Consider the following 57671-nt stretch of genomic DNA (forward strand, 5'->3'; position numbering starts at 1 on the left):
GGGTGTCAGGCCGAACTCCGATGTGCGGTCGGGGGGTGCGAACGGTGCGAACGCCGGGGGTGGTGCGGTGCCTCGGCCGGTGCGGTCGGGGCCGGGGTACGACCGTCCGGCCACGACGGGTGATCTGCCGCTGTCCGGGACGCATCGCCCGGACGCGGACACGGGCACGTCCGTGACGGAGCCGTTCCCCGGCAAGGGACGGAACCTGGGCGCCGAACCCAACGGCGCCCAACCCAACTCGCACCCGCGCTCGGGCGCCGCCAGGCCCGCGGGCGGTTCGGGTGGCGGCGCGCGCCCCTACACCCGCAACGACAACCCGGTCACCACCTTCAGGCCCGACTCCGGCCCGGGCGGCGGTACCGGCGGACACGGCCCGGCCAGAGGTGCCGGGACGACGAACAGGGGCGGCAACGGCTCCGCCACCGAGGTCGAGCACCGCACCCCCACCACCGCCGGGTCCGAGGACCCTCGCGACGCCGGCAGTTCGGGGACGACATCCGTGTCCCGGCGCCCGGGCGACGCGGACGGTCCGCCGTCCGCCTCTCCGGGGCGCACCCCGGCGCGTGACGGTAACGACGGCGGGGAGCGCCCGGACACACCCGCCGGGCAGCACCCGGAGCCGGCGCCCGCCCCGCCGCGGGGCGGGCCGCCGCAGGACCCGCGCTGGGACCCGGACGCGGCACACACCGTCCTCACCCACCCCGACCTCGACCCCGACACCGTCCACACCGCCCTGGCGCACGCCTCGACGATCCTCACCGTCCGCGCCCACCAGGTGCTGCCCGGCGTCGATCCGCGGGGCATCGCTCCGCTCGTGCCGCGGCCGGAGGACGGCCCGGGAACGGTGGTCCACCCGGCGATGGTCCGTGCGCGGCACCTGGTCGCCGCGGAGATCGTCCGGCACGGTGTCCTCTCCGGCCAGGTGCTGGCCGGACAGATCCTGCCGGGGGCCGTGCAGCCGGGCGGCGAGGTGCCGCCGGTGCTGTACGGGGCGACGTACGACCCGGCGCTCGACAGCGTGCGGCTCGGCGCGCACACCGTGGCCCTGACCGACCTGCCGGACTTCCTCCAGCAGTCCATGGGCTGGAACCCGGGCGAGCCGGTGGTCCTCCCGGTACCGCTGACCCCGGAGACGATGGCGCTGCCGGGCGTCCAGGGAGTGGCCCCGCTCGCCCTGCCGCGGACACTGGCCGGCGCCCTGGGCGTGCCCGTCATCGTGCCGGTGGCCCACGAACAGGACCCGGCCACGGCGCTGCTGTGGGTGGCGGTCGACCCCAGCGGCGAGGTCGGCACCGCCGCGCACTCCCTGGGCGCGCTGATCTCCGCCGACGCCCGGCACACGTCGGCGCACGTACGGACGGAGGGGCAGACGGGAACGGAGGCGGCCACAGCCCCGGACAAGGGCAAGGGCAGGGCCACCGGCGCGGAGACGGGCGCAGCACCGCGGTCCGGGCCGGTCCCGGCGGACGAACGGCGGGACGAGACCGAGGTCCACCAGGCGTACGCGGACGCCCAGCGCGCGGTGTTCGCGGCGCAGGACGCCCTGGCCTCGCTGCAAGCGGCGCACACCGCCGGGGTGGAGTCCTCCGCCCATGCGGACGGCAGCGCGGTCGCCGCGGCGTCCGACCGGCTGGCGGATGCCCTGGCACACCTGCGGGAGGCCGAGCGGCACCGGCACGCCCTGCCCGAGGGCGAACCGCTGCCCGTGGCCGGGGAAGCGGACGGCCCGGCCGACGGCTTGTCCGGCGGAGCGCCGCGGCCGCTGCGGACTCCCCTCCCCGGCACGGCGGACACGGCGGACACGGCGGACACGGCGGACACGGCGGACACGGCGGATACGGCGGCCACCGCCGACACCGCCGGCCCCGCTGCCGACGCCGTTTGGGACGCGCCCGCGTCCTGGACGGCCCAGGAGACCGTCGTCGAGGCCACGCACGAGGACGTGGGCGCGCCGCAGGACGACTCCGCGGCCCCGCTCCGCGACCCCTGGACGGAGTTGCGCGACCTCGCCGAACCTGCCGCGATTGACACCGAGCACTTCGATCCGCGCAGGTCGGGACCGTACGCACCGGGCCGGCTGGCGGGCACGATGAGCCGGATCAGGCTGGACGCCCGGCGTTTCCAGGCGCCCTCGGGGGAGTGGGTCAGCGACGCGACCCTGCGCCTCCACCTGGCTCCCGGGCCCGGGGTCACCGACGAGGACACCCGCGCCCTGGCCGAGCGGATGACACCCGTGGTGCACCGGGCGATCAACGCGCCGCTCTTCGAACTGCCCGACGGCAGCGTGTTCCACCTCAACGTGGAGTTCCTCGCACACCCCGCCGGCGCCCACCACGTACTGCGGGTGCACGCGGAGCCGGGCCGGACCACCACGACCGACGCGCACCTGCTCGACGAGGCCGGCAGGCCGCTCACCGAGTACCAACTGCTGCACGAGTTCCTGCACTTCGTCGGCCTGCCGGACCGCTACTTCGCGCCCGGCTTCCTCTTCCGCGACCGGCCCTGGTCCCGGGCCATCGCCTTCGACGGCTCGCTCACCGCCGGTGAGCCGCGCGAGGGCGCCCCGGCGCTCGACGCCGACGACCTGGCCGTCATCGGGGACGTGTTCCGCTCGGGACCGGTGATCCGGGACCTCCCGTATCCGCCCCCGGCGCGGAACCCGGACAAGCAGCCGACGGACCCGGCCGCGGAACCCGGTGAGCGGCAGCCGGCGGACGCGGGCGCCGCACCGGGGGAGCGGCAGCCGGCCGTACCGTCCCCCGCCGACCGGGGGGCGGCGGCCCTCGCCCCGTCCCCCGGGCCCGCGCCGCTGAACTACCCCTGGTACGTGGACCACGGCGCACTCGGCGACGCCGAGGTCGGCCGGGTGCCGGAGTGGTCGCGGCAGCGTGCCGAGCTGTGGGCGGCCGTCGTCGCCTCGCACATTCCGGACCGGGCCGTGCGGCGTGCCGTGCTGCCCGTCCTGCAGCAGATCCTCGCCCTCCCGGACCCGGCGCAGTGGAACGAGGTGCTCGCCAAGGGGAGCCTGGTGGTCGTCGGCGAGCGACTGGTCTGGCTGCGGCCGGTGCTCACCGGCATACGGCCGCACGGCACGAGCCCGCTCCCCACCGCCGGAGCAGGCACCGCTCCGGCCAAGGCCCCCGTACCCTCCGGCTGGTTGCCGGAAGGCGACCGCGAGCTGCGGGTCGGCACCCAGTCCACGTCCCGCAGCGGGGCGCGGACCATCACCTCCGGCCTCTCCGCCGCCGTACAGACCGCAGTGCAGCTGGGACTCGCACACGCGTCCGGCCTGCCCGTGACGGTGCAGGCAGCCATGACCGCCTCGGCCACCGGGAGCCGGAGCGCGGAGCGGACCGTCAAGTCCGCGCACCGTACGCACCCGGAGTGGAAGGAGTTCTCGGCGGCCGACGCCGGCATCCGGTTCCGCGTGTTCGTGGACGGTGAGGAACTGGAGAACGAGGCGGTCGTCGACCGTGACCTCGGCATCGCCTTCCCGCCCGCTCTCCCGGCCGGCGCGACGCGCGTGGGCCCGGTGGAAGACGCCGGAGGGGAGGAAGGCACGTCCGACGGGCGGGAACCGGTGGTGCAACGGCCGGTGCGGAACCCGCAGTACCTCAACGCCCTGGACACCGTGCCGCTGATCACCGGGCTCCACCGGGCGCTGCTGACCGCCGGGGTGCCCGCCGCCGCGGTCCGGGACGTGATGGTCCGGCTGGAGCCGTGGCTGGGCGAGCGGAACCTGCGCCAGTACGCCCGCTGGGTGCTCACCTCCGGCCTGCCGACCGGGCCGATCGAGGTGTCCCTGCCAGGTGTACGCCGGTCCTTCCGGGCCGCCTTCACCATCCGGGCCGGCATCGAGAGCCTGCAGTTCCTCGGACTCTCCGAACCGGGCCTCAGCCGCGGCCTGGAGGCGATCACCACCAGCAACACGGCAGCGAAGGACGGCAGTTCGGGCACCGCTCTCACCGGCGGCCTGCTCATGACCGGCCTGTCGCACGCCGCTGAGGGCGCCCTGGTCACGGGACGCGCACCCGACATCAGTGTCACGTCGAGTTCCACCCGCAGTGCCGGGTACGCGCTGGCCTCGAGCGCCGTCCGCCACACCGAGTTCAAGTCCAAGCAGCCGCAGGTCACTTACGCGGCCGGTCTCGCCATGACGGTCTCCGTCACCTCGCCGACCCACCCGGGCATCGGCGAGGTGACCCGTACGGTCCAGTCGGAACTCGGCACCATGTGGCGCGGCCGCCCGCAGGCCGCCGACTTCGAGCGTCGGGTGCTCGGCGCCGTGCACACCCCGGCGTTCCGCCCGCCGGCCACCCCTGACGTGGAGGCCGCGCCCCCGTCGCTGCGCCCCGGCCCGGTGGAGACCCAGCCACACGTCAGGGCGCTGCTGCGGGAGTCGGGCACCCGGCCGGTACGCCAGGCCCGGCGCCCCGCCCGGCTGGACGAGAACCCGTCGGCACCGCATCCGCGGGAGCCGCTCGCGGTGGCGTCGCGCAGGGGCGGCGGCTACGCGACCACACTCGCCCTGCCGGGGGCCGAACTGGTCCAGGACCACTTCCTCGCCGCGCTCAGGGACGAGGCGGAGCGGCGTGGCGACCGGGTCAGGGACTGGACCACCGTGGAGCGGGAGTTGTCGTCCGTCTTCGGCCGGCCCGCCATGGAACAGGACCTCGGCCGGGTCATCGCCGGCTACCGGCGGACCGTCTGGGCCGGGAACCGGCCCTACCGGCTGTCCGTCCGCGGCCACCTCCTGCGACGGCTGCCCGGCGACCTGGAGACCGGGATGGAGGTGGAGTCGGTCCTCGGCGCAGGCGGCGGTGTCCTCGGCCACCGGGGCACCCGGTGGGGCGTACGCGGCAACCTCGGCGGCGGCCTGGGGGTCAAGATCCTCGACAGGCTCACGCTGCAGATCGGCGGCCTCGGCGGATTCGCCGAGTACAGCCGGGGCAACGACACCTCGTTCACCAGCGGCAACAAGTGGAGCCGCAGGTCCAAGCCCAAGGCCGGCACCGACGAGTACGTCTACGACATCGTCTACGAGCAGCGGCTCACCCCGCTGAAGCCGCGCGGCGACCGGAAGGAGGTGCTGCGCAAGCCGCAGCCGGACGGGCCGTCCACGACCTGGTGGCTGGACCGGCCCGGGGACGTGGTGGCACAGGTCGCCGTGCCGCACGCGTTCGTGCCCCGCACGCCGGTCGCCGCCGAACAGGCCGCCCGGGCCGGCACGGCGACGCGGGAAGACGCCTGGCCGACCGGGGGCCACCTCGACTTCGCGCACGGCGGCACCGCGGGCGTGATCCCCGCCTTCCTCTCCGTGCCCGGACTCGCCTCCCTCGCGGCCGAGTTGTACGCGCGGCTCAACGGTCTGCCCGACGAATGGACACGGAACCCCGAGTTCTGGCCGGACGAGATCCACGCCCTGGCCGATCCCGCCGTCCTGGCGTCGGCCTTCAACGACATGGTCGGCCGGTTCGGTCACGAAGGCGACCTGCGGCACCGCAAGGGCTTCCGGCAGGGTTTCCGGCTGCGGCTGCGGGCGTACGAGCCACAGGATCTCGGCGTGACCCCGGTCGGTGTGGACGTCGTCGACACCAAGGAGGCCGGCAGCGCCCGGGGCACGGTCGCGGGCAGCGCACTCGAGATCGGCGTCAGCGGCACGATCGGCGGCTACGTCGTGGCGGCGGGCCCGAAACCCGAGCCGGACCCGGCCGACGGCCTGCCACGGGACCGGTTGTCCTCGGTGGGCGAGAGCGGCGGTCACCTGTACCTGCAGGGCCGGGGGTGGGCCTCCAGGACGTGGAGCGACAGCCGCCGCGAGGAACCCGGGCAGGTCGCCAAGAGCAAGGCCACCTACAAGGCGGCACCGCACGAGGTGCGGGCGCAGCCGGTCTTCGAGCTCACCGTGATCCGCTGGAAGGGCGGCAGGACGCAGCAGCGGACCGGCTACCTCGGCGTGGCCGACGGCCTCCAACTGCTCGTACCCCAGCGGGTACTGCCGGATGTGATGCCGAAGCCGCGGGACGAGGCACCCATGCGGGCGCCGTCCGCCGCGCAGCCCGCGGCAGGCGGCACGGCACCCGCGACGGCCGCCGCCGGGGAGGCAGAGGCTCCCTCGCCGGTCCGGCTCGACCGCGACTACCTCACCTCCGACGTCGCGGGCGGCATCGGCCGGGTCGAGCGGCTGCGCGCGGACCAGGTCATGGACGTGATCACCGCACGTCTGCAGGCACACGGCGTCCTCCCGGCGGGACCGCCCACCGACTCGCCGCGCCCCGACCTGCTCCACCGCACGCTGCACCAGCTGTTCTCCTCCGACGCGCTGGAGAACCAGATGCCGCTGCTGCTGGGCACCGGCGTCTGGGCCTGGCTGCCGGTGCCGGGTTTCCTCGGCGCCACCTCCTACGTCTGGGTGCGGGTGCTCGCCGAGGAGCTGCGAGCGGCGCACGCGCACCGTACGCGCCCCGACGGCAAGCTCAACGTGGCGACGTCGGCCACCTTGAACACTCGCCGCGACGAGGGCACTTCCGGTTCCCGGGGCGGGGAGTTCCACGGCAGGGCGGGCGCGTTCCACGCCAGTGGCCGGGACGGGTTCGAGGTCAACGCCGGCTACCGGCACACCAGCAGCCGTACGGTGTCCCGGACGAACGCCCAGGCCGAGATCTACGACGCGGACCCGCCGGACGCGCCCGAGGAGTTCGACCACCGGGTGGTCTTCAGGGTCGAGGTGGGCGGTACGACCGAGCTGCCCCGGGTCCTGGACCTGCCGGTGACCGGGGTGCACCACGCGCTGCTGGGCGTGGCGCACCACGGCTTCGACTCGCGCGAGCGCATGGCCAGGGTGCTGAACGAGCACCGTGGGTGGACCTGGTTCGAGGGCGCGGGACGGGCGGAGGGCGAGGTACGCGTCCTCGTGCCCGCACACCTCACCGGGCCGGCCGGCGACCGCCCGGTACCACCCGTCAGCCGGGTGTACGGCGAGGAGCCGAGCTGGGCCGGGCGCCGGCCCGCGCCCGAACTGCCGGCCGAGCTGCTGCACCGACTGCACCCGCTGGCCGTCCCGGCCGCGGCCGCGGTGGAGCGCTGGTCGGCGCTGGCCGCCTCGACGGCCAGGCGGGAGCCCGACCTCGGGGCCGCCGAGCCCTGGAGGGTCCAGGGCACCGACTTCACCACCACCGCGGGCCCGTCGTACGCGCATTTCACCGGCACCGGCATGGTGAAGTCCAACATCGCCCGGCTGCTGCGGCACACCTACGGCGTGCCGGTGAACGGCCGGCAGGTCCTGGTCGGCTTCCGCCTGGACGGCGCCACGGTGGTCGGCCCGCCGCAGGGTGTGGAGTACGAGGCGGCGCGGTTCTCCAGGGACGAACCGGCCACGACGCACACCGAGGCCGTGTCCGACGGCTGGTCGGCCGGCGCGGGCCTGCGCACCGTGGGCGACGGCGCCGGCCCCACCACGGTCTACGGCGGCGCGCCGGTCTCCGCGGGCGTCCTGCGGAGCAACGCCGCCGCGTACCGGGACGCCTCCAACGACGAGAACTCCAGAACCGGCAAGGTCAAACGCCCCTACCGCTACTACCGGTTCGACCTCACGGTGGTCTTCCAGGGGCCGCGCCGCACGCTCGAAGTGAAGGCGCCGCACGGCCTGTTCGCCATGCTGCCGCTGGGCGGGGACGGCCGTCTGCTGGGCGGACTGGAGACGCTGCTGCCCGAGCTGTTCGGTCCTGACCGGAGCGGGGAACCGGCTCTGCCGCAGCCGCAGCCGCAGCCGCAGCCGCAGCCGCAGCCGTCAGTGCCGCTGCCGGTACCGGCACCGGAGGAGTCCCCGCTCACGACACCGACACCGACCCCGCCCGCCAGGACCGGGTCGCCGGGCGACACGGCGGGCGAGGGCATCGCAGGCACCGCGGGCGGGGACACCGCGGGGCGCGAGCCGGCGGTGAACGTGCCCGCGAACTCCTTCGGGCGCCGGGCCGGGACCTGGAGCGGGCTCTGGACGCCCCAGCTGCGGCCGATCCCCGAGGAGGACTTCGCCGGCCTGCGAGTCCCGGACCACGTCCTCGAAGAGCCGTCGGCCGGCACGGAGCCCGCGGTCGAGCCCGACACGACGCCTCGCGAGACCCCCCGGCCCCCGAGGCCGACGATCCCGCAGGCCTTCCTGGACGCGCCCAGGCCGCCCCGTGCCGATTCCGTGGCCGCCGCGTCGGTCGCGGACCGGGGGAGCGAGCCGGTGAGCAAGCCGACGAACGGGTCGGCGAACGAGCCGGTGAACGGGCCGGTGAACGGGCCGGTGGGCGGAACCAAGCGCGCTCGCGAGGAGCCGACCGGACAGGGTGAGGGCCTCGCCGAGGCCGCCGACGACCGTGCGGCGAGGTCCGGCCCGATGACGGACGCGCGCGAAGGCGGTGCGTCGAAGCGGGCCCGGACACGGGCTCACGAGAACAGTGTGGCGGTGTTCCGCGACCGCGGGCTCGTCCCGCCGACCCGGGCTCAGCGGGAGGCCCTTGACGGTTTCCTGCGAGCCGCCGGTGACAGCCGGCCGGGGTCCCTCCGGCTGACGCCGGAGCTGCTGCGGTCGGTCAACCCGCACAGCCGCAGCGCGGACGGCGGGGAACTGCTGGTCTGTCTGGAGGCGACGGAGGCGCTCCGGGACACCTTCTTCGGGCGTCCGCGGCCTGCCGGGCAGCCGCAGGCGTCCCGTGCGGAGCAGGCGCCGGGCTGGACCCTGCTCAAGCGTCATGGGATTCCGGTCGCCTACGGGCCTGCCGAGCCCGGCGTGGATCTGCTGCTGGCGCGGTTGAGCGAGGCCGGTCCGGGGACGTTCTCCACCGTGCTGTTCGGGCGTGAGGGGGAGGAGGACGGACACGCTCTGGCCCTGGTGCACACCGCGGACGCGATCGTGTGGGCCGACGCCACGACCCACCGGGTCTGGGCGGCCGAAGAGGGCCGGCTGCCGGGAGAGTGGGCCCGCGGCCGCATGGTGTGGGCGGCCACGTCCGGTCCGGACGAGACGGACCTGGGCGGCCCGGCCGACCAGCGGCTGTTCGACGCGGACGGAACCCGTTTCGGGACGCCGCCCAGCGACCGGTTCGCCGGCGGCAGCCGCAGCCACCCCTACGGCGAGCAGAGCTACCACCAGCAGGGCTACTCCCAGCAGGGCTACTCGCAGCAGGGCTACTCCCGGCAGGGTTCTTCCCGGCACGGCTCCTCCCGGCAGGGCTCCTCCCGGCAGGGAGGCTACGGCCGCGCGGGTGGCGGCAGCGCCGCCGCGACCCGCCGGCTGATCATGCAGCCGGGGTACGCCTCCGGTGACCAGTTCGCCCTCGCCGCCGCGCTGGTCCACGACCCCGGCCTGCACGTCCTCATCGGCCACGGGCCACGGCCGGGCAGGCCCGGCCACGACCCGGTCCACGACAAGTCGGCGGGTATCGCCGCCTTCTACCGTGACACCGGCATCGGTGAGCACCGGATCCACTTCGTGGAAGCGGCGAGCCTTCGGACGGAGGATGTCTGGCCGGCCCTGGAGCAGGAGGGCACCCGCATCATCGAGCAGGACTGGCGGACGCCTCAGGAACGGTGGAGTGACAACACACTGCAGGGCGTGACGGACGCCACCAACTACATCGCGGAGGTCTTCTCCCCGGACCTGCGTGCCTCCCTGCGGGAGGCATGGGGGCTGAACCGCGACTACGACCAGGAGATCCAGGCCTGGCTGCGGAGCCGGAACATCCGGCTGCCCCGCCCGGGCGGACGCGTGCTGGTGCTCTGGTCCCGCTTCAGCGGCAAGGGATACAACTGGACCACCCTGCGGGGCCGGATGGAGCACGACACCAGTTTTCAGGGAGTGCGTCAGCTGCTGCGGACGGTGGCCCGCCAGTACGCCGCGGTGATCATCACGGGGGACCCGCATCCCGCGCAGTGGAAACACAGCGGCAAATGGGACCAGGTGGTCGCACAGATGCGGGACGAGCTGCGCGTGGACAACATCCACCAGGTCACCGGCTTCTGGCGGGGGACGGAGCCGGAGCTGGCCGCCTGGGGCGGCGGGACGCGCACCGGCCAGTTCCGGCTGTACGACTTCCTCGACCGGTACCACGAACTGAGACACCTGGGCTTCCGCTCCGGCAACCTGGAGGCCATGGCGCTCCTCGGCCACCGGGTCCGCTACCTGGAGGAGTCGGATGCCCCCGGCCGGGGCCGCATGCTCCAGTGGAGTGACAGGGGAGAGGGCCGGACCGGGAAGGGAGGCATGGCTCCGGGCTACGAACGGCTCCTGGTCGCGGAGCCGGTGACCGCCTCGGGACGGTACTCCAAGGATGTGCAGGACGCCCACCCGCCGAAGGTCTTCCTTCCGCCTCCGCCCGGGGCCCGGTGGCCCAAGCCGGTCGAGGTCTACGGCATGGACCGCGGGTTCCTCTACACGGACTTGGAGCACATCCGCGAGTACCTGGACGTGCGGACGCCTTCGGACCCCGAGCAGGACCAACTCGCCTTCGAGCGGGACCGGTTCGAGTACTTCAGGCGGAAGTACGCCGTGATCGGCGATCACGTCAGGTGGTACGCCGATCTCCTGCCCGCCGAAGACCCCACCGGGTACAAGCGGGGAGTCCTGGAGACCTTGGCATGGGTCGACTCGTTCTTCCGGCATCAGCCGGAGACGTACCCCGGCGGCCCCCGTCAGCTCGCCTCCGACCTCACGTATCACCTTCTCCCCCAGCTGCAGAACGTCTGGTACTACTACCGCCAGCTCACCGACGGGTACCAGTCGTGGGAGCAGCAGAACCGGCAGCCTGCGCATGCGGCGTCGGGCAGCTCCGGTGAAGGGCAGTGGTATGCCGGCGGCGGCCGGCCGCTGGGCGGTCCGGCCGGCGAGGCTCGTAACGGCACGCCCGTCGCGTCCGCCGATGGCCTGCGGGGGACGCCTCAGGGATATGAGTGGCTGGACCGGGTCAATCCGTACCGGGAACAGGGCGGCGAGTTCGCGACCAACTGCGTGCTGACGGCCATCGCCGTCGACCTGTCGCTGGCGGATCCGGAGGGCGCGGTCCACCAGGCGCCCCCTTCGGAGCGGGGTGCGCAGGGCCGGCCGGAGGGCGAGGTCTCCGGCCTGCGGAACTACCTGGCCCGCTATCTGGACCGCGACCCGGATCCGGTGGACGGCCCGGCGGCCGTCGTGGAGGCGATGTCCCGGGCACCGCTCGGCGCGCGGGGCATGGTCGTCGTCGAGGACGGCGACAGTGAGATCGCCCATGTGATCAACGTGACGCACGATCACAACGGTGTCGTCTTCCTCGACGGGCAGGCGGGTGCCCTCGCCCCCGTGCCGGCCGACGCGGTGGCGTTCCTGCCGACGACGGAGGGCATCCCCGGATTCCCGCTGCGACCGGAGACCGGCATGGCCACGGGGCCGGTGAGCGCGCCTGCCGGTTTCTCCCCCGTCCGGTCCGGATCGTCGGCGGCCGTGTCCGCGGCGACGGCGCCCGTCGGGGCTGGTCCGGAGCACGCGGGTGTCGCGGCCGAGGGCGCCCGGCAGGACCGGGCCGGCGTGCGTTCCGCCGACAGCGACGGCGGGGTCTCCGACGGCGGCTCGGGGGCCGGCTCGGGCCGGGACGGCGCGTTCGAGGGCCGGCCGGATCCGCTGGCGGAACTCATCCGACGGGAGTACGAGGAGGCGAAGGCCGCCATGGCGGCGGCCGCGATGACCGTCCGGGAGGCGGAGGCGGCGGCCGCCCTCGCGGGCAGCGCCGGAACACCCGGCTGTGAGCTGTCGGTGGCCCAGGCGCACCTGCAGAACACCGGGGACCGCCTCAACAGGGCGAAGCAGTTCTTCGAGAGCTTCTTCGGCTCGTGATCCCGGCATGGACCGGACGTCCCAGGGAACCAGGACGCCCGATCACGGAGCCGAGCGGCGGCCCGTGGAGCGGCCCGGCCGGAATCACGCGGTCGGGTCCGCCCGGCGGGGCATGATGCGGGGCCGGAGACCGTGACGGACCGGCCCTGGGTGGCGCGATGTGCTGGAGTGCGACGGCCGACCTCGTGGCGGGAGGCGGGATCGCCGCCGTGGGGGTGGCCTCGGTGGCGCGCACCCGCCGGCCCCGCGACCTGCCGCTGGCCGCGCTGCCGTTGCTGCTCGGCGCCCACCAGCTCGTCGAGGCGGCGGTCTGGCACGCGGGCGGCGGCACCGGCCCCGTCACCGTCGCCTGGGCGGTGATCGCCCTGCCCCTGCTGGCGGTGTGGGTGCCGGCCGGTGTGCTGTGCGCCGCGCCGGGCCCGGCGCCGGCTGATCCTCCCGGCCGTGACCGGCGCCGCGACCGCCGCGGCCCTGGCGTACGCCCTCGCGACCCGTCCGGTACGGGCCGAGATCCGCGGCCACACCGTCGGCTACGCCCTCGGCCTGCCGCACCCGCAGCCGCTCGTCGCGGGTAATCTCGTCGCGACCGTGGGCGCGCTGCTGCTGTCCGGCGACCGCCGCCTGCGCGTCCTCGGCGTCCTCGCCGGCGCCGGCGCGGCCGTCTGCTGGGCGCTGTGGCGTCTGGAGTTCGTCTCGACCTGGTGCGCGTGCGCGGCGCTGTGCTCGGTGGTCCTGTGGGGGTAGGCGGGCGGGCGGCGGCCGGCGCGCTGGCCGACGGTCCGTCGCCGCGGCAGCCGGGCCCCCCGCGGGTCCGGCCTAGCCCTCGGAGCCGCCCAGCAGCCCGACCCAACTGTCCGCGAGCACCTCGATCAGCTGCTCACGCTCCGTGCCCCAGCGCTCCCGCGTCCAGTTGCGCGCCGCGTGGTCGAGCTGGGCGATCGCGAGTACACCCCGCGTGTGCCGGCTCTCCGGCGCGAAGCGTCCCGCCTGGTCGAGGCCGTCCTCGACGTCGCCGATGGCCTCCTCGATCCAGGCGTCCACCAGCCCGCGCAGCTCCGGGTCGGCGGCCGCCGCCTCGAACGCGGCGTTGAGGTACGGGCGGGCGGTGTCCCAGCGGCTGGAGATGTCGAGCAGCCAGCGGGTGATCGCCTGACGGCTGCCGTCGGCGACGACCGCGACCAGATCGCGTGCGGTGGAGCCGTGCGTGGGGGAGGCGATGCGCTCCAGCAGCTCGTTCAGCTCGCCGATCAGCGCCCGCATCAGATCGCTGCGGGACGGGAAGTACGCGTAGAACGTCACCCGCGTGGTGCCCGCCGCGGCCGCGATGTCGTCGACGGTGGTGGCCGCGTACCCCTTCGTGCGGAACAGCTCCAGTGCCGTGCTCAGCAGGAGCTTGCGCGTCATCCGCTTCTGGGCCTCGCGCAGACCGGCCATCTCAGGCCACCCCCCGCCCGGAGGAGGACGGCGCGGCAGGGCGTGAGGAGGCCGGTCGGTACGTCATGCCCAGATCCTAGCCCGGGGGGCAACAGAGCTGTCGTTGCGGCTGTTGCTCGTACGCTTTGACCGCTTGACTGACGTGCAGTAAAAGGCTTCCCGGGGTTGCGGCGGGCGGTCGCCCGGGCGCCGTCCTACCGGCCCAGGTCACGCTCGACGATCGCGGCGAGGTACCCCCGGAGCATGACCTTCGCCTCCTCCAGCAGGCCCGCGTCGCCGTCGGGGTCCCGGCGGAAGGCCTCCTGGGAGAGCGCGTCGGCGGCGAGCACCGCGGCGTGGCAGGCCCGGGCGAGGGCCTCGCCGTCGGCGACGCCCAGCGCGAGCAGCACGCGGCGGAGCCCGTCGGCCATCCGGCGTTTGTGCTCGCGGTCCGCCGCCCGGGTCCGCTCGGTCAGGCCGCTGCCGAACCACAGCGCCCGGAACCCGTGCTCCGAGCGGTAGAGCGCGGCGAACGCGTCCACCAGCACCCCCACCGGGTCCTCCCACCGCTGCGCGGTCGCGGACTCGGCGAAGCCGTCCATCACGGACTCGAGCTTGGTGAAGTAGCCGGCCGCGAGCGCGTCGATGATCGCGTCACGGTCGGGCAGGTACTGGTACAGCGACCCGATGGACACCTTCGCCTCCGCGGCCACCCGGGTCGTGGTGAGCGCCTCGACGCCCTCCTCGACCAGCACCCGCTCGGCGGCCTCCAGGACCCGGGCCAACCGGGCCCTGCTGCGCGCCTGTTGGGGCCTGCGGCGCAGCGGGGCGACGCCTTCGAGCCCGTCGACCCCGCTGTCGGGACCCGCGGTCGGCTCTCCCACGGAACAACCTCCGAATGTGAACGTGACTTTGTTTCAGGTTTAGGTTACGGTCGCGCTCATGACCGACTCAAGCGCGGCCCCCGACCGGGAGCGGGCCGCCGTGGCGGACGCCTGCCGTCGCCTCGGGGCCGAGGGTCTGCTCATCGGCACGGCCGGGAACGTCAGCGTACGGGTGGGGGAGCGGGTCGCGGTCAGCGCGACCGGAGCGGTGCTGGCCGACCTCACCCCGGACCAGGTGACCGTGGTCGACCTCGACGGCAAGGTCGTGGCCGGGACGCTGGAGCCGACCTCGGAGCTGGACCTGCACCTCGGTGTCTACCGGCGCTACGGCACCGGCGCCGTCGTCCACACCCACGCCCCGATGGCCACCGCCCTGTCCTGCGTCCTCGACGAACTGCCCTGCGTCCATTATCAGTTGCTCGCCCTCGGCGGCACCGTGAGGGTCGCGCCGTACGCCACCTTCGGCACCCCGGAGCTGGCCGCGTCCGTGGTCGCCGCCCTGGAGGGCCGCAGCGCCGCCCTCATGGCCAACCACGGCGCGCTCACCCACGCGCCCGGCCTGGACAAGGCGGTCGAGCACGCCCTGCTGCTGGAGTGGGCGTGCGGGGTCTACCAGCGGGCGGCCGCGCTCGGCCGGCCCCGCGTCCTCGACGAACGGCAGCAGTTCGCGGTGATCGAGGCCGCGCTCGCCCGTGACTACGGCACCACCCACCCCGTACCACCCGCGCAGGAGGGACCGCGATGAACGTCGTCACGATGGGCGTGCACGTACTGGACGTGCTGGTACGGCCGGTCGAGGAGATCCCCGAGGGGCAGGGCGCCACCCTCGTCGAGGACATCCGGCTGACCGCCGCCGGGACGGCCGCCGGGACCGCGCTCACCCTCGCCAAGCTGGGCGCCTCGGTGCGCACGGCCGGGGCGATCGGCGCCGATCCCACCGGCGACCTGCTGCTGCTGTTGCTGGAGCGGGCCGGCGTGGACACCGGGCTCCTCGTCCGCCGCACCGACACCTCCACCTCCGCCAGCGTGCTGCCCATCCGCCCCAACGGCGACCGCCCCTCCCTGCACCTCCTCGGCGCCAACATCACCTACGGCCTCGACGACGTGCCCTGGGACGCGGTCGCCGAGGCCGGCCACCTCCACCTGGGCGGCCCGGAGCTGATCGGCGCCGACGTCGCCGCGCGCGTCCTGGCGCACGCCAAGGAGCACGGCGTGGTCACCTCCGTCGACCTCCTCGCGCCCGGCGAACTCGGCACCTTCGACCAGATCGAGGCGTTCCTGCCGTACGTCGACCACCTGCTGCCCAACGACGACCAGGTGCTCGGCTTCAGCGGCGAGACCGACGTCGTGACCGGCGCGAAGAAGTTCCTCGACGCGGGCGCCGGCGCCGTCGCGGCGACGTGCGGCGCGGACGGCGCGCTGCTGGTCACGGCGCAGGGCACCCGGTCCGTGCCGGCCTTCGAGATCGACGTCGTGGACACCACCGGCTGCGGCGACGCGTTCTCGGCGGGCTACCTGCGCGGGGTGAGCCTGGGACGCTCCCTGGACGAGGCCGCCGTCCTCGGCAGCGCCGCCGCGGCCCTCGTCGCCCAGGGACTCGGCAGCGATCACGGCGACTTCGACCTCGCCGCCGCCGACGCGTTCGCCGCCACCCGCGAGCGCCGCGCGTGAGCCGACGCGGCGCGGGCAGACGCCGCGTGGGCCTGCGCGGCGCGGGCAGACGCCGCGTGGGCCTGCGCGGCTCGGGCAGACGCCGCGTGGGCCTGCGCGGCTCGGGCAGACGCCGCGTGGGCCTGCGCGGCTCGGGCAGACGCCGCGTGGGCTTGCGCAAGGCGGGCGGCCGCCGCCTCGGTCGGCGCCCGGCTGCCGGGAACCGCGGACTTTCCTAAAGGTCGTGCTAGCCTGCCTAAAGGTATTAGGCAGGCTGTCGTCGACCGGAGGGATGCCCATGGCCCGCGCGGGGCTGTCCACGGAACGTCTGACGCGGGCCGGTGCCGAACTGGCCGACGAGGTCGGGTTCGACCACGTGACCGTCTCGGCGCTCGCCCGCCGGTTCGACGTCAAGGTCGCCAGCCTGTACTCGCACGTGCGCAACTCCGAGGACCTCAGGACCCGGATCGCGCTGCTCGCGCTGGAGGAGATGGCCGACCGCGCGGCCGACGCGGTCGCCGGACGGTCCGGCAAGGACGCCCTGACCGCCCTCGCCGACGTCTACCGCGACTACGCCCGGGAACACCCCGGCCGCTACGCGGCGGCCCAGCTCAGACTCGACCCGCAGACCGCGGCCGACAGCGCGGGCGTGCGGCACGCGCAGATGACGCGGGCCATCCTGCGCGGCTACGACCTCGCCGAACCGGACCAGACCCACGCGGTCCGCCTCCTGGGCAGCGTCTTCCACGGCTACGTCAGCCTCGAACTGGGCGGCGGGTTCAGCCACAGCGCCCCCGACACCCAGGAGACCTGGACCCGGATCCTCGACGCCCTCGACACCGTGCTGCGCGACTGGCCGCCCGCCGCCTGACCCCGGCAGGCCAGGACCCGCACCCCCTTCCCGACGCGACTCACAGGCTGAGGCAATGGCGATGCACACCACTGACAACTGGACCACCACGCCCATCACGGCGGACCTCCTGCGCGGCGCCCTCGACCTGGAGCGCACCGAGCACGGCCTGCTGCCCCACCGGCTGCCCGCCCGGGCCCGCGCCCAGAACACCGACGCACAGCTCGCCATGGCCGAGTCCCAGCCCTCCGGCGTCCGGCTGGCTTTCCGCACCCGGGCCACCGCCGTCGAACTCGACGCCCTGCGCACCAAACGCGTCTACGTCGGCGCCCCGCCCCGCCCCGACGGCGTGTACGAACTGCTCGTCGACGGACGGCCGGCCGGCCGGGCCGAGTCGGCGGGCGGCAACACCCTCACCATCGACATGACGACCGGCACGACCGAGCACCGGCCCGGAACGCCGGCCACCGTGGCCTTCACCGGCCTGCCCGGTCACGACAAGGACGTCGAGATCTGGCTGCCGCACAACGAGACCACCGAACTCGTCGCCCTGCGCACCGACGCCCCCGTCGAACCCGTACCGGACCGCGGCCGCCGGGTGTGGCTGCACCACGGCAGCTCGATCAGCCACGGCTCCGACGCCGCCGGTCCCACCGGCATCTGGCCCGCGTACGCCGCCCGGCTGGCCGGGGTCGAGCTGATCAACCTGGGCCTGGGCGGCAGCGCCGTGCTCGACCCCTTCACCGCCCGCGCCATCCGCGACACCCCCGCCGACCTGATCAGCGTCAAGCTGGGCATCAACCTGGTCAACCTCGACCTGATGCGGCTGCGCGCATTCACCCCGGCCGTCCACGGCTTCCTCGACACCATCCGGGAGGGCCACCCCACCACCCCGCTGCTGGTCGTCTCGCCGATCCTGTGCCCCATACACGAGGACACCCCCGGCCCCGCCGCGCCCGACCTCGCCGACGGCCGGCTGCGGTTCGTCGCCATGGGCGACCCCGCGGAGCGCGCGAGCGGGAAGCTGACCCTGAACGTCATCCGCGAGGAACTGGCCAGGATCGTCGCGCAGCGGACCGCGGAGGACCCGAACCTGCACCACCTCGACGGCCGCGCGCTCTACGGCGAGGCCGACGCGGCCGAACTCCCGCTGCCCGACCAGCTCCACCCGGACGCCGCCACCCACCGTCTGATGGGCGAACGCTTCGCCGCCCTGGCCTTCACCGCCGACGGCCCCTTCACGGCCCCCGACGCTTGAGCCCGCCGCGCCGGGCGCCCGAGGGCCTGTTGCGAAAGTCCTGCCTGGCCCGCCCTTCGGGCGGACGACGGGACTTTCGCAACAGGCCCTAGCCGGGCAGCGACGGCGCCGGGACCAGGCCGAGCCGCTGGGCGCGCAGCACCGTGCTGATGCGGTCGCGGGTGCCGAGCTTGCGGTAGATGTTCTCCACGTGCTTGTGCACCGTCCGGTCCGAGATGCCGAGCCGCCGGCCGATCGCGGCCGCGGTCAGGGCGTCCGCGAGCAGCAGCAGGACGGTCGTCTCGCGGGGCGTCAGGGCGCAGGACTCGGCCGCCTCCTGGGGCGAGCCCGCTCCGCCGCCCGGAGCGGCCGACCGCTGCCAGTGTTCCAGCAGTTGCCGCTGCTGCTCGACGGCCGACAGCAGCGGCTGCATCTGGCGGGCGATGCGGAGGTGGTCGTCGGTGAAGTCCCCGCCGGAGCGGTAGACCATGCACCCGGTGATCGGGTTCGACGTCCCGGGCAGCGGTATGGCCAGGACGTGGTCCATGTCCATGACGTCGTCGATCAGGCGCGCCGTCCGGCTCGACGACCAGGCGTGGCCGGCCGTCCGGCGGGCGGTCACCGGCGACCGGTCGGGACCGCCTCCGTAGTGGCGCGCGAACGGGAACCCCGCCCGCAGGACGCCCATGTCCTCCTCGCCGAGCCGGTCGAACTCGGCGGCGACCCCGGGCGACGTGCCGACCGTGCCCGCGCGTTCGCTCCAGTCGTCCAGCTTGTAGACCAGCGTCTCGCCGCCGCACAGGCCGGGCAGCACGGCCGTCAGCAACGGCCACAGCCGCTCCGGCTGCCGCTCGTGCAGGGCGGTGACCGCCACCGACAGCATCCGCTCGTAGGCCCTGGCCTCGCCCAGCCCCTGTGCCACGTTCCCTCTCCGCTCGTCCGCCGCGTACGCAGTTGTACCCATACCGGCGTCGTCAAGCATTGCTCAGACTTCAACCGAGCAACAGCGACGTTCTCGGATGAACTCCAGCACATCGGCGCCGCGGTGACCCCGGTGGGGGAGGCCGGGCGGGAGGGGGCCCGGCCTCCGCCCCCGGACCCGACAGCCGGGGGAGACGTCCGGAACGCGTCGTCACGCCCCGCGAACACGGCACCGAGCGTGGGCGGGGCGGTTGCCGTCCGCGCACGGCTGCGCGGACCCGTGCGGGCCGCCGGAACGGGGGACCGGCGGCCCGCACGGTGCGGGAGGGCGTTACGCCGGGCGCACGGCGATGCGGATCGCCGACTCCCCTGCGTAGAAGACCGATTCCTCGCGCACGTAGGTGCCCGGGCCCGGCGCGTGGATCATCGTGCCGTCGCCGGTGCAGAGGCCGACGTGGGTGAACTGGTCGTTGAAGAAGATCAGGTCACCGGGCCGGGCCGCGGCGAGCGGGACCACCGTGCCCGCGTTCGCCTGCTCGGGCGCGGTACGCGGCAGGGCCACCCCGGCCGCCTTCCACGCGGCCTGGGTGAGGCCGGCGTTGTCGTACGACCTGGGGCCGGCCGCTCCCCACAGGCACGGCCTGCCGATCTGCTCGCGGGCGAAGGCGACCGCCCGCTCGGCCTTCGTCACGGGAGCCCTGTCCGGGGTGGGGGCGACAGGCAGGACACCCGTGTCGAGGACGCTCGGCTGCGACAGCCGCCGTTCCTCCTCCACCTGGCGGGCCTGCTGCGCCGGGTCGGTCCACGAGACCGCGGCGGGTTCGGACGTGATCGCCGTGACGGGCGCGGCCGGGACTGCGTACCGGGCGAGCGACTCGCGGGCCGCGGCGAGCTTGCGCCGGTTCCGCTCCTTGGCCGCGCCCAGCCCGGCCTGCCGCGCCGCGGCCGACACGGCGCCCGCCCCGGCCTGCCGCGCCGCGGCCGACACGATGCCCACGCCGCCTTGCGGTGCCCCTGCCGACGCCAGCCCCGGCCCGGTTTGCGGTGGCGCGGCCGACGCCAGCCCCGGCCCGGTTTGCGGTGCCGCTGCCGAGGCGAGCGCCGGCCCGGCTTGCGGTGGCGCGGCCGACATGGCGCCCAGCCAGCTCTGCTGTGTGCCGGTTGTCGTGGTGCCGGTCATGGTCTGCTGCGTGCCGGCCGGGGTGGTGGCGAGCCAGCTCTGCTGTGTGCCGGTTGTCGTGGTGCCGGCCATGGTCTGCTGCGTGCCGGCCGGGGTGGTGGCGAGCCAGCTCTGCTGTGCGCCGGTCGCCGTGGTCTCGGTCCACGGCTGCTGCGAGCCCGTGGTCGTAGCGTCGGTCCAGCGTTGCTGCGAGCCCGTGGTCGTAGCGTCGGTCCAGCGTTGCTGTGAGCCCGTGGTCGTAGCGTCGGTCCAGGGTTGCTGTGTGCCGGCCGGCGCGGTGCCCGGCCCGGCCTGCGGTGCCGTTGCCGACGCGAGCCCCGCCCCGGCCTGAGGTGCCGCTGCCGAGGCCAGCCCCGGCCCGGCCTGCGGTGCCGCGGCAGACGTGGCGCCCAGCCAGCTCTCCTGCGCGCCGGTTGCCAGGGCGCCGGCCCAGGTCTGCTGGGTGCCGGGCGCCGCGGTGTCGGTCCAGGTCTGGAGCGATCCGGTCGCCGTCGGGTCCGGCGCCATCCCCAGCGATCCGGTCGCCGTCGGGTCCGGCCAGTTCTGTTGCGCGCCGCCCGCCGAGGGCAGGGCCGCGGGCAGGGCGGGGACGGCCTGCGTCCGGGGCTCGGCCACGGGCACGGGCGGAAGCGCGGTCGTCGGCCCCGCGGTCAGCTCCGGCGCCGGACGGGAGGCCGGTCCGGCCGGGAGTTCTGCGACGGGACGCTGGTCACGCCCGCGCTCCACGGCGGCCTGCGCCGGCCGCGCGGGCCTCGACTGCACCGGGCGGGCCGGCGCCCGGCCGGCCGGCAACGCCGCCGGCACGGTCGGACCCAGCGACGCACGCGCCACGTCGAACCACTTCCGCGCGACCTCGTCGAGGGAGGGATCGGTGCGTCCGCGGCCCTCACCGCCCGCCGGGGCGGCCCGCCCGCGCGTCCGCGCCCGGGTCGCGTTGAAGGTTCCGGTGTCGCTCTCGGCCCGGTCGTACAGCATGCGCACCCGCTGCTGGACCTCTTCGCGGCTCGGGCCGTCACCGTCGGCTCCGGGCGCGGTGTCGGCGGCCTGCGAGAACAGTGCCACCGAGGCCAAGGCGGCCGTCGCGACAGCGGAGTCGCGCATGCCGGGGAGGCCGAGGCCGCCCGCGCGCGGGGTGCGTTCCGGCGCCATGGGAGCCGTACTCCTTCCGTACTCCGCCTACCGGGCCGGCGGCGGGGTCCCCAGGCCGTTCAGGCCTTGGGAGAGGGTTCGGGCGGTCGATTCGGAAGGCTTGCCCTGCGGCCCTGCCCCTACGGGCGGTCGGGCCGATCCACCCCAGTCGTTCGGTCGGGTTCCCGGCTCCGGCCGCCAGGCGGCGCACCGGACTCGGCGGAGGCCGCCCGACCCGGCGCGGTTCGCCGGAGGCAGTCGAGCAGCCTGGGCGTCAACTTAGCCAACTTGTGCACCTCGTGTGAAGATTGAAGTGCGGAATGTCCGATACGCTTTTGTGACCTTCTCGTTGACGAACCGTCAGGTGCACGTGAGATGTACGTGAGGTGCCTCGGCGGTGACGGAGCGTCGTGCGGGCGGTGTCAGGAACGGGCCGCGCGCTCGGCGTCCCGCTTCTTGATGCGGGCCGCCTCCTTGCGGACCTCGGCCTGCGTCGCCCGCTCCTTTTCCAGCCACTCCGGGCGTTCCCGCTTGAGTTCCTCGATCTGCTCGGTGGTGAGGGGCTCGGTGACGCCGCCGCGGGCCAGCCCCGCGATGGACACGCCCAGCTTCGCCGCGACCACCGGACGGGGGTGCGGGCCCTTGGCCCGCAGTTCGCGCAGCCACTCGGGCGGATCGGCCTGCAACTCGTCGAGGCGGGCGCGCGAGACGGGCCCCTCCTGGAACTCGGCAGGGGTGGCCTCGAGGTACACACCCAGCTTCTTCGCCGCCGTGGCGGGCTTCATGGTCTGGGCGGTCTGGTGCGACTTCATGAGGACCAGGGTATCGACCGGGTACGGGACCTCCGACCACGGCCGGTAACCTGGCCGACGTGACAGGCACCGAGGCATCCCCCGCGTTCCGGCTCGCGTACGTCCCGGGGGTGACGCCCGCCAAGTGGGTGCGGACCTGGAACGAGCGCCTGCCCGACACCCCGCTCACCCTCGTCGCCGTGGCGGCCGCCGAGGCGTCCGGCGTCCTGCGCGCCGGTGAGGCCGACGCGGGCTTGGTCCGCCTGCCGGTCGACCGGACGTACTTCAGCGCGATCCCGCTCTACGCCGAGACGACGGTGGTCGTGGTCCCCAAGGACCACGTGATCACGGCGGCCGACGAGGTGACCCTGGACGACCTCGCCGACGAGGTGGTCTTCCACCCGCTCGACGACGTCCTCGGCTGGGACCGGCCGCCGGGCGAGCCCGCCTTCGAGCGCCCGGCCACCACCGCCGACGCCGTCGAGCTGGTCGCCGCGGGCGTGGGCCTGCTCGTCGTCCCCCAGTCGCTGGCCCGCCTGCACCACCGCCGGGACCTCACCTACCGGCCGGTCGCCGACGCGCCCCGCTCGGAGGTCGCCCTGTCCTGGCCGGAGGAGGCCACCACGGACCTGGTCGAGGACTTCATCGGCATCGTCCGCGGCCGTACCGTCAACAGCTCCCGGGGTCGCAGGACCGCCGAGGAGGCCCCGAAGGACAAGCGCGCCGACAAGCCCGCGGCCCGCCGCAAGCCCGCGCCCGCGAAGGCGGCGGGCAGGACGGCGGGCCGCAACCCCAGGACGGGCACGGGCGGCGCGAAGACGCCGAAGCGCGGAAAGCCCCGCCGCCGCTCCTGACCCCGCGCGACAGGCCGACCGCACGCGCGCAGCCGTACCCGCGCCGACTGACCGCAGCCGCGCAGTCATACCGGCGCTGAAGTGCCGCAACCACGCCGCCGCAACCACGCCGCCGCAACCACGCCGCCACAGCCGGGCCGCGGCGCCCGCGCCCCGCTGCCGTCCCGTCCCCCCTCGCCGGTCCCTCACCACGTGTCGACGAAGGGGCGGTGCCCCGGCGCGGGGAGGGGATGGTTCTCCAGGGCCGACAGGATGTAGGCCCGCGAGTCGGCCGGATCGATCACCGCGTCGATCTCCAGGGCCGACGCCGCGTTGACCGCCTTCCCGCGCTCGTACAGCTCGGCGACCCGGGCCTCGAAGGCGCGGGCCCGTTCGGCCGGGTCATCGATCGCCTCCAGCTCCTTGCGGTGACCGAGCCGGACCGCGCCCTCCAGCCCCATGCCTCCGAACTCGCCGCTCGGCCAGGCGGCCGTGGCCAGCGGAGCCCGCGTCGAGCCGCCCATCATGGCCATCGCGCCCAGACCGTACGCCTTGCGCAGCACCAGACTCACCAGCGGCACGCGCAGGTTGGCGCCCGTGACGAACAGGCGGGCGAAGTGCCGCACGGTCGCCGTGCGTTCGGCGGCCGGCCCGACCGTGAAGCCGGGGGTGTCGCACAGCGAGACGACCGGCAGCCCGAACGCGTCGCACAACTGCAGGAAACGCGCCGCCTTGTCGGCCGCGTCCCGGTCGATCGCCCCGCCCAGATGCTCCGGATTGCTGGCCAGCAGACCCAGCGGACGCCCCTCGACGCGCACCAGGCAGGTGAGCACGCCGACGCCGAACTCCGGCCGCAGCTCCAGCACCGAGTCCACGTCCGCGAGCCCGGTGACGGCCGCCCGCACGTCGTACGCCCGGCGCCGGTTCTCCGGCACCACGTGCTGCAGCAGCCGCCGGTCCGGCGCCTCCCAGTCCTCCCGGTCCTCCCGCACGCCCCGGGAGTACGACAGGTACCGCCGTGCCACCCGCACGGCCTCCGCCTCGTCGGCGACGGCGATGTCCACGACCCCGTTCGGCACCTGCACCGACAGCGGCCCGCCCTCCTCCGGCCGGTACACGCCGAGGCCGCCGCCCTCGATCATCGCGGGTCCGCCCATCCCGATCGTCGCCTCCGGGGTGGCGATGACGACGTCGCAGCAGCCGAGCAGCGCCGCGTTGCCCGCGAAGCACCGCCCGGAGGCGATGCCGACCAGCGGGACCAGCCCGCTGAGCCGGCCCATCCGCTGGAAGGTGGTCACGTCCAGACCGGCCACGGCCGTGGTGTCGGTGTCCCCGGGCCGCCCCCCGCCGCCCTCGGCGAACAGCACCACGGGCAGCCGCCGCTCCTCGGCGAGCTCCAGCATCCGGTCGGTCTTGCGGTGGTTCTGCAGCCCCTGGGTCGGCCGCGTGCGTGTGCGCGTCGTCGCCGTCGGCGTACACCGCGACGGTGCGCAGCCCGGCCTCCGCCGCGGCCCTGAGGACGCGCACGGCGACCTCCCCGCGGTTGGCGACGAGCAAGGCGGCAGGACCCATGAGCGTCCTCCAGGACACGGACATCATCGACCGGCCCCGCCATGCTCAGTGACCGGGATGCCCACGTCAATGCGGTCCCGGGGCTCAAGTACCAGGTCAGGAGGACGAAACGGACCGGGTCAGCCACTCGTACGCCCCCTGCGCCGTGAACTCCGACTGGCCGCCCCGCAACAGCAGTCCCGCGGTGGCGAACTCCGGGGCGTCGGCCTGCGCGGCGAGGTAGGGCACCGCGACGCAGCGCATCCCGGCGGCGTGCGCGGCGGCGACGCCGGGGGCGGCGTCCTCCACGACCACGCAGTCGGCCGGGGGAGCGCCGAGCCGCCGGGCCGCCTCCAGGAACACGTCCGGCGCGGGCTTGCCGCGGGCGACCTCGTCGGCCGACACGACGGTGCGCAGCCAGGCGTCCAGTCCGGTGCCGGCCAGCACCGCCTCGATCGCGCCCGGCGAGGACCCCGAGGCCACGGCCATCGGAACGCCCTCGCCGGCGAGCAGCTTCACGAACGTGCGCATCTCCGGGTAGGCGGGCGTGGAGAGGCGGGCCAGCTCCAGGTAGCGGTCGTTCAGCTCGTCGAGCAGTCCGGCGCGGGGCGCGCGGATGCCGTACCGCGTCCGCAGCAGCCCGAGCGTCTCCCACGTGCTGAGGCCGACGTACCGCTCGTGGTCCTCCCAGGTGAAGCCGGGGACGCCGTGCGCGGCCAGCAGTCGGCGCGACGCCTCGTAGTAGTTCGGCTCGCTGTCCACCAGCGTTCCGTCGAGGTCGAAGATGACCGATACGCCGCCCAGGCCGCTCATGGGGCCAGGATGTCAGACCATGTGGTCTAGACCTGAGCTGGTCGGCTGCTGCTACCGTCACCCCGGACGGCACGGGACCGATGAGGGGACACAGTGGTGGCAGGCGGCAGCGCGCGGCGGGCGTTCATCGGGTCGTTCACGGCGGGCGGAGGCCCGGGGATCGTGACGGCGGCCGTGGCCCCGGACACCGGCGCGCTGACCTTCCTGAGCAGTACGGCCGGTCTGCCCGACCCCTCGTACCTGGTGGTGGCGCCCGGCGGGGAGACGCTGTACGCCGTGAGCGAGACCACCCGCGGCGCGGTGGCCGCGTACCGGGTGAGGGGCGACCGGCTGGAAGAGGCCGGTCCGCCGGTGCCCGTCGACGGGAGCGGGCCGACGCACCTCAGCCTCTTCGCCGGTCACCTCCTGACCGCCAACTACGGTTCCGGCAGCGTCAGCGCGGTTCCGGTGCGCGCCGACGGCACTCTCGCGCCGGCGGCGTCCGGGGTGCTCCGGCACACCGGCTCGGGCCCGCACGTCCACCGTCAGCAGGGCCCGCACGCGCACCAGGTGCAGCCCGACCCGAGCGGGCGGTGGGCCGTCAGCGTCGACCTCGGCACGGACTCCGTGCGCGTGTGCGCCCTGCGCGACGGCCGCCTCGAAGTGCACCGGGAGATCGCCCTGCGCCCCGGCTCCGGACCGCGCCACCTGGCCTTCCATCCGGACGGCGAGCACGCCTACGTCGTCAACGAGCTCACGCCCACCGTCACCGCCTGCCGCTGGGACGCCGCGGCCGGCTCGGTCGAGCCGCTGACCGAGACGCAGGTGCTGCCCGCCGCGCCCGCCGGGGACGCCTACCCCTCGGGCATCGCCGTCTCCCCCGACGGCCGCTTCCTGTGGACCGCCACGCGCGGCGAGGACGTCCTGTCCGCGTTCGCCGTCGACGAGGGGCGGCTGCGGCTGCTCGGGACGGTGCCCTGCGGCGGCCGCTGGCCGCGGGCGCTCACCGAGCACGCCGGATTCCTGTACGTCGCGAACGAGCACTCCGGCCGTATCGCCTGGTTCGCCGTCGACCCGGCCACCGGCCTGCCGCACCGGCGGGGCTCACTGGAGGTGCCGGCCGCGTCCTGCGTGGTCTTCGGCTGAGCGGTCCGCCGCCCTTACGGGGGGCCGGCCGGACTTCGGGAGCCCGGCTGTCGAGGTCCGGCCGATCGTCAAGGTGCGGTCGCCCGCCACTCGGGTCGCCCGCCCGCTTGGGCCGTCCGCCCGCTTGGGTCGCCCGCCCGCTTCGGCCGCCCGCCCGGCCCGCGGTCTGCCCCCGCTGCTCCGCCCGGTGCCGGCCACCGACGCCGAAGGGCCCGCTCCTGACGCGGAGCGGGCCCTTCCGGTCTTTCCCACGGCCGTGACGTGCGGGTCAGCGGACCGGCGTGCCCTGCGGCTGCTGCGGGGCGATGCCCAGCGCGGACGTGTACTTGGCGAGGGCCAGCTTGCCGATCGCCGGGTACGGGCCGAGCGCCTCGGCGGCGGAGCAGCCCACCTCCTTGGCGGCCTCCTCGATCAGGCTCGCGTCGATCTCCGGCCCTATCAGGTACGGGGCGAGCGCCAGCTGCTGCGAGCCCGAGGACCGGAGCTGCTCGGCGACGTCGGCGATCGAACCTTCCTGGTCCAGGGCCGCCGCCATCACCGGCACGGCCAGGCGCGCGGCGAGCAGCATGCCGGTGATCCCGGCCGCCTGCACGGCCTCGTCGCCGCCGACGGACGCCAGGATGATGCCGTCCGCCGCCGTCGCCACGGTGAACAGGCGGGCGCGGTCGGCGCGTGCCAGACCGGCCTCGGACAGGCGCACGTGCAGCCCCTCGGCCAGCAGCGGGTGCGGGCCCAGCACGTCGGTCAGGTCGGCCGCGACCCGGCTTTCCATCACGGCCTGGCGGATCCGGCGCAGCAGCGCGCTGTCCGGTCCGGCGAGCAGCGGCACCACGACGGCGACGGGGCCGTCGGGCTCCTTGACGTCCGCACCGGCGGCCTTGGCCTGCGCGTAGCGGGCCGTGCGCTCCTCGCCGGCGTGCGAAAGCACGGCCTGGAGCGTCGGGAAGTCCGCGTCGTCCCCGTCCAGGTAGCCGATCCTGGCGTCCAGGCCGGGCAGTTCGGAGCGGGCGATGCTCACGACCTCCTCGGCGAGGCCGCGGGTGGCGGTGCCGGGCGTGCCCGGAACCGCGAGGACGAGCGCGGGCGCGCCCTCGGGAGCCGCCACGGGTTCGGGGCGACGGTGCCGCCCGGGCTGGCGGGGGCGCGGCATTCGTACTGGCAGGCCGGACGCGGGCCCAGTGGGGGAGCTCATGGCGCCGCATGTTACTGGCTTCCTGGGCTCCTCTGTTCGGGGAGGGTGCAGGTGAGCGGTATCCGTCCGGTTTTGTCTGATGACTTACGTGCAGATCACCATCGATCCCCGTACGAAACAGGCGGATTGCATACCAAGGGGATCAGTCTCCCTTTGCGGTCACCACGGACAACAGCGCCTCGTCGCCCGGCAGCCGGAGCGCGTCGGCCGCCAGGTCCGTCGCGATCCGTACGCAGCCCCGCAGCGGATCGCCCGCGGCGGGCACCTGGCGTGCGTGCGGCAGCAGCGTCGACAACTCCTCCCGCAGCGGTACGAGAAGAGCGTCCCCGATGTTGAACAGGCCGCCGGTGACGGCGACTCGGGGTTCGCCGCCGGCCGGGCAGACGGCGGCCGCCGAGTCCGCCATGTGCCGGGCCGCAGCGCGCAGCACGTCCGCGGCGACCGGGTCGCCGTCCGCGCAGGCGGCCACCTGGGGTGCGAAGGAGGCCAGGACGGCGGGGCGGTCCGGGCGCGGATACAGCTTGCCCGGCAGCTCCGGCATGGGCCCGAACGACTCCTCGGCGCGGGCCAGCAGCCTGGCGGACCCGCCGGGCCGGCCGTCGTACGCGCGCAGCGCCGCCTCCAGTCCGGCCCGTCCGATCCAGGCGCCGCTGCCGCAGTCGCCCAGCAGATGCCCCCAGCCGTCCGCGCGCCGCCAGCGCGTCAGGTCCGTGCCGATGGCGATCAGCCCGGTGCCGGCGGCGACCACGGCGCCGGGCCGGGGTCCGAGGGCGCCGACGTACGCGGTGACCGCGTCGGCGGCCAGCGCGAGCGTCCGCACGCCGAACTCCCGCGCCAGCATGCCGGGCAGCTCCGCGCGCAGGCCGGCGCCCAGGGTGGCGAGCCCGGCGGCGCCGACGACTGCCGTCACGAGGGCGGGGGTCCCGGCGTCGGCGGTCAAGTCCCGGACCATGGGCGCCAGTTGTTCCATCAGGTGGACCGGATCGATGCCCCGGGCTCCGGTGCGCACCGGCTCGCGGGACTCCCGCCGCCCGAGCTCCCCGCGGTCCACGGTCCCCACGACGACCCGCAGCCCCGAACCCCCGGAGTCGACGGCGAGGAAGCCGGACGGACCACGACCGCTCACCGCAGACGCCGGTCCACCGGCTGCCCGCCCTCGCGGTCGGAGGGCTGGGGCAGCCCCAGGTCCGTGGTCACCAGGCACGATGACCATGGCGGAGTGGCTCGACCGCTGGCTGCAACGGGCTCCCCTCCTTCCCGGTGACCGGCTGCGCGATCCGCTGGACAGGCGAGACGCGCTCGACGATGAGGAAGACTAGCGTCGAGGGCGGGGTCCGTGCGTGAGGGCGTCCGCGTTTGTGCGAACCACCGGTGCGTGCCAGTAGGGTGACGCGCTGTGGCACCACGACCTCTGCATGAACTTGTTGAAGCGGGCTGGGCGAAGGCCCTTGAGCCTGTGGCCGGACGTATCGCCGAGATGGGGGACTTCCTCCGGGCCGAGATAGCGGCCGGCCGTACCTACCTTCCATCCGGTGCGAACGTCCTGCGGGCGTTCCGTCAGCCCTTCGACGACGTACGCGTCCTCATCGTGGGCCAGGATCCCTATCCGACGCCGGGGATGGCGATCGGGCTGAGTTTCGCGGTGGCCCCTGAGGTGCGCTCGTTGCCCGGCAGCCTGGAGAACATCTTCCGGGAGATGCACACCGACCTGGGGCTGCCCAGGCCTTCGAACGGGGACCTGACGCCGTGGACGCAGCAGGGCGTGCTGCTGCTCAACAGGGCGCTCACCACGGCCCCCCGCAAGCCGGGCGCGCACCGCGGCAAGGGCTGGGAGGAGGTCACCGAGCAGGCGATCCGGGCGCTGGCCGGGCGCGGCAAGCCGCTGGTGTCCATCCTGTGGGGGCGGGACGCACGTAACCTGCGGCCGTTGCTCGGGGACCTTCCGGCGATCGAGTCCGCTCATCCCTCGCCGATGTCGGCGGACCGCGGTTTCTTCGGTTCGCGGCCGTTCAGCCGGGCCAACGATCTGCTGCTGCGGCAGGGCGCCCAGCCGGTGGACTGGCGACTGCCGTAGCCCACAGGGGGGCCACCGGCCGGCACCCTCGCAGCCGCCGCACACCGCGGCGCGCCCGAGGGCGGCGGCCGGCGCCGGAGCCTCGGGCGAAGCCGGGTGCCGAAGACCGCTAGGCACGGAGCACCGTCGCGTAGTTGGCGACCGCGAGACCGCCCATGTTGTGCACCAGGCCGGTCCGGGGTCCGTCGAGCTGCATGTCACCGGCCCTGCCGGAGAGTTGCAGAGCCACGAGCGCGTGCTGCGAGACCCCGGTCGCCCCGATGGGGTGTCCCTTGGACTTCAGGCCCCCGGAGACGTTGACGGGCAGCCGGCCGTCCCGGTGCACCCAGCCCTCTTCCACGGCGCGACGGCCCTGTCCCCGCGGGGTGAGTCCGAGCATCTCGTAGACGAGGAGCTCGGCGATCGTGAAGCAGTCGTGGACCTCGGCGAGATCGAGGCCGTCCAGGCCGATCCCGGCCATGCCGAGGGCTCGCTCGACGGCGAGCCGGCCCGCCGCGAACTCGAGGACGTCGCGCCGGGAGGTGTCGAGGTGGTCGTTGGCGTGCCCCAGCCCGGCGACGACCGCGAGCGGGTCGGCCGGATCCCGGCGCAGCACCAGGGCCGCGGCTCCGTCGCTGACGAGTGAACAATCGGTACGCCGAAGCCGTCCGGCCACCACGGGGTTCGCGTCGGAGACCGTCGAGCAGAACTCGACGCCGAGGTCTTTGCGCAGCTGCGCCCATGGATTCGAGCACCCGTTGCGGTGGTTCTTCGCGGCGATGGCACCGAGGACGTCACCGAGCCAGTCGGATGCGGCGTACCGCTCGGCGTAGGCCTCTGCGACGTCCGCGAAGACGCCGGCGAAGCCCGCGGGAGCGTCCGTACCGGCGAGCCGCGGGTCGGCTCCGAGCAGAGCCCGGGACACGTCCGCGCCGCTCGCATGGGTCATCTTCTCGACGCCCACCACGAGCACGGTCCCGGCGAGCCCGGAGAGGACGGACCGGATGCCCTGGTGCACGGCGGCGGAACCGGAGGCGCACGCGTTCTCGACCCGGGTCATCGGCAGCCCCCAGAGCCCGTCGGCCGCCCCGAGCGGGAGGGAGGACGGGAACGCGAACGGCGTGAGTCCGCTGTTGAACTGCGCGACGAAGACCTCGTCGACCTCCTCGGGCTCCACGCCCGCGTCGGCCAGCGCCTCCGTCGTCACCCGCTCCACGAGGCTCGCCACCGTCTCCGTCGTCAGCTTGCCGAACGGCGTGTGAGCCACGCCGACGATGCCGACGCGGCCGACGAGGGGTGAGGCTACGGTCATGACGTCTCCTGGGACTCGGACTGTGGCGCGGGGGCGAGGCGGAAGCGGCGAATCTTCCCGACCGAGGTGCGCGGCAGCGCGTCGACGACGGTCCAGGTCCGGGGCCGGGAGGCAGGGCTGAGATGCAGGGCCGACCAGGCCTCGAGCCGATCCCGGGTCGGTGGGTGCTCCGGGTCGCTCGGGACGACGTAGGCGGCGGGGACGTGGTCGCGGACGGCGTCGGGAACGGCCACGACGGCGGCCTCCAGCACCCCGGGAGCCTCGGCGAGAGCGGCCTCGACCTCTGTCAGGGAGACGTTCTCGCCGGCGACCTTGATGACGTCGTCGACCCGGCCCACGAAGACGAGCCGGCCGTCCGGGTCACGGCGGACGAGGTCCCCCGTGCTGAACCACACCTGCCCGTCCTCGGGCACGGGGAGGTCGAGGTCCGGGAAGGCCCGGGCGTTCGCGGCCGGGTTGTCGAGGTAGCCCTGGAAGAGGTCCTGGCCTCGGTGTCCGGCCAGAGTGAGCACCCCCGGTTCCCCGTCCGGGACGGGCCGGCTCGTGAGCGGGTCGAGGAGAGCGACATGGCGTCCCGGGACCACCGCGCCGATCCGGCCCGGGTCCGGGGCGTCGGGCCGGTCGGCCGTGACGACGGGCAGCGTCTCGGTCATCCCGTAGATCTGCCGGGGCGCGACGCCGCAGAGGTCGGCCAGTTCGGCCCACTGCCCTTGGGCGAGGTTCTGCGCGAACCACACGTGCCGCAGCGCGAGGGCCGGCGCGTCGGCGCGCCGTCGGGCCAGGATCATGCGGATGGGCGCGGCGAAGAGACTCGCGTGGGTCGCGCCCAGCTCGGCGACCTCGTGCGGCCACCTGCTCGCGGTGAACCGGGCGGTCAGCCCGACCGAGGCGCCGACGGCGACGGCCGACGCGAAACAGTAGTACTGCGCGTTGGCGTGGAACAGCGGCAGACAGACGTACCAGCGGTCCTCCGGGGCGAGCCCCGCGAGGTCCGCCATGACCGTGCCCGCATGGAGGTAGTTCCGCTGGGTGAGCTCGACCCCCTTCGGCTCCGACGTCGTCCCGGAGGTGAACATGACCGCGATGCGGTCCCCGGGCCGCGGTCGTGCGGACGGACGGCCGCCGGGCCCGCCCGCCGCCAGGAGCGGGGAACCGGGCGCCAGGTCGGCGGCCGTCTCGGTGAGGGCGAGGAGGTGGGGGACGCGGCGGTCGGCGCCCTCGCTCACGATGGCGCGCCGCGCGGCGGCGCACACCGTCACGACGGGGCGGGTGCGCGCCACCTGCCGGGCCACGTCCCGTACCGACGAGGCGGGGTCCACGGGCACCATCCAAGCGCCGAGCCGGCTCGTCGCCAGCCACACGGCCACGAAGGCCGGGCAGTTGCGCAGGACGACATGCACGGGACTGCCCGCGCGCACCCCGCACGCCGACAGCCGGGACGCCACGCGGTCGACGACGGCGTCGAACTCGGCGTACGTCCAGGCCGAGATCTCACCGTCGTCGGCGCGGAAGAGGAGGAAGGGCCGGTGTGCGTGGTGCTGCACGGTCCGGTCCCAGAGGTCGGCGAAGGTCTGCGGGCTTTCCATGCTCCGACGGTAGGGAGAGCGCGAGGTGGCCGGATGTCCCAAGGTGGGACAGTCCCGGCGCCTCTCAGGCCGTGATTCCGTACGTTCGCAGCTTCCGGTACAGGCTGCTTCGCGACATGCCGAGATGCGCCGCGGCGGCGACCCGGTTCCCGCCCGTGTCCCGCAGCGCCGCGACGATCGCGTCGCGCTCGGCGGCCTCGATCCGGGTGAGGTTCTTGCGCGACCGGGTCAGGCAGTAACTCGGCAGGTCCTGCTCCTGGATCTCGCCCACCGGGCGGGCACGGAGCGCATGGACCAGCGCCTCCCGCAGCTGCGACACGTTGCGCGGCCACGTGTACTGGCTGATGGTCCGCAGGGCCCCGGGCGAGAGCCGTACCCGTCGCCCAGGGGCGATCTCCTCCAGGACCCGGTTGACGATGAACGTGAGGTCCTCGGTACGGCACCGAAGCGGGGGGACGGACACCGCGACCTCGAAGTGCCCGAGGAGGGCATGGAACGGCAGGTCGGAGTCGAGGTTCGAGTCCGACACCGTCGCGGCGAAGGTGACCGGACCCTTCGTCGCGTCGATGAGCGTGAAGAGCTCGTCGATGCTTTCCACGCCCTCCGTGCTCGCCTGGTCGATGTTGCGGACGATGCACAGGGTGTGCTCCCGGGTGCTGCCCAGCAGGGCGTCGAGGTCGCTCTCCGCACCCGCCTGCAGCTGGGAGGTGTCGACGCAGACACTGCGTCCGCCGGGGTGGTCGGCGTGGAAGAGCTCGGCGACGAGGGTGAACTTGCCCGTGCCGGTCTCGCCGAGGACGATCGTCGGGGTCTTCGCGGCGAGCGCGTCGCGCAGTTCCGAGCAGGCGCGAACCCACGCCGGGGACGAGCCGGACGCGATCGGAACATGCGGTCGGCGCAGGTTGCCCACGAGCCCCTTGGTCCCCGCGCCTGCCACGGCCACCTGGGGGAGTACGTGGTCGGCGAAACCCGCGCCGAGGACGGGGACCCTCGGACGGCTCGTCTCGTCGGTGACGACTTCCGCGATGACGACGATGCCCGCCGTGTCCGAGCCCGAGACGATACGGGTCCCGCGTATCTGGATGATCCGGCCGGACCGGAGGGTCATCGTCTCGCTCACGCGGTCGCGGCGCGCCATGAGGAAGGTCGCGTGCTCCCTCACCGCCAGCTGCTCGACCGGGTCGAACAGGGCCTGGGCCGCGGCGTTGGCCATGAACACCGAGTCCGCGAAGGCGAACACCGCCTGCCGGGTCGAGCGGGCGTCGGCCCGCAGGTAGGTCTCGAAGAGGGCCTGCTGGGCCTGGCTCCGGTCGAGGAGGAGGTTGCGCCCGATGTCCTTGGCCGCCGACTTGACGAGGGTGTGCACGAGCGGGCTCCACGCGCCGGTCAGCGTGGAGATGTCGAGGACGCCCTCGATCCGTCCGGTGAGCGGGTCGATGATCGGCGCGCCGGTGCAGGCGAAGATCTGCAGCTGCTCCGTGAAGTGTTCGGGCCCGACGACGGACACGGCCTGCGCCGCCTCCAGGACGGTCCCGACCCCGTTGGTGCCCATCTTCCCCTCGGCGTAGTTGAACCCCGGGGCGAACTCGACCCGGTCGAGCAGCCGCCCCACCGACGAGGAGGAGTCCCGGCGCTGGACCACGCGGGCCTGGTTGTCGGTGAGGGCGATGACGAGCGGCAGGTCGGCCGTGTCACTGCCGAGCTGGTCGAGGACGGGCTCGGCGCACCGCACGAGGCGGGAGCCGGTGTCGATGTCGTCACTGAAGTCCGTGAGCGGGCGGGCGATGTCGACGCCGGCCTGCCGGCTGCGCTCCCATGAAGCGGCGAGGACGTCCGGCACGCCGGCGGCGCCCTGCCGCCCGTACTCCAGGAAATCCGCCCGGGCCGCCGCCATGCGCAGCAGCCTGCTGTTTCTGTCCGGCATCCGGCCTCCTCGTCGTGGCCGCCGACGCGTGCGGCTCTCACGCGTGCGGCCCTCATGATGCCTGGACAGGTGGCCCGATCCAACCGGTGTGCGTGTCTCAACTTGGGACGGCCGCGGGTCGTGAGACGCCAGCACGGTTGACCTCACCGTCGAGGGCGACGGCCAGGCCGAGGCACCCGGGACCGTCCGGGCAGCGGCCGAGTCGCTCCCGAGGATCCGCTGCGCCCCAAGGAGTGGCATGGACACCCTCATCAACATCGACAACGGTGGGACCCTCACCGACATCTGCGTCTGGGACGGAACCGGCTTCACCTTCACCAAGACGCTCACCACGCCCCACGACCTCTCCGAGTGCCTCTTCAACGGCGTGGAGAAGGCCTCGGCGGCTCTCTACGGCACGCCCGACACCGAGCGGCTGCTGCACGCGACCCAGCACATCCGGTACTCGACCACCCAGGGCACGAACGCACTCGTCGAGCGTCGCGGCCCGATGATCGGCATCCTCACGACGCTGCCGGACCTCGCGTCGGCGATGCAGACGACGGAGCCCGAACGGGAACTCTTCGAGGGCCTCGTCGGCGGCCGCCTCCTCACGATCGGCATGGACGCCGACGACGAGACGGTCGACTTCGACGTGGTCCAGAAGGTCAACCGGCTGACGACGCTCGGGGCCGCCCGCGTCGTCGTCGCCGGGAGCGACCCGGAGCAGGAGCGCCGGCTGAGGGCCGTCCTCCTGCGCAAGTTCCCCCGTCACCTGCTCGGATCCATCCCGCTCATCTACAGCTGGGACCTCGCCGGCGACCGCAACGCCGCCCGCCGGGCCTGGTCGTGCGTCCTCAACTCCTTCCTCCACCCGACGATGGAGCGATTCCTGTACGGCGCGGAGCGGCGCCTGAAGTCCTACCGGGTCGCCAACCCGCTCCTCGTCTACCGCAACGACGGCGCGTCCTCACGGGTCGCCAAGTCGGTCGCGCTCAAGACCTACTCCTCCGGCCCCCGCGGCGGGCTGGAGGGCACGGCAGCGCTGGCCCGCGCATACGGGCTCGAGCACACCCTCATGATCGACATCGGGGGCACGACGACCGACGTCGGTGTCGTCGCCGGCGCCCGGGTCGCGGCGAACGAGCGGGGCACCATCAAGGGTGTCCCGATCTCGTACCCGATGAGCGACGTCCACTCCAAGGGCGTCGGGGGGTCCTCCGTCATCGCCGTCGAGGACGGGCGGATCACCGTCGGTCCGCAGTCCGTCGGAGCCGCCCCCGGGCCGGCCTGCTTCGGTTTCGGCGGCAAGCAGGCGACGATCACCGACGTCAACCTGCTCCTCGGCGTCCTCGACCCGGACACGTACCTCGACGGCACGTTCAGGCTCGACCCCGCGCGCTCCCGGACCGTCATCACCGAGACCGTCGCGAACCCGCTCGGGATCACTCTCGAGGAGGCGCTGATCCGGATGGAGCAGGCCTACTTCGAGGCGCTGTCCTCGGCGTTCGGGCACTTCGTACAGGAGAATTCGACCCTGGCCGCGTTCGGCGGGGCCGGACCCATGAGCGCGACCGGCGCCGCCCGGCCCGCCGGGGTGAGGCAGGTCCTGATCCCGCGCACGGCAGCGGTCTTCTCCGCGCTCGGCATCTCCTTCTCCGACATCGGCAAGACGTACGAGGCCGGCGTGCCCGAGCCGACGACCGCGGCGACGAGGAAGACGTACGACGAACTCCTCGCCCGGGCCGGACGCGACATGTTCCAGGAGGGCTACGCGCTCGCCGAGTGCGAGGCGTCGTGGCAGGTGAGCGTCGAGGACGAGGACGGGACGCCGGTGTCGCGCGCCCCCTACAGCCCCGGCGACACCGTCGACCACCCGGAAGGCCGCGTCTCCCTCCAGCTCACCATCACCGCGCCGCTGCCCCACCCGGAACTGGCGCCGGACGAGGAGGTCCAGGCCCGGCCGGCGCCGTCCGCCGGGACCCGCTCGGTCCGGTCCGCCGTCGACCGCGTCGACGAGGTGCCGGTCCATGTCCTCGCCGAGCTCCGCCCCGGGGACTCCGGCGCCGGCCCGGCCATCGTCGAGGGCCCCTTCTTCACCGCGCGAGTCCTGCCCGGCTGGACGTTCCGGGTCACCTCGGCCGGCGATCTCCTCCTCCACGACACCCTCTGACCGCCGCGTCACCCAAGCCCGAAAAGCCTGAAAAGGAGGGCTCCCATGCGAGTCCCCATGACCGAATACCTCGTCATCGACCTCGACACGGAGCGCTGGGTCTGCCGCGTCTGCGACCAGGACATGGGCAGCGCACACGGCAACTACAAGGAAGGCACCCTCGTCCACGACCGGGACCCCCGCGAGATCCACCAGCCGATCATCGACCCCGAGCGGTACGAGTTCACCTTCTCCCCGGACCCGGAGTACTGCCGGATCCTCGAGTACTACTGCCCCGGCTGCGGCACCCAGATCGAGGCCGAGTACCTCCCGCCCGGCCACCCTCCGACGGTCGACATGCTCATCGACGTCGCGGCGCTCCGCAAGCAGTGGCAGGAGCGCGGTGAGGACCCCGAAGCGGTCCACGTCTACGGGCCCGGTGAGGACGCCCAGAAGCACACCGCCGCCCTCAGGGCGATCGGCCACGTCCGCTGACCCGCTGACCCCGCACCTCGCGGCGCGAACCACCTGGAGCACCCATGAAACGGATTTCCGTCGACATCGGCGGCACGTTCACCGACTGCTTCTTCGTCTGGGACGAGAAGTACGTCGAGGCGAAGGCCCTCACCACCCACCACAATCTCGCCCTCGGCTTCAACGAGGCCCTCGACCTGGCGTGCAAGCGGGCCGGGCTCGACCGCGGCACCGTCCTCAGGAAGGTCGACTCGGTCCGCTACGCGACGACCCTCGGCACCAACGCGCTCATCGAACGCAAGGGTCCCGAGGTCGCCGCGATCGTCACCCACGGATTCGAGGACACCATCCCGCTGTCCCGGGGCCGTGGTTACGGCGAGGGCCTCGACTACTCGATGCAGCAGAACCTTCCGGCGGCCGAGCGGCCGGAACCGATCGTGCCCCGGCACATGATCCGCTCGGTCAAGGAGCGCATCAACTCGGCGGGCAGGATCGTCGCCGACCTCGACCCCGAGGACGTGCGCACGGTCGTCCGCGAACTCGTCGACGCGGGCGCGGAGGCGATCGTCGTCTCCCTCGTCAACGCGACCGAGAACCCCGTCCACGAACTCGCGATCCAGGAGATCATCCTGGAGGAGTTCCCGGCCCACGAGCTCGGCGCCATCCCCGTACTCCTCGGCCACCAGGTCTCGGGCCGCAAGGGCGAGTACGTCCGGGCGACGTCGACGATCATCGACGGCTTCCTCCACGAGATCATGTTCCACGCGCTGTCGCAGCTGTCGAACAACCTGCGCGACTCCGGCTACGACAAGCCGATGCTGGTCATCCACAACTCCGGCGGCATGGCGCAGATGAACTCGACCGACGCCCTCCAGACGATCCACTCCGGCCCGATCGCCGGCGTCGGGGCGGCCGAGCACCTCTCGAACGAGACCGGCCTCGGGCACGTCATCTCCACCGACATGGGCGGCACGTCGTTCGACATCGGCCTGGTGCCCGAAGGGGGCGTCAAGCACTACGACTTCCTGCCGACGATCGACCGCTGGCTCGTCTCGGTGCCGATGGTGCACCTCGACACCCTCGGCGCCGGGGGCGGCTCGATCGCCAGCTACGACCGCATCCACGACTCGATCAGGATCGGCCCCCAGTCCGCGGGCTCCAATCCCGGGCCCGCCTGCTACGACCGCGGCGGTCTGCGCCCGACCGTGACCGACGCCGACCTGCTCCTCGGCTACCTCGACCCGGACAACTACGCGAACGGCTACATCAAGCTCAACCCCAGGCGCTCCCGGTTCGCCATCGAGGAGACCCTCTGCGAACCGCTCGACATGAGCGTCCTCGACATCGCGCGGGCGATCAAGGACGGGGTGGACGAGCAGATGGCGATCGGCATCGGCAAGGAGCTGCGGGTCCGCGGCTACCTGCCCGAGGACTTCACGATGCTGGCCTACGGCGGCAACGGGCCGCTCCACGCGTGCGGCATCGCCCGGCACGCGGGGATCAAGCGGGTACTGGCCCCGCCGTTCTCCTCGGTGTTCTCCGCCTGCGGCGCCGGGAACATGAAGCAGCTCCACTTCCACGAGCGCGGCGTCCACGTGACGCTGTACAACCCGACGACCCGACAGCTCTACGACGGCTACGACGACTTCAACGCCGTGGTCGAGGAGCTCGAGGCGCGCGGGCGGGAGGACCTCGTCCGCCAGGGCTTCGCGGCCGAGGACGTGAAGTACCGGCTCGAACTCGACATGCGCTACGGCAACCAGCTGCTCACCCAGGCGGTCGCGCTGGAGGACATCACCCGCATGACCGGCGTGGGCGACGTCCTGGCCATGATCAAGATCTTCGGCGACGTCTACAGCCACCGTTTCGGGGCGTCGAGCGCGGCCCCGGAGGCCGGCATCCGGTGCAACACCGTCCGGGTCGCCTCCTACGTCGACGGAGACATCGTCGGCTTCGACTCCCTCGAGGCGGGGGGAGAGCGGACGGTCCCGGTCGAGGCGTTCCGCCGCGACGTCGTCTTCATCGGCCACGACGAACCGCTCGACACGCCTGTCCACGACCAGAGCGCGCTCACCCACGAGCACGTCATCCCCGGTCCGGCCATCGTCACCACGGAGAACACGACCTACCTCGTCGAGCCTGGCTGGAGGCTCGAGCCGACGCGCCAGGGCGCGGTCTGGTTCCTCCAGGACTGACCCCGACCCGCGCAAGCGCAGCAGAAGGAGCCACAGACATGACCACCATCGACGACAGGCCGTCGACGACCCCGGCCTCCGCGGAGCAGGGAACCCTGACTCCCCAGGAGCGGGAGTGGGTCGGCAAGTTCATGGACGAGACGACCCTCTTCCTCGGCCCGGACCCGGACATCATGCGCGACCACAGCATCGCGTCGAGGTCCGCTCACGAGGAGCGGGCGATCGCGGCCGGTGTCGACCGCCTCCAGGTCGAGCGCATCCGCAAGCGGATCGCCGGCGCGCTCGACGAGGGCTACGAGATGTGCGAGGCGCAGGGAGCGGCGCCGGGCGCGAAGTGGGGCGACCTCACGACCGCCATCTACACCTCCTCCGGAGACGTCTCCTACCTCTCCTGCCACGGCGTCATCGCGTTCAGCGCGATCCTCCACCACCCGATCCGGTACATCATGAAGTACTGGAAGGACGAGCCGACCGTCGGCATACACGAGGGCGACGGGTTCATCCACAACGACGCGCGGTTCGGGAACATCCACAACACCGACCAGTCGATGATCATGCCGGTCATCAGGGACGGCGAGATCATCGCCTGGGTCGCCGCGACGATCCACGAGGGCGAGAACGGCGCCTGCGAGCCGGGTGGCATGCCGTCCGGGTCCGAGACGCCCTTCGACGACGGGCTGCGGATGAGTCCGTTCAAGATCGTCGAACGCGGGCAGCTCCGTCGTGACCTGCTGACCTTCCTCCAGCACTCGGTGCGCGACCCCAAGCTCCAGCTCGCCGACCTCAAGGTGAAGATCACCGCGGTGCGCAAGATCATGGAGCGCGTCGACAAGATCATCGACGAGGTCGGGGTGGACGCCTTCGTCGGGGCCCTGCGCACCACGGTCGAGGACGTCGACGCGGAGGTGCGCCGGCGGATCGGCGAACTGCCCGACGGCACCTACCGCTTCGACCAGTTCATGGACTCGACCCTGAAGGAGAACATCCTCATCAAGTTCGCCTGCAAGGTCACGGTCAAGGGCGACCGGATGACGATCGACCTGCGCGGCACGGGCCCGGAGATCCTCAACCGCGCCATCAACAGCCCGCTCTGCTCGGTCAAGTCGATGTTCATGCAGGCGATCCTCGCCTTCTGGTGGCCGGACCTGCCGCGCTGCACCTCGGCGATGAGCTGCATAGAGATCATCTCCGACGAGGGCACGTGGGCCGACGCCTCCTACGACGCGCCGATGGGACAGTCCCTGCAGGCCTCGTTCCGCGGGTTCTCGGCGATGCAGGCGCTCTACAGCCGGATGTCGTTCTCCACGCCGAAGAAGTACAGCAACGTCGTAGCGAACTGGTTCAACCAGATCAACACGTTCCTGTGGGGCGGGATCACCCAGCACGGCGACATGGTCGGCAACCTCTGCGCGGACCTCAACGGCATGCCGGGCGGCGCCAAGCCGTTCCGGGACGGCGAGGACGCGGTCTCCCCCCTCTTCTGCGCGATGGCCGACACGGCCGAGCAGGAGGTCATGGAGGAGGAGGTCCCCTTCATGCAACTCGTGTCCAAGCGACTCGTCCGCGACAACATGGGCTTCGGCAAGTTCAACGGCGGGATGGGCTACGAGATGATCGTCGCCGCCGAAGGCTCCCCGCAGTGGGGATTCATGACCGTCACGTCGGGCGCGAAGTTCTCCTCCGTCTACGGCATGTACGGCGGCTACGGCTGCGGCACGTACCCGCTCGCCATGGTCAAGGGGACCAACGTCTACGAGCACATCCGCCAGGACAGCAAGAAGTTCGACCTGTCGATCGAGAAGGTCATGAACGAGCGTCCCTTCGAGGACGGCCGCTACTCGACCTACCACATGGGGCTGCAGTTCGACATCGCCAAGGACGGCGAGCTCTACATGATCAGCCAGGGTGCGGGCGGTGGTTACGGCGACCCGCTGGAGCGGCTCCCCGAGTCGGTCGTCGAGGACGCGGAACTCGGCCGGATCAGCCAGAAGGTCGCGGAGGAGATCTTCGGGGTGCGTTACGACCCGGAGACGTTCCGCCTCGACGCCGAGGGTACGAAGTCGGCGCGCGACGCGGCCCGAAAGGCCCGGCTCGAGCGGGGCAGGCCCTATGCCGAGTTCTGCGCCGAATTCGTCAAGCCCGAGCCGCCGAAGGCCCTTCACTACTACGGCTCGTGGGGCTCCGACACCGACGACATCACGGCGACGGTCTTCACGATCGACGGCCCGCAGCGAGTGGCGGCACCGCTGGGCGATCTCCCGATCGTCATGATCCCGGACCGCCGCGAGGTCAAGATCGCCGAGCTCGAGGAGCGGGTCCGTCAGCTCGAGGACAAGCACGGGGAAAGCGTCAGGCGTCTCGCCTGAGCGTGCAGCCGGCGGTTGCCGGGGCCCGAGACACGCATCGGGCCCCGGCGCCCCTCCCATCCACCAGCAGCCAGGAGCGACCATGCCCTCTTCCCTCCAGTCCCTCGCCGCGGACCCCCCGAGCGGCAACGCCAGGCCGTTGCTCGTCGAGTCCGACGCCTACGCGGCGGCCGTCATCCGCCAGGGAGCGCCGATCCCGTGGACCGACCTCGCCGCCCTCGCCGGTCACGTCGGCCAGGTCCACTCCCTCCTCGACCCGGACGCCCTCTGGGTGGACGTCGAGGCCCTCTACGGCGCACACCTGGCCATCGAGCCGGAGCTCGTCACGGAGATGGGGGCACGGTCCCGGACCGGCCACGCCCTGCGCACCCTGCTCGGGGCCGACTCCGGGGTGGACAGGGTCCTCACGACGGTCGGCACTCTCGCCGAGGCGACGAAACGACAGGTCGTCCTGGACGTGCCCTCCCCGGCGAGATGGCTGGCCCGGGCCCACGCGCTCGCGGGCCGTCCGCTCGACGGCGTCGACGAGGACCAGGCCGACAGCGCGTCGATGTATCTCGCGCAGTGGCTCGGGAAGCTGGGGACTCTCCCGATCGCCCTGGTCCTGCTCGACGCCCGGGCCGCCGAGGGCGATGCCGAGGTCGCCGCCCCCGAGACGCTCTCCGCCTGCTCCTCGCTCACGAACGTGGCCGGCCACTTCGAATGGACCCTCGCCCTCCGGGACGAGGACACGGTGCAGGTCCCGGCCGGCGAGCCCGGCATCGGGCTGGTGCCCGGCGACCACTGGACCGAGGGAGCCGACGTACCGGCGGCAGACGTCCTCCTGGCGAGCATTCCCCCGACGGCTTCCCCGGAACGCGTGCTCGACCAGCGCGCCCGGCTGCGGTGAGGCGCGAGTCGTGGACAAGGTCGTCACCAGCGCCGACGAGGCCGTCCGGGACGTCGTGGACGGAATGATGCTCGCGACCGGGGGCTTCGGGATCTGCGGCATCCCCGCCTTCCTCCTCAGGGCACTCGCCCGCCGGGGATGCCGGGACCTCACCGTCGTGTCGAACAACTGCGGCCTCCCCGGGATCGGCAACTCCCTTCTCCTCGAGAACCGCCAGATCCGCAGGCTCATCGCGTCCTACGTCGGGGAGAACAAGGAGCTCGAACGGCAGTACCTGAACGGCGAGGTCGAGATCGAGCTCACCCCGCAAGGGACCCTCGCCGAGCGGCTGCGGGCCGGCGGCGCGGGCATCCCCGCGTTCTACACCCGGACCGGGGTGGGCACCCAGGTGGCCCTCGGAGGGCTGCCGGTCCGGTACGCCGCTGACGGATCCGTGGCGGTCGCATCGGCACCGAAACCGACCGAGACCTTCGCGTGGGACGGAGCGGAGCGGTCCTTCGTCCGCGAGGAGGCGCTGCGTCCCGACGTCTCCCTCGTGCGGGCATGGAAGGGCGACCGGCACGGCAATCTCGTCTTCCGCAAGGCCGCGCGCAACTTCAACCCCCTGTGCGCCATGGCCGCGCGACGGACCGTCGCCGAGGTCGAGCACCTCGTCGACGTGGGGGAGATCGACCCCGACCTGGTGCACCTGCCGGGGATCCACGTCGACCGGGTGCTGCCCCTCACGGGCGAGCAGGCTGCCGACAAGGGCATCGAGCGGCGGACGGTGCGGCCCCGCTCCGCCTCCGGTCCCACGGGACATGGCGAAGGAGCACGGTGATGGCGTGGACCCGCGAGGAGATGGCGGCCCGGGCCGCGGTCGAGCTCAAGGACGCTGACTACGTCAACCTGGGCATCGGACTGCCGACGCTCGTCCCCGGGCACGTCCCCGAGGGCGTCCACATCGTGCTCCAGTCCGAGAACGGCATCCTGGGCCTGGGCCCGTACCCGTTCGACGGGGAGGAGGACGCCGACCTCGTCAACGCCGGCAAGGAGACCGTGACCACGACGGCCGGGGCGAGCTACTTCGACTCGGCGACGAGCTTCGGCATGATCCGCTCCGGAAAGGTCGACGCGGCGATCCTCGGCGGGATGCAGGTGAGCGAGCGGGGAGACCTCAGCAACTGGGTCGTTCCCGGCAAGCTCGTCAAGGGGATGGGCGGGGCCATGGACCTCGTCCACGGGGCTCGACGGGTCATCGTCCTCATGGAACACATCGCCAAGGACGGCACGCCGAAGATTCTGCGCGAGAACACCCTCCCCCTCACCGGCGAGGGAGTCGTCGACCGCATCATCACCGACCTCGCGGTCATCGATGTGACGGCCGAGGGCCTGCGCCTCGTCGAGTGCGCGCCGGGCGTGCGCCCCGAGAAGGTCAGGGCGCTGACAGACGCGCCGCTGCGCGACCGTCGATCGGACGCCTCGGGCAGCTGATGGGCCCGTGGCGTGACGCCAGGTCCGGCGCGGGCCCGGTCGCGTTCGATCTCCACTCCCGGCAGGATCGACCCGGTCCCGCCGCCGGTGAACGGGCCCCGCCTCCTGCGGGCGGGGGAGCGCGGCTAAGAGTTCGGCTCCAGCACCGTCTTCAGCGCCGTCGGACCACTGATGCCCTTGATCGCCTGCTCGGCTTCCGTCAGGGGGTGGCGGTGGGAGATGTACGACGCCATCGGGAAGCGCTCGTGGTGGTCCGTGGCGATACGAACGGTTTCGGCGTAGTGCTCCGCCTGGGCGAGCTGGCTGCCGATGACGCGCAGGCCCAGGCGGCTGACGCGGAAGGGGTCCACCGGAACCTTGCCTCGGCCCGCCCACAGGCCCATCACCAGGAGCCGGTCGTCGCGGCCGAGGAGTTCCAGGCCTTCCTCGAACGCCGGCAGCCGGCCGGCTGCCTCCACCACCAGGCGCCTGCCTCCCGTTCCCAGCAGACGGTCGACGGCGGTGGCTCGTTCGGCGGTCGTCGTGCCGGCGCGGGAGAGAGCGGCGTCGGCTCCGAAGCCGCAGGCCGCGTCCAGGCGGGCCCGGCGTCCGCCGACCACGACGATCCGGCGCGCCCCGGCCAGCCGCGCGGCGAGAACCGTGGCAGTGCCCAGCGGGCCCGCCCCGAGCACGATCACGTCGTCGCGCGGGGAGACACCGCCGGCCCGGGCGAGGCCGTGCAGCGCGGTCGGCAGAGCGCAGCCGAAGGCGATCACCGAGTCCTGCGGGGTGCCCGCGGGGACCTTGTGGAACTGGGTGCCGGGGGACAGCCGGGCGTGGGTGGTGAAGGTTGCCGCTCCGAGCGATTCGAGGGGACGCGGGCGGACGACGTTCTCGCAGTTGGCCCCGTCGTTCTCCAGCACGCAGCGGCGGCAGCGGTGACAGGGTTGGGCGGGGGTCCAGTAGACGGTGTCCCCGACGGCCACCGGCTGCCCGGTCGAGTCGCGGGCCGACCCTGTGCACTCCTCCACCACGCCCACTCCCTCATGGCCGAGGGCGAAGGCGAAGGGCGCCGGGAATCCTCCGGCCAGGATGTGCGCCTCGGTGCCGCAGACGCCGGCCCGGGTGACGCGCACCAGCAGCCCCCCAGGATCCGGTGGAGGCATGTCGAGAGTACGCAGGGCGATGCTGCCGGGCGGTTCGAACACCACCGTGTCCGCCGTACGGGGCATGGGTCTTCCGCCACCTTCGGGAGTCGTCGGGCGTCGGCGGGTGAATTCGGGCCAGAGGCGTCCCGGGAACTCTCCTTCCCACCTCCCGCAGTGTGACCACGCGGCACGCCGGAGGGGAATACCGTCCAGGCGTCCGTCCGCCGTGGCGGCCCGCCGTCCAACCGCTGCCTCTCGCCGGTTGGACGGCCGAGTGCCGTCGAAAGAGGCCGAGTTGAACATCGGCGGGGGTCGTGCTTGCGTACAGGAGGCCGCGGCCCCTGCATCCCGTGGGGCGCTTGCCCCGGGCCGAGACACCCCCGCACCGCGAGGACCACGAGAAAGCGACCCCGGGTCCGCGGTGTCCGCGGGTTCCGGCCACGCCGGAGCGCCTCCGGGGCCGCGTACCGCTCCCTTCCCGCTTTTCACACCGGGAGACGACTGTGCAACGAGTGCTCGACACGCCCTTGAATCCCCTGCTACGCCCGGCCCCGGCCGTGGCGGCGCAGCAGCCGCCGTGGGACGGCGACGACCGGCTGCCCTTCGTCCGCAGACAACTGCGCGCCCGGCCCTCGCTGGTGCGCACCGCGGACGTGCTGACGCTGCGGCGGCAGCTCGCGGAGGTCGCGGCGGGCCGCGCCCACGTGGTGCAGGCCGGCGACTGCGCCGAGGACTTCGCCGACTGCACCGCTGCGAAAGTGGCCCGCAAGGCCGGACTCCTCGACAGCCTGGCGGGCATGGTGCGGATGAACACCGGTCTGCCGGTGATCCGTGTCGGCCGGATCGCGGGCCAGTTCGCCAAGCCCCGTTCGTCCCCCACCGAGCAGGTCGGCGACCGGGCGCTGCCGGTCTACCGGGGGCACATGGTCAACGAACCGGCACCCGAGGCCGCCGCCCGCGAGCCCAACCCCTGGCGGCTGCTGACCGGTTACCACGCGGCCCGGGAAGCCATGCGCCACCTGGGCTGGGGCGAGGACGACCACAGCGGGGCGGTCCCCGGCCCGCCGGTCTGGTCCAGCCACGAGGCCCTGCTCCTCGACTACGAGCGGTCCATGCTCCGCCTCGCGGACGGCGCCGATCCCGCTGTCGCCGGCCCGGACGGCGACCCGGGTGTGGTGCTCGGCTCCACGCACTGGCCGTGGATCGGAGAGCGCACCCGGCAGTCCGACGGTGCCCATGTGCGACTGCTCGCCGGGGTCATCAACCCCGTCGCGTGCAAGTTGGGTCCCACGACGAGCGCGGACGAGGTGCTCGACCTGTGCGCCCGGCTCGACCCGGGGCGCGCGCCCGGGCGGCTCACCCTGATCGTCCGCATGGGTCCCCGGCTGGTCGCCGAGCGGCTGCCCCCGCTGGTCGAGGCGGTGCGGGCGGCGGCGGCCGGTGAGGAGCCGAGCACGCAGGCGGTGCCGAGGCGACCCGGGCCGCGTCCTCCGCGCCCCGTCCGCCCCAGCCGGACGGGGCGCGGCCCTGGGCCGCCCTGGCCGCCCTGTGCGTCGGTTTCTTCCTGTTGATGATGGACACCACCATCATCAACGTGGCCGTTCCGGCGCTCATGTCCGACCTCGGCATCGACCTCAACCAGGTGAGCTGGGTCAACAGCGTCTACCTGCTGGCCTACGCCGTCCCGCTGCTGCTCTCCGGCCGGCTCGGCGACCGCCTCGGCCGCAGGCCGATGTACGTGACCGGGCTGGTGCTCTTCACCGTCGCGTCGCTTCTCTGCGGCCTCGCGACCGGGCCGGCGCCGCTGATCGCCGGCCGGGCCCTCCAGGGCGTCGGCGCGGCCACCATGGCACCGCAGACGATGGCGTTCATCGCGCAGCTCTTCCCGACGGACCGGCGCGGCGCGGCCCTCGGCGTCTGGGCCGCTGTCGGCGGCGTCGCCACAGCCGTCGGCCCGCTGCTGGGCGGCCTGTTCGTGGACACCGCGGGCTGGGAGTGGATCTTCTGGGTGAACGTGCCGATCGGCGTGGCCGGCCTCTTCCTCGCGGCGATCCTGGTGCCCGGAGGAGTACGCGGCACGCCGGGCGGCGAGCGGGAGACGTTCGACGTGTTCGGCACCCTGCTGTCCTGCCTCGGCCTGCTCGCCCTGGTCTTCGCCGTGCAGAACGGCGAGTACTACCACTGGTCCACGGTGGCGGGCCCGCTGACGGTGGCCCACCTGATCGCTCTCGGTGCGCTCCTCCTGGTGGCGTTCGTCGTCCGACAGCACTTCTTCGGGCAGCCCCTGATCCCGCTGTCGCTCTTCAAGCACCGGGACTTCTCCGCGGCCTGCGTCGGCGGACTCGCCGTCGGCTTCGCCCTCACCGGTCTGTATCTGCCGCTGACGCTGTACCTCCAGGGGGCCCGCGGCTTCTCGCCGTTCCTGTTCGGCGTGATCACGCTGCCGCTTGCGGTGGCGGCGGGCATCGTGGGCCCGTTCTCCGGCCGGCTCTCGGACCGGGTGAGCGGCGCGCGGGTCGCGATGGGCGGGTTCCTCGCCTTCGGCTCCGGCATCGCCGCCCTCGCCCTCACGGCGCGGGCCGCGACCCCGGTGTGGACATGGGTCCTGGCGCTCGCGCTGTGCGGCGTCGGCACCGGCTCGCTGTTCTCGCCTCTCGCCAACGTGGCGACGCACGAGATCCCCGGCCCGGTGATGGGTGCCGCGTCCGGCGTCTACAACACCGCGCGCCAGGCGGGCAGTGTCTTCGGCAGCGCTGCGGTGAGCGTCCTGCTCCAGCGCCGATTGGCCTCCGCCGGAGACGGCTCCGACACCGGGGCGGTTGCCGACGCCGTCTCCGGCGCCCTGTGGCTGCCAGTGGGCATGCTCGTCGTCGGCCTGCTCGCCTGCCTCGCGATGCGCGACGGGACGGTGCGGGGCCGGCGGAGCGGGAGCTGACGAGCCGGGGTGCGGGGAGACGTCCGGGGCGCGGTACCGCGAGCGCGCCCCGGACGTGTCGTCTCAACCGTTCGGTTGCTCCCCCGACTCGACTTCGGGACTCGGGCGTTGGGCGAACTCCTGCCACACCTGCGCGCAGCCGAGGGCTGCCTGCACGGTCATCTCCCTGCGGTGCGGGGGCACGCTCGCCGCGATCCGCCGCCAGCCGTCCTCGCCGATCGCCTGGGCGTCGAGCAGCCGGAGCAGGGCGCGGCCCGCTTCGCTGAGCCGCAGCGCCGGGTCGTTGCGCAGCCGTCGGAGCAGGCTGCGGCGGTGGGCGCCGCGTCGGGGCGGCACCGGCCCGCGGGGGACACCGTGGGCGCGGTGGGTCCACCCGTCCCGGCCGGACCTGGCCTTCGCCCGGTCCGGCTCGACGTCGGAGCGGTTCACGGTCCCCCTGGGTGGCGCCGGGTCCTCGCCGCGCAGGATCCGGCCGCGTACGTCGCGCACCGTCTCCGGTGAGATGCCGGCTTCCCGGGCCACCGCGCGCAGGGAGAGCCCCGGATCCTCGGAGATCAGCTTCCCGGCGATGCGTCGTCCTTCGGCGCTGCTGACCGGCCGCTCCTTGCCGTCCTGGCCGATCCGCCGGGCGCCCTCGGCGGTCTCGTCGGCGCCGGCCTCCCGGCGCAGCGAGGCCACCGTGCGGGCGGCGAGGCCGGTGGCGGCCGCTATCCGGCGGTCGGACCAGCGCGGATGGGTGGCGACGATGCGCGCCGCGGCGGCGCGGCGGTCATCCAGGGAGAGCGGCAGACCGTGCGAGACGTTGGTGCGCACCGCGAGGACGAACGCCTCCGCCTCGTCGCCCTCGAAGTACCGGGCCCGGATGCGCCGCGCTCCGCGCAGCTTGGCAGCGCGCAGCCGGTGCATGCCGTCGATGACCCGCATGGTGGGGCGGTGCACGATGATCGGCGGCAGCCGGTCCTCCACGCCGACGAGCGCCTTGACGTGCTCGTCGTCCTCGCCGCCGCTGCGGGGCGTGCTCGCGTCCCGTAACCGCTCCACCTCGACGAGGGTCTCCTCGGTCAAGGGCGTCTCCGGGGTCAAGGGTGTCTCTGGGGCGGGGGTGTTCAGGGGCGACTGGGCCGGGTGGGACGAGGCATCGTTGTGGCGCACCGTGCATCTCCGGTCTCGATGAGGATGTGAACGGGGGGCGAGGACGTCGTCCTCGCGGCGCGTCGTGCCGGGCCGGGAACCACCGGACGGTGTGTGCCACCGTACTGTCCATGGTTGCGTCCTCGGCCGCACCCGTCCGACGCACCCTCAGCTCGCGTTCCCCCACACAGGGTTGGCCAGTCCCCATGTCTCATCATGCCTCTCACCGTGCACGCGAGAAGACCCCCGGGCCTCGCGAGCGCACCGCAGGCAGGTTGCTCGCAGCCCGGGGGCCTCACCTCCCGTCGCTTGTCTCCGCACTCGTCCCCGCCCGTCCGCTCAGCCGGTCGGCGTGACGAATTCCGGCTGGTCCAGCACGCGCAGCCAGCTTCCGTCCGGCTGCCGCCGCACGACCTGGGCACGGGCGCCTGCCCCGTCCTTCGGCGGGGTCGAGGTGAGCGCGAGGTCGCCGCTGAGCAGAGTGGGCAGGGGCGTCTCGGGGGCGAACTCGGCCCCGCTGGACAGCACCTTCTCCCACAGGGCGCGGATCGACTCGCGGCCCACCGTCTGCTCGCCCGGCGGATAGGCCAGTACCGCGTCTTCCTCGTAGAGGGCGGCGACACCGTCCGCGTCGCCCGCATTGGCCCGCTCGACGAAGAGGCGGGTGATGTCCTCGGGGCGCATGGCCTTCTCGTGGTCCGGCACAGGATCCTCCTCGGTTCCGTACGTGACTCCTCCATGGTGGTCACCGAAAGACCAGAAGTCCAACAGATGGAAATTATGCGATTTAGAATTTCTGCTCATGGAACTGAGGCAGTTGGAGTACTTGGTGGCGGTGGCCGAAGAGGAGAGCTTCACCCGGGCCGCCGACCGGGTGGGCATCAGTCAGTCCGGCGTGAGCGCGCAGATCCGCCGGCTCGAACGGGAACTGGGTGCCGACCTCTTCGAGCGCACCTCCCGCCGCGTCACCCTGAGCGTTGCCGGACGAGCGGCCGTGGGACGCGCCCGTGCCGCCCTCGCTGCCGTCGAGGGCGTCGGACAGGCGGTGGACGAGGTGACTGGCCTGATCCGGGGGCGGCTGGTGGTGGGCATGGTCGTCGGGTGCACCGTCACGCCGCTCTTCGACGCGCTGGCCGCCTTCCACAACGAGCACCCCGGCGTCGGGATCTCACTCCTGGAGGACCGTTCCGACCGGCTGCTCGACGCTGTGCGTGCCGGAAGCATCGACCTGGCCCTGGCCGGCACGGCCGGACCCATCCCACAGGACCTCCAGACGCTGACCGTCGTCAGCGAACGGCTGGTCGTCGCTGTCCCGCACGGGCACCCCCTGGCGGCGTCGCCCCGGTCGGCCCTGCGTGACGTCGTCGGCTACCCGGTCGTGACCATGCCGCCCGGCACCGGGGTGCGCGCCGCGTTCGACGACGCCTGCGCCGCCCAGGGGCTCACTCCGACGATCACGCTCCAGGCGAGTGCCGCGAACGCCGTCGCCGATCTCGCCGCCCGCGGTCTCGCCGTCGCCCTGTTGACCGAGTCGATGGCCGCCCCGCACCACGAACACCTGCTGTCCCGCCCCATCGAGGACGCCACCAACCCGGCCCTGCTCGTCCTCGCCTGGAAGGACACCAGCAACCCGGCAGTCAACGCCCTCCTCCGACACGCCGGACCCGCCTTCACCGGCAGCGCCGAGCGGCAGCCGGTGAAGGCGGGGGGATGAGTCGTGTCAATGTCCGCGTGTCCCGGTGCCGGATGAGGGTCCTGTCCGACGATCAGGACCGGACCTCGTCGAATGGAGCGCGGGTCCCACCGACGGCTCACCCCACCACCGCGGCCCGCACGCACAGCACGTCCGGCAGATGGGACGCCAACTGCCGCCAGCTGTCGCCGTCGTCGGCCGACGCGAAGACCTCGCCGTTGCGGTTGCCGAAGTACACGCCCGCGGGGTCGGCGTCGTCGGTGCACATCGCGTCGCGCAGCACGGTGCCGTAGTGGTCCTCCTGCGGCAGGCCCGCCGACAGGGGCTCCCAGCTCCTGCCCGCGTCCGCGGTGCGGAAGACCCGGCACCGGCGGCCGGCGGGCACCCGGTCGGAGTCCGCGTTGATCGGGAACACGTACGCCGTGTCGCCCCGGCTCGGGTGGGCGGCGACCGCGAAACCGAAGGTGGACGGCAGGCCCTCGCCGATGTCCGTCCACTGCCCGCCCGCGTCGTCGCTGCGGTACACACCCCAGTGGTTCTGCAGATACAGGCGGTCCGGGGTCGTCGCGTCCCGCGCGACCTTGTGCACGCACTGGCCGAACTCCGGGTTCGGATCCGGCAGGAACACCGCCGAGACACCGGAGTTGGACGGTGACCAGCTCGCGCCGCCGTCGCCGGTGCGGAACACGCCGGCCGCCGAGACGGCGACCGTCACCGACCGCGGGTCGCGCGGGTCGGTGAGCACGGTGTGCAGGCCCTCACCGCCCCCGCCGGGCACCCACTGCGACCGCGTGGGGTGCTCCCACAGCGGACGGACCAGTTCGAAGCTCTCCCCGCGGTCCTCCGAGCGGTACAGCGCGGCCGGTTCCGTGCCCGCGTACACCACGTCCGGCTCCGCGGCGGCCGGATGCAGCTGCCAGACCCGCTCCAGTGAGGCGCCGGTGTCCTTGGGGAACTTGACGGCCGGCCTGGACGGCTCGGTCCAGGTGCGGCCCAGGTCGTCGGAGCGGAACACCGACGGGCCCCAGTGGGAGCTGTCGGCGCCGGCCAGCAGCCGCGGACGGTCGCCGCGCGTGTCGATGGCCACCGAGTAGACGGCCTGCGCGTTGAAACAGGGGCTGTCGTCGAACTCCCAGGCGCCTCCCCGCCTGCGCCCGATGAACAGGCCTTTTCGTGTGCCCACAGCGAGCAGTACCTCGGTCATGCCGATCACCTCCGGGATGTCTTTCTCTCCACCACGGTCAGTCTGCACCCCGCCACTGACAGTCACCCCTCCCGATGGCGTCGTCGCAGGTGGGGGCGGTGATTCCGGCCCGACACGGCAGACGGCGGGCCCTTCGGCGGCGGGGTGCGCGCGGGCCGCGGGCGTGTGCGGTCCCCGAGCCGGGGGACTCGCCTGAGCATCCGGGGAACCTCGCCCGTATGGGATGGCGGTCGGGGGAGGGTCGTGCGCTCATGAGGAGGGTGCCTTCGATGGCGTTGCGTGGTCCGAAGGTGTGGCTGTGGCGCTGGCGGCGCAACCCGCTCAGGCGCCGCGCCGACGTGGTGGAGGCCTGGGCGGTGCTCGGCACCTGGGTGCTCACCGTCCTGGCGGGGGTGCTCGCCGGTCTGACGGCGACCGGGTCCGTCGAGGACGGGCTGGCCCGGGAGCGCGCGGAGTGGCGTCCGGTCGTGGCGCGGCTGGCGGAGAAGGCGCCCGGAGCGGCACCCGCGCACCCCGGCACGGCGAACCCCGAGCGGGTGTGGGGGAAGGTGCGCTGGACGACTCCGGACGGCTCGGCGCACACCGGCCGGGTCCGGGTGCGGCCCGGCAGCGTCGCCGGCAGCACCGTCAGCGTGTGGACCGACGCGCGGGGCCGGCTGGTGGCCGAGCCCACCACGGTCTCGGAGGCCAGGCTGCGGGCCTCGCTGATCGGCGCCCTGGTGGGCGTGAGCGCCGCCGTGGTGCCGCTGGCCGGCGGCCGCGTCCTGCGGGGCCGCCTGGAACGCCGCCGGATGGACCAGTGGGACGCCGAGTGGGCGCGCTTCGGCCCCCTGTGGGGACGCAAGACGAGCTGACGGGGCCCTCCGGCCGCGCGCGGTGCGCGCCGGGTGACGGGCGCCTCTCGTGCCGGGGGGCGGTGGGCTTCGCGCCCGGCGGCGGTTCCGGGCGGCGGTGCCTTTCAGCTGGGCAACGCTGCCCCTCGTGCCGGGGGCGACAGAACGCCTGCGGCAGCGAGCGTCGCAGGATCGCCTCCAGCGCGGCCCCGTCGGGCAGTGTGCCGAAGGCGTGTCCCCAGTCGCCGCCCAGCCGGGTCGCGCAGAAGGCGTCGGCGACGGCGGGCGGGGCGTGCCTGACCAGGAGGGCGGCCTGCAGCGTCAGGGCCATGAGCTCCACCAGCCGGCGCGCGCCGGCCTCGGAGCCCGTGGCCAGCAGACCTTCGAGCCGGGCGACGGCGGCGTCCAGCCGGGCGTCCGCACCCCGGGCCAGGGCCAGTTCGCCGAAGAGGGCCTGGACAGTGGCCGGTTCACGCCGGAGCGCCCGCAGCACGTCGAGGGCGTTGACGTTGCCCGAGCCCTCCCAGATCGACAGCAGGGGCGCCTCGCGGTAATGGCGGGGCATGCCCGACTCCTCCACGTAGCCGTTGCCGCCCAGGCACTCCAGGGCCTCCGCCGTGAAGGCCGGACCCCGTTTGGTGACCCAGTACTTGCCGACGGCCGTGGCGATCCTGCGGAACGCGGTCTCCTCCGCGTCCCCGCGCACCGCGCGGTCGGCCGCCCCGGCCAGCCGCAGCGCGAGCGTGGTGGCGGCCTCCGACTCCAGCGCCAGGTCGGCCAGCACGTTGCGCATCAGCGGCTGGTCGATCAGCCGCGCCCCGAACGCGCTGCGGTGGCGCGCGTGATGGCCGGCCTCGACCAGGGTCTTGCGCATCAGCGCGGCCGACATCATCACGCAGTCCAGGCGGGTGCAGTTGACCATCTCGATGATCGTCTTGACGCCGCGGCCCTCGGGCCCGACCAGCCAGGCGACGGTCCCGTCGAACTCGGGCTCGGAGGAGGCGTTGGACCGGTTGCCCAGCTTGTCCTTCAACCGCTGGATGCGGAAGGTGTTGCGGCTGCCGTCGGGCAGGACGCGCGGCACCAGGAAGCAGGACAGCCCCTGCGGGGCCTGCGCCAGCACCAGGAAGACGTCGCACATCGGCGCCGACGTGAACCACTTGTGCCCGCGCAGCGTGTACACGCCCTCCTCGGCGGTCGGCGTCGCCGTGGTGGTGTTCGTACGGACGTCGGAGCCGCCCTGCTTCTCCGTCATCCCCATGCCCGCGAGCAGGCCCCGCTTCTCGGTCGGCACCCTCAGGCCGGGCTCGTACTCGCGTCCGGTCAGCAGGGGCTCGTAGACCTTCGCGAGGTCCGGCTGCGCGCGCAGCGCGGGCACGGCCGCGTACGTCATCGAGGTCGGACAGCCGTGCCCGGCGTCGGTGTGCCCCCACACCAGGCCCCCGGCGGTCCGGGCGACATGGGCGCCGGGCCGGTCCTCGGCCCACGGCGTGCCCGCCAGGCCCTCGGCCACCGCGGCCCGCATCAGGTGGTGCCAGCTCGGATGGAAGTCGACCTCGTCGACGCGGTTGCCGTACCGGTCGTGCGTGCGCAGCACCGGCTCGTGGACATTGGCCGACTCGGCCCACTCCTGCACCTCGGCGCTGCCCGCGCGCAGCCCCAGCCGCCTGATGCCCTCCTCGGCCCAGCCCGCCCCCTCCCGGTGCAGCCCCTCCAGCAGGGCGGCGTCCTCGGCGGCGTCGTACGGCGCCAGGGGCGGCGGCTGGTTGGTGACGTCGTGGGTGGCGTACGGCGGCTGCGGCTGCGGTGGCGCGGGCATCGAGACCATGCCGTCATGTTGCATCCTTTCTGCGGCTGTAGCAATGACGCAACAAAAGCCGGCACGTACAGTACGTGCCCATGCGGATGAACGTGCCGGTGCCGCCCGGCGAGGTGGAACTGCGGCCGCTGTCCGCGCGCTCGGTCGTGCTGAGCCTGCTGCTGGGCGCGCACCCCCCGCAGCTCGCGGTCAAGGACCTCGTCCGCGCGGTGGAACCCTTCGGGGTCGGCGGCTCCACGCTGCGGGCCGCGCTCAGCCGCATGGTGGCCGCCGGCGACCTGCGGCGCACCGACGGCGTCTACCGGCTCAGCGACCGTCTGCTGGAGCGCCGGCGGCGCCAGGACGACGCGGTGCGGCCCCGCACGCGCCCGTGGGACGGCGACTGGGAGACGGTGGTCGTCACCGCCACCGGCCGCGGCCCCGCCGAACGCGCCGACCTGCGCGCCCGCCTGGCCGAGCTGCGCCTGGCCGAGCTGCGGGAGGGCGTGTGGCTGCGCCCCGCCAACCTGAGCCGGCCCGTGCCGGACGACCTGGAGCCGGTGGCCCAGCGCTTCACCGCCCGCCCGGAAGGTTCCGCGGCCGCGCTCGCGGCCCGGCTGTGGCCGCTCGACGCCTGGGCCGCCACCGCCCGCGCCCTGCTCGCGCACCTGCCCGGCGCGCACGGCCCGGCCGACCGCTTCACCGCCTTCGCCGCGGTCGTCCGCCATCTGCTCGCCGACCCCGTGCTGCCCGCCGAACTCCTCCCCGCGGACTGGCCGGGCGCGGCCCTGCGCGCCGCCTACGCCGAGTACCGGCGCGAGATCGCCCGGTCGGTGGGGCGGTGAGGCCCCCAGGGGGACCCGTCCGCGCGGGGTGATGACAGACGGCCGTACGAAGCGCCGTGCGGGGGCGCTTCGTACGGCCGGGATCACCGTGGGGGCGTGGGCCTACTTGTAGGTGATGTCCGAGGACGAGTACTTGCAGTACGTGCCGTCGGCGTCGCTGCCGTTCTTGGGCGGTTCCGCGCCCGTGTTGTTGCCGATGTACTTCTGGCAGGGCACGATCTTCTTGCTGCTGTCCCCGATGATCGTGATCTTCTTCAGGGTCGCGCTGTCGCCGTAGTTGGTGTTGATCCCGACGAGTGCGCTGCCCTTGTAGGTCGCCTCGATGGTGTTCAGGTTGATGGTCCGCTTGTACTGCTTGGAGCAGTTGCCGCACGAGCGAACCAGCTTGCCGAAGTTCTGCACGGCGAAGTTGGAGACGTTGAGCGTCCCGGCGCCGTTGAACTGGAACACCTTGTCGCTGGCCTCCTTCGCGCCACCGCCGGACACGGTGTACACGTTGGACGACGACGAGCCCAGGAACGTCGCCGCGTCCTCGCCGACGTCCTCCCACCACACGTTCTGCAGCGTGCAGCTGCCCAAGCAGTGGATGCCGTCGGCGGCGGGCGCGCCGATGATGACGTTCTTCAGTACCGCGCCGGGAGCCAGTTCCAGGATCGGGTCCTGGCTCTCGCTCTGACCGCCGGTGCCGAGATCGCCGCTGCCGTAGAGGCGCTTCATCCCGTAGTCCTTGGTGCCGGAGACCGGGATGGTGGCGGTGACCGCCTGGCTGCCGTTGGCGGTGGGCCAGGTGGCCGCGGCGGCCGGGGTCAGTGCCCCCTCTGCCATGATCATGACAGCGGAGAGTCCGACGGCGGCCAGTGCCCCGGTCAGGGCGCGCCGGCGAGCGCGTGCAGGTGCTGGTGAAGCCATGTCCCTATGCCTTCTTCCAGTTGGGGGGTGGACAGGTGGGGGGTGTGGACCGGTACGTCGACCGGTGGGGATCCGGCAGGGGGTCCGGCGGGGGATCCTTGAGCGCGGGTCAGATCTTCCCGGCGCCCGCGCCGGAGGTCACCGAGGACACCACGCTCGACGCGGGCTCGGCGGTGTAGCTGTAGGGCGGGCTGGTGAACGTGCCGACCTGCGAGATCTCGGTGGCGGCTCCGCCGAGGTCGTTGCCGCGCAGGTTGGCGTACCCGTCCTGGTCGCTGTCCCGGTTCGTGGTGACCGCGACCTGCGTCGAGCGGAAGACGTTGTTCTCGACCAGCATCTGGGCGCCCATGCGTGAGTGGCAGGCGGTCGAGGCTCCGACGACGTAGTTGTCGTAGAAGTGACCGGTGCCGAAGCGCAGGCTGGGGGTGCGCGAGTTGACGTTGTTGAACCAGTTGTGGTGGTACGTCACGTGCAGGTGCCCGGTGTCCTCGCTCGCGTTGCTGTCGCTGTGGCCGACGAGCGAGGCCTTGTAGTGGTCCTTGAAGGTGTTCCAGGACACGGTGACGTTGTCCGAGGCGTGCGTGATGTCGAGCAGGCCGTCGTAGTAGTCCTTGCCGTGGTCCAGGTCGGACGACAGGGTGTTGTGGTCGATCCACACCTTGGTCGACTGCTGGACGGTGATCGCGTCGGTGCCGACCGCCTTGCTGATGTTCAGGTTGCGGACGACGACGTTGGTCGCCTTCTTCAGCCGCAGCCCGCCGCCGGTGAACCCGGACGACGAACCGACGCCCAGGACCGTGGTGTTGGACCCGACGTCGACCTGACCGCTGAGCGAGATGGTGCCGTTGACCTTCACGACCTTCGCCGTGCTGCCGCTCACGGCCGACTTGAAGGCGTCCAGCGTCGAGACGGTGACCGCCGTGGCGCTGCCGCCGCCGGTCGTCCCGGCGCCGTAGCCGATCGGCGACGACTCGGCCGCGCCGGCCGACTGCGGCAGCGCGAGGACGGCCGCCGTCGCGAGGGCGGCCGCCGCGGCCGTCACCAGTGAGACCCTTTGCGCGTGTGTACGTGGGGGGCGAGTACGCATGCGGGTGCGTCCTTTCAGAGGACTTGATCGACGAGTACGTGAACGATGTTCGCCATGTTGAACGCCGCGCGCGGACAGAGTGGCCTTTGGGGCCCTGTAGGGCACCTGTCGGTCACGCTGTTGAACGGACCGTAAGGGGTAAGCGCTTTCTGGTCAACGCTTCGCGCGGAACACATTCGGCCGTCCCTGGTCGGAACGGGGGTGAGCCGGGAACCGGGGCGGTACCGGCGCGGTACCGGGGTGGAGGGCGCCGAGTCGTCCGCGGGAGGGAGGCGTGGGAGCGCTCC

Annotated in this window: 38 protein-coding genes and 3 pseudogenes; 21 read left to right on the forward strand and 20 right to left on the reverse strand. The window is 73.4% G+C overall.

All coding sequences use genetic code 11. From position 1 onward, the window contains the following. Positions 1–172: 172 nt before the first annotated feature. Together ACZ5GT_RS03070 and ACZ5GT_RS03075 are read left to right on the forward strand one after the other, a co-directional pair. The gene (locus ACZ5GT_RS03070) at positions 173–11851 is read left to right on the forward strand and encodes a toxin glutamine deamidase domain-containing protein (RefSeq protein ID WP_469013441.1); all 11679 of its coding nucleotides are present in this window, start codon (positions 173–175) and stop codon (positions 11849–11851) included. 158 nt (positions 11852–12009) lie between these two features. After that, positions 12010–12595, forward strand: a pseudogene (locus ACZ5GT_RS03075) (DUF6629 family protein). 72 nt (positions 12596–12667) lie between these two features. Here the strand turns inward: ACZ5GT_RS03075 and ACZ5GT_RS03080 are convergent. Further along, positions 12668–13285 (reverse strand): TetR/AcrR family transcriptional regulator, encoded by a 618-nt coding sequence (locus ACZ5GT_RS03080; RefSeq protein WP_469013448.1) that lies wholly within the window; start codon positions 13283–13285, stop codon positions 12668–12670. A 194-nt stretch (positions 13286–13479) separates the two neighbouring features. Continuing rightward, positions 13480–14148 carry a TetR/AcrR family transcriptional regulator gene (locus ACZ5GT_RS03085; protein ID WP_469013455.1) on the reverse strand — a complete coding sequence of 223 codons (669 nt, stop codon included), beginning with the start codon at positions 14146–14148 and terminating at the stop codon, positions 13480–13482. Between the two features lie 58 nt (positions 14149–14206). Between ACZ5GT_RS03085 and ACZ5GT_RS03090 the strand changes: the two genes are divergently transcribed. The 4 genes from ACZ5GT_RS03090 to ACZ5GT_RS03105 all read left to right on the forward strand — a co-directional run bounded on the left by ACZ5GT_RS03090 (position 14207) and on the right by ACZ5GT_RS03105 (position 17906). Next, the gene (locus ACZ5GT_RS03090) at positions 14207–14893 is read left to right on the forward strand and encodes a class II aldolase/adducin family protein (RefSeq protein ID WP_469013462.1); all 687 of its coding nucleotides are present in this window, start codon (positions 14207–14209) and stop codon (positions 14891–14893) included. Further along, complete coding sequence (locus ACZ5GT_RS03095) at positions 14890–15819, forward strand: carbohydrate kinase family protein (protein ID WP_469013468.1); 930 nt, start codon at positions 14890–14892, stop codon at positions 15817–15819. Before ACZ5GT_RS03090 ends, ACZ5GT_RS03095 begins: the two co-directional genes overlap by 4 nt. Positions 15820–16096: 277 nt before the next feature. Beyond that, on the forward strand, positions 16097–16669 hold the full coding sequence (locus ACZ5GT_RS03100; RefSeq protein WP_469013474.1) for a TetR/AcrR family transcriptional regulator: 573 nt from the start codon (positions 16097–16099) through the stop codon (positions 16667–16669). Positions 16670–16730: 61 nt separating this feature from the next. Next, positions 16731–17906, forward strand: coding sequence for a GDSL-type esterase/lipase family protein (locus tag ACZ5GT_RS03105; protein WP_469013479.1), 1176 nt, complete (start codon positions 16731–16733; stop codon positions 17904–17906). Between the two features lie 88 nt (positions 17907–17994). On the opposite strand, the gene ACZ5GT_RS03110 is transcribed toward ACZ5GT_RS03105, so the two are convergent. From ACZ5GT_RS03110 to ACZ5GT_RS03120, 3 genes are all read right to left on the reverse strand, one after another. Beyond that, positions 17995–18768, reverse strand: coding sequence for a helix-turn-helix transcriptional regulator (locus ACZ5GT_RS03110; RefSeq protein WP_469013748.1), 774 nt, complete (start codon positions 18766–18768; stop codon positions 17995–17997). A 369-nt stretch (positions 18769–19137) separates the two neighbouring features. Beyond that, positions 19138–21135, reverse strand: a complete 1998-nt coding sequence (locus ACZ5GT_RS03115; RefSeq protein ID WP_469013484.1) for an NlpC/P60 family protein — start codon at positions 21133–21135, stop codon at positions 19138–19140. A 401-nt stretch (positions 21136–21536) separates the two neighbouring features. Then, positions 21537–21926 carry a DUF5997 family protein gene (locus tag ACZ5GT_RS03120; RefSeq protein ID WP_469013489.1) on the reverse strand — a complete coding sequence of 130 codons (390 nt, stop codon included), beginning with the start codon at positions 21924–21926 and terminating at the stop codon, positions 21537–21539. Between the two features lie 59 nt (positions 21927–21985). Here ACZ5GT_RS03120 and ACZ5GT_RS03125 point away from each other — a divergent pair, with 59 nt between their 5' ends. Further along, complete coding sequence (locus ACZ5GT_RS03125; RefSeq protein WP_469013493.1) at positions 21986–22759, forward strand: LysR family substrate-binding domain-containing protein; 774 nt, start codon at positions 21986–21988, stop codon at positions 22757–22759. Between the two features lie 185 nt (positions 22760–22944). On the opposite strand, the gene ACZ5GT_RS03130 is transcribed toward ACZ5GT_RS03125, so the two are convergent. The 3 genes and pseudogenes from ACZ5GT_RS03130 to ACZ5GT_RS03140 form a co-directional block, all read right to left on the reverse strand. Continuing rightward, positions 22945–24168: an acyl-CoA carboxylase subunit beta gene (locus ACZ5GT_RS03130; protein ID WP_469013750.1), complete on the reverse strand. Its 1224-nt coding sequence runs from the start codon at positions 24166–24168 to the stop codon at positions 22945–22947. A 67-nt stretch (positions 24169–24235) separates the two neighbouring features. Beyond that, a pseudogene (locus ACZ5GT_RS03135) lies at positions 24236–24337 on the reverse strand (hypothetical protein); the annotation flags it as partial. A gap of 69 nt (positions 24338–24406) precedes the next feature. Beyond that, the gene (locus tag ACZ5GT_RS03140) at positions 24407–25102 is read right to left on the reverse strand and encodes an HAD family hydrolase (RefSeq protein ID WP_469013497.1); all 696 of its coding nucleotides are present in this window, start codon (positions 25100–25102) and stop codon (positions 24407–24409) included. Between the two features lie 93 nt (positions 25103–25195). Between ACZ5GT_RS03140 and ACZ5GT_RS03145 the strand changes: the two genes are divergently transcribed. After that, positions 25196–26227, forward strand: coding sequence for a lactonase family protein (locus ACZ5GT_RS03145; RefSeq protein ID WP_469013500.1), 1032 nt, complete (start codon positions 25196–25198; stop codon positions 26225–26227). Positions 26228–26495: 268 nt separating this feature from the next. Here the strand turns inward: ACZ5GT_RS03145 and ACZ5GT_RS03150 are convergent, their stop codons facing one another. Further along, positions 26496–27419 carry a sirohydrochlorin chelatase gene (locus ACZ5GT_RS03150; protein ID WP_469013504.1) on the reverse strand — a complete coding sequence of 308 codons (924 nt, stop codon included), beginning with the start codon at positions 27417–27419 and terminating at the stop codon, positions 26496–26498. Between the two features lie 142 nt (positions 27420–27561). Next, entirely contained in the window at positions 27562–28545 is a 984-nt protein-coding gene (locus ACZ5GT_RS03155) for an N-acetylglucosamine kinase (protein WP_469013512.1), read from the reverse strand. A 270-nt stretch (positions 28546–28815) separates the two neighbouring features. On the opposite strand from ACZ5GT_RS03155, the gene ACZ5GT_RS03160 reads away from it, so the two are divergent. Beyond that, positions 28816–29493 carry a uracil-DNA glycosylase gene (locus ACZ5GT_RS03160; RefSeq protein ID WP_469013519.1) on the forward strand — a complete coding sequence of 226 codons (678 nt, stop codon included), beginning with the start codon at positions 28816–28818 and terminating at the stop codon, positions 29491–29493. A 109-nt stretch (positions 29494–29602) separates the two neighbouring features. On the opposite strand, the gene ACZ5GT_RS03165 is transcribed toward ACZ5GT_RS03160, so the two are convergent. The 3 genes from ACZ5GT_RS03165 to ACZ5GT_RS03175 form a co-directional block, all read right to left on the reverse strand. Then, entirely contained in the window at positions 29603–30784 is a 1182-nt protein-coding gene (locus tag ACZ5GT_RS03165; RefSeq protein WP_469013524.1) for a thiolase domain-containing protein, read from the reverse strand. Then, entirely contained in the window at positions 30781–32370 is a 1590-nt protein-coding gene (locus ACZ5GT_RS03170; RefSeq protein ID WP_469013529.1) for a class I adenylate-forming enzyme family protein, read from the reverse strand. Before ACZ5GT_RS03170 ends, ACZ5GT_RS03165 begins: the two co-directional genes overlap by 4 nt. Positions 32371–32434: 64 nt before the next feature. After that, positions 32435–34294, reverse strand: coding sequence for a sigma-54-dependent Fis family transcriptional regulator (locus ACZ5GT_RS03175; RefSeq protein ID WP_469013531.1), 1860 nt, complete (start codon positions 34292–34294; stop codon positions 32435–32437). A 238-nt stretch (positions 34295–34532) separates the two neighbouring features. On the opposite strand from ACZ5GT_RS03175, the gene ACZ5GT_RS03180 reads away from it, so the two are divergent. From ACZ5GT_RS03180 to ACZ5GT_RS03210, 7 genes are all read left to right on the forward strand, one after another. Beyond that, the gene (locus ACZ5GT_RS03180) at positions 34533–36446 is read left to right on the forward strand and encodes a hydantoinase/oxoprolinase family protein (RefSeq protein ID WP_469013533.1); all 1914 of its coding nucleotides are present in this window, start codon (positions 34533–34535) and stop codon (positions 36444–36446) included. Between the two features lie 45 nt (positions 36447–36491). Next, positions 36492–36920 carry an acetone carboxylase subunit gamma gene (locus ACZ5GT_RS03185; RefSeq protein WP_469013537.1) on the forward strand — a complete coding sequence of 143 codons (429 nt, stop codon included), beginning with the start codon at positions 36492–36494 and terminating at the stop codon, positions 36918–36920. Between the two features lie 44 nt (positions 36921–36964). Beyond that, positions 36965–39094 carry a hydantoinase/oxoprolinase family protein gene (locus tag ACZ5GT_RS03190; RefSeq protein ID WP_469013540.1) on the forward strand — a complete coding sequence of 710 codons (2130 nt, stop codon included), beginning with the start codon at positions 36965–36967 and terminating at the stop codon, positions 39092–39094. Between the two features lie 38 nt (positions 39095–39132). Continuing rightward, positions 39133–41460 (forward strand): hydantoinase B/oxoprolinase family protein, encoded by a 2328-nt coding sequence (locus ACZ5GT_RS03195; protein ID WP_469013543.1) that lies wholly within the window; start codon positions 39133–39135, stop codon positions 41458–41460. Between the two features lie 82 nt (positions 41461–41542). Next, the gene (locus ACZ5GT_RS03200; RefSeq protein ID WP_469013546.1) at positions 41543–42349 is read left to right on the forward strand and encodes a hypothetical protein; all 807 of its coding nucleotides are present in this window, start codon (positions 41543–41545) and stop codon (positions 42347–42349) included. A gap of 10 nt (positions 42350–42359) precedes the next feature. Further along, the gene (locus ACZ5GT_RS03205; RefSeq protein ID WP_469013550.1) at positions 42360–43169 is read left to right on the forward strand and encodes a CoA transferase subunit A; all 810 of its coding nucleotides are present in this window, start codon (positions 42360–42362) and stop codon (positions 43167–43169) included. Then, the gene (locus ACZ5GT_RS03210; protein WP_469013554.1) at positions 43169–43822 is read left to right on the forward strand and encodes a CoA transferase subunit B; all 654 of its coding nucleotides are present in this window, start codon (positions 43169–43171) and stop codon (positions 43820–43822) included. The genes ACZ5GT_RS03205 and ACZ5GT_RS03210 overlap by 1 nt, the downstream gene beginning before the upstream one ends. A 125-nt stretch (positions 43823–43947) precedes the next feature. Here ACZ5GT_RS03210 and ACZ5GT_RS03215 read toward each other — a convergent pair whose 3' ends face one another. Beyond that, positions 43948–45033: a zinc-binding dehydrogenase gene (locus tag ACZ5GT_RS03215; RefSeq protein ID WP_469013560.1), complete on the reverse strand. Its 1086-nt coding sequence runs from the start codon at positions 45031–45033 to the stop codon at positions 43948–43950. A gap of 428 nt (positions 45034–45461) precedes the next feature. Between ACZ5GT_RS03215 and ACZ5GT_RS03220 the strand changes: the two genes are divergently transcribed. Beyond that, positions 45462–46520 carry a 3-deoxy-7-phosphoheptulonate synthase gene (locus ACZ5GT_RS03220; RefSeq protein ID WP_469013565.1) on the forward strand — a complete coding sequence of 353 codons (1059 nt, stop codon included), beginning with the start codon at positions 45462–45464 and terminating at the stop codon, positions 46518–46520. Further along, positions 46520–47884 (forward strand): DHA2 family efflux MFS transporter permease subunit, encoded by a 1365-nt coding sequence (locus tag ACZ5GT_RS03225; RefSeq protein WP_469013571.1) that lies wholly within the window; start codon positions 46520–46522, stop codon positions 47882–47884. Before ACZ5GT_RS03220 ends, ACZ5GT_RS03225 begins: the two co-directional genes overlap by 1 nt. Positions 47885–47947: 63 nt before the next feature. On the opposite strand, the gene ACZ5GT_RS03230 is transcribed toward ACZ5GT_RS03225, so the two are convergent. After that, positions 47948–48949 carry a ParB/RepB/Spo0J family partition protein gene (locus tag ACZ5GT_RS03230; protein ID WP_469013578.1) on the reverse strand — a complete coding sequence of 334 codons (1002 nt, stop codon included), beginning with the start codon at positions 48947–48949 and terminating at the stop codon, positions 47948–47950. Between the two features lie 405 nt (positions 48950–49354). Beyond that, positions 49355–49720 (reverse strand): YybH family protein, encoded by a 366-nt coding sequence (locus ACZ5GT_RS03235; RefSeq protein ID WP_469013584.1) that lies wholly within the window; start codon positions 49718–49720, stop codon positions 49355–49357. 97 nt (positions 49721–49817) lie between these two features. Here ACZ5GT_RS03235 and ACZ5GT_RS03240 point away from each other — a divergent pair, with 97 nt between their 5' ends. Then, positions 49818–50729, forward strand: coding sequence for a LysR family transcriptional regulator (locus ACZ5GT_RS03240; protein ID WP_469013586.1), 912 nt, complete (start codon positions 49818–49820; stop codon positions 50727–50729). A 97-nt stretch (positions 50730–50826) separates the two neighbouring features. Here the strand turns inward: ACZ5GT_RS03240 and ACZ5GT_RS03245 are convergent, their stop codons facing one another. After that, positions 50827–51912 carry a WD40/YVTN/BNR-like repeat-containing protein gene (locus ACZ5GT_RS03245; RefSeq protein ID WP_469013588.1) on the reverse strand — a complete coding sequence of 362 codons (1086 nt, stop codon included), beginning with the start codon at positions 51910–51912 and terminating at the stop codon, positions 50827–50829. 269 nt (positions 51913–52181) lie between these two features. On the opposite strand from ACZ5GT_RS03245, the gene ACZ5GT_RS03250 reads away from it, so the two are divergent. Then, entirely contained in the window at positions 52182–52766 is a 585-nt protein-coding gene (locus ACZ5GT_RS03250; protein WP_469013590.1) for an Rv1733c family protein, read from the forward strand. Between the two features lie 151 nt (positions 52767–52917). On the opposite strand, the pseudogene ACZ5GT_RS03255 reads toward ACZ5GT_RS03250, so the two are convergent. Further along, positions 52918–54573: pseudogene (locus ACZ5GT_RS03255) on the reverse strand (acyl-CoA dehydrogenase family protein); the annotation flags it as partial. A gap of 71 nt (positions 54574–54644) precedes the next feature. Between ACZ5GT_RS03255 and ACZ5GT_RS03260 the strand changes: the two are divergent. Beyond that, positions 54645–55388, forward strand: coding sequence for a PaaX family transcriptional regulator C-terminal domain-containing protein (locus tag ACZ5GT_RS03260; protein ID WP_469013592.1), 744 nt, complete (start codon positions 54645–54647; stop codon positions 55386–55388). 102 nt (positions 55389–55490) lie between these two features. Here the strand turns inward: ACZ5GT_RS03260 and ACZ5GT_RS03265 are convergent, their stop codons facing one another. Both ACZ5GT_RS03265 and ACZ5GT_RS03270 read right to left on the reverse strand, forming a co-directional pair. Then, positions 55491–56297 (reverse strand): pectate lyase, encoded by an 807-nt coding sequence (locus ACZ5GT_RS03265; protein WP_469013594.1) that lies wholly within the window; start codon positions 56295–56297, stop codon positions 55491–55493. 109 nt (positions 56298–56406) lie between these two features. Beyond that, positions 56407–57384 (reverse strand): pectate lyase family protein, encoded by a 978-nt coding sequence (locus ACZ5GT_RS03270; protein ID WP_469013597.1) that lies wholly within the window; start codon positions 57382–57384, stop codon positions 56407–56409. Positions 57385–57671 lie beyond the last annotated feature (287 nt).

The sequence above is a fragment of the Streptomyces sp. NPDC031340 genome, assembly GCF_055569945.1.

What these genes read in the sequence shown, in the direction of transcription:
- ACZ5GT_RS03080 (WP_469013448.1), bottom strand. Translation starts at nt 13,285, where the DNA reads ATGGCCGGTCTGCGCGAGGCCCAGAAGCGGATGACGCGCAAGCTCCTG.
- ACZ5GT_RS03090 (WP_469013462.1), top strand. Translation starts at nt 14,207, where the DNA reads ATGACCGACTCAAGCGCGGCCCCCGACCGGGAGCGGGCCGCCGTGGCG.
- ACZ5GT_RS03095 (WP_469013468.1), top strand. Translation starts at nt 14,890, where the DNA reads ATGAACGTCGTCACGATGGGCGTGCACGTACTGGACGTGCTGGTACGG.
- ACZ5GT_RS03100 (WP_469013474.1), top strand. Translation starts at nt 16,097, where the DNA reads ATGGCCCGCGCGGGGCTGTCCACGGAACGTCTGACGCGGGCCGGTGCC.
- ACZ5GT_RS03105 (WP_469013479.1), top strand. Translation starts at nt 16,731, where the DNA reads ATGCACACCACTGACAACTGGACCACCACGCCCATCACGGCGGACCTC.
- ACZ5GT_RS03110 (WP_469013748.1), bottom strand. Translation starts at nt 18,768, where the DNA reads ATGCTGTCGGTGGCGGTCACCGCCCTGCACGAGCGGCAGCCGGAGCGG.
- ACZ5GT_RS03115 (WP_469013484.1), bottom strand. Translation starts at nt 21,135, where the DNA reads ATGGCGCCGGAACGCACCCCGCGCGCGGGCGGCCTCGGCCTCCCCGGC.
- ACZ5GT_RS03120 (WP_469013489.1), bottom strand. Translation starts at nt 21,926, where the DNA reads ATGAAGTCGCACCAGACCGCCCAGACCATGAAGCCCGCCACGGCGGCG.
- ACZ5GT_RS03140 (WP_469013497.1), bottom strand. Translation starts at nt 25,102, where the DNA reads ATGAGCGGCCTGGGCGGCGTATCGGTCATCTTCGACCTCGACGGAACG.
- ACZ5GT_RS03150 (WP_469013504.1), bottom strand. Translation starts at nt 27,419, where the DNA reads ATGAGCTCCCCCACTGGGCCCGCGTCCGGCCTGCCAGTACGAATGCCG.
- ACZ5GT_RS03165 (WP_469013524.1), bottom strand. Translation starts at nt 30,784, where the DNA reads ATGACCGTAGCCTCACCCCTCGTCGGCCGCGTCGGCATCGTCGGCGTG.
- ACZ5GT_RS03170 (WP_469013529.1), bottom strand. Translation starts at nt 32,370, where the DNA reads ATGGAAAGCCCGCAGACCTTCGCCGACCTCTGGGACCGGACCGTGCAG.
- ACZ5GT_RS03175 (WP_469013531.1), bottom strand. Translation starts at nt 34,294, where the DNA reads ATGCCGGACAGAAACAGCAGGCTGCTGCGCATGGCGGCGGCCCGGGCG.
- ACZ5GT_RS03180 (WP_469013533.1), top strand. Translation starts at nt 34,533, where the DNA reads ATGGACACCCTCATCAACATCGACAACGGTGGGACCCTCACCGACATC.
- ACZ5GT_RS03185 (WP_469013537.1), top strand. Translation starts at nt 36,492, where the DNA reads ATGCGAGTCCCCATGACCGAATACCTCGTCATCGACCTCGACACGGAG.
- ACZ5GT_RS03190 (WP_469013540.1), top strand. Translation starts at nt 36,965, where the DNA reads ATGAAACGGATTTCCGTCGACATCGGCGGCACGTTCACCGACTGCTTC.
- ACZ5GT_RS03195 (WP_469013543.1), top strand. Translation starts at nt 39,133, where the DNA reads ATGACCACCATCGACGACAGGCCGTCGACGACCCCGGCCTCCGCGGAG.
- ACZ5GT_RS03200 (WP_469013546.1), top strand. Translation starts at nt 41,543, where the DNA reads ATGCCCTCTTCCCTCCAGTCCCTCGCCGCGGACCCCCCGAGCGGCAAC.
- ACZ5GT_RS03210 (WP_469013554.1), top strand. Translation starts at nt 43,169, where the DNA reads ATGGCGTGGACCCGCGAGGAGATGGCGGCCCGGGCCGCGGTCGAGCTC.
- ACZ5GT_RS03215 (WP_469013560.1), bottom strand. Translation starts at nt 45,033, where the DNA reads ATGCCCCGTACGGCGGACACGGTGGTGTTCGAACCGCCCGGCAGCATC.
- ACZ5GT_RS03225 (WP_469013571.1), top strand. Translation starts at nt 46,520, where the DNA reads ATGATGGACACCACCATCATCAACGTGGCCGTTCCGGCGCTCATGTCC.
- ACZ5GT_RS03240 (WP_469013586.1), top strand. Translation starts at nt 49,818, where the DNA reads ATGGAACTGAGGCAGTTGGAGTACTTGGTGGCGGTGGCCGAAGAGGAG.
- ACZ5GT_RS03245 (WP_469013588.1), bottom strand. Translation starts at nt 51,912, where the DNA reads ATGACCGAGGTACTGCTCGCTGTGGGCACACGAAAAGGCCTGTTCATC.
- ACZ5GT_RS03250 (WP_469013590.1), top strand. Translation starts at nt 52,182, where the DNA reads ATGGCGTTGCGTGGTCCGAAGGTGTGGCTGTGGCGCTGGCGGCGCAAC.
- ACZ5GT_RS03260 (WP_469013592.1), top strand. Translation starts at nt 54,645, where the DNA reads ATGCGGATGAACGTGCCGGTGCCGCCCGGCGAGGTGGAACTGCGGCCG.
- ACZ5GT_RS03265 (WP_469013594.1), bottom strand. Translation starts at nt 56,297, where the DNA reads ATGGCTTCACCAGCACCTGCACGCGCTCGCCGGCGCGCCCTGACCGGG.
- ACZ5GT_RS03270 (WP_469013597.1), bottom strand. Translation starts at nt 57,384, where the DNA reads ATGCGTACTCGCCCCCCACGTACACACGCGCAAAGGGTCTCACTGGTG.